Origin of the sequence: Halomonas sp. DQ26W (assembly GCF_003339685.1) — a bacterium.
GTDB lineage: Bacteria > Pseudomonadota > Gammaproteobacteria > Pseudomonadales > Halomonadaceae > Halomonas.
Genome location: NZ_QPKI01000026.1, coordinates 1 through 56290, shown reverse-complemented (window position 1 = coordinate 56290; position 56290 = coordinate 1). Strand labels below are relative to the sequence as shown.

General features: G+C 63.5%; 54 protein-coding genes and 4 pseudogenes (1 of these 58 cut by a window edge). 43 read left to right on the top strand and 15 right to left on the bottom strand.

Annotated features, from left to right (window positions below; genetic code table 11):
- Positions 1-1395, bottom strand: a pseudogene (fruB, locus tag DU490_RS13470) (fused PTS fructose transporter subunit IIA/HPr protein) (it extends 482 nt beyond the left edge of the window).
- A 181-nt stretch (positions 1396-1576) separates the two neighbouring features.
- Here fruB and cra point away from each other — a divergent pair.
- Complete coding sequence (cra, locus tag DU490_RS13465) at positions 1577-2578, top strand: catabolite repressor/activator (protein WP_114574798.1); 1002 nt, start codon at positions 1577-1579, stop codon at positions 2576-2578.
- A gap of 47 nt (positions 2579-2625) precedes the next feature.
- Here the strand turns inward: cra and DU490_RS13460 are convergent, their stop codons facing one another.
- The 7 genes and pseudogenes from DU490_RS13460 to DU490_RS13430 all read right to left on the bottom strand — a co-directional run bounded on the left by DU490_RS13460 (position 2626) and on the right by DU490_RS13430 (position 9089).
- Complete coding sequence (locus tag DU490_RS13460) at positions 2626-3585, bottom strand: carbohydrate kinase (protein WP_114574797.1); 960 nt, start codon at positions 3583-3585, stop codon at positions 2626-2628.
- A gap of 118 nt (positions 3586-3703) precedes the next feature.
- A complete protein-coding gene (locus DU490_RS17600; protein WP_309485743.1) occupies positions 3704-3841 on the bottom strand; it encodes a hypothetical protein in 138 nt (45 codons plus the stop codon).
- A gap of 15 nt (positions 3842-3856) precedes the next feature.
- Complete coding sequence (locus tag DU490_RS13455; protein ID WP_309485742.1) at positions 3857-4207, bottom strand: aldo/keto reductase; 351 nt, start codon at positions 4205-4207, stop codon at positions 3857-3859.
- Positions 4204-5316 carry a D-hexose-6-phosphate mutarotase gene (locus DU490_RS13450; RefSeq protein ID WP_258801662.1) on the bottom strand — a complete coding sequence of 371 codons (1113 nt, stop codon included), beginning with the start codon at positions 5314-5316 and terminating at the stop codon, positions 4204-4206. Before DU490_RS13450 ends, DU490_RS13455 begins: the two co-directional genes overlap by 4 nt.
- A gap of 37 nt (positions 5317-5353) precedes the next feature.
- Positions 5354-5661 (bottom strand): annotated as a pseudogene (locus DU490_RS13440) (glucokinase).
- Positions 5662-5688: 27 nt separating this feature from the next.
- The gene (gene edd, locus DU490_RS13435) at positions 5689-7578 is read right to left on the bottom strand and encodes a phosphogluconate dehydratase (protein WP_114574796.1); all 1890 of its coding nucleotides are present in this window, start codon (positions 7576-7578) and stop codon (positions 5689-5691) included.
- A 116-nt stretch (positions 7579-7694) separates the two neighbouring features.
- A complete protein-coding gene (locus DU490_RS13430; RefSeq protein WP_114574795.1) occupies positions 7695-9089 on the bottom strand; it encodes an aldehyde dehydrogenase family protein in 1395 nt (464 codons plus the stop codon).
- A 119-nt stretch (positions 9090-9208) separates the two neighbouring features.
- On the opposite strand from DU490_RS13430, the gene DU490_RS13425 reads away from it, so the two are divergent.
- The 14 genes and pseudogenes from DU490_RS13425 to DU490_RS17660 all read left to right on the top strand — a co-directional run.
- Positions 9209-10342 (top strand): GNAT family N-acetyltransferase, encoded by a 1134-nt coding sequence (locus DU490_RS13425; protein WP_114574794.1) that lies wholly within the window; start codon positions 9209-9211, stop codon positions 10340-10342.
- A 58-nt stretch (positions 10343-10400) separates the two neighbouring features.
- On the top strand, positions 10401-10757 hold the full coding sequence (ftsB, locus tag DU490_RS13420) for a cell division protein FtsB (RefSeq protein ID WP_114574793.1): 357 nt from the start codon (positions 10401-10403) through the stop codon (positions 10755-10757).
- On the top strand, positions 10750-11487 hold the full coding sequence (gene ispD / locus DU490_RS13415; protein WP_114574792.1) for a 2-C-methyl-D-erythritol 4-phosphate cytidylyltransferase: 738 nt from the start codon (positions 10750-10752) through the stop codon (positions 11485-11487). Before ftsB ends, ispD begins: the two co-directional genes overlap by 8 nt.
- Complete coding sequence (ispF, locus tag DU490_RS13410) at positions 11488-11997, top strand: 2-C-methyl-D-erythritol 2,4-cyclodiphosphate synthase (protein WP_114574791.1); 510 nt, start codon at positions 11488-11490, stop codon at positions 11995-11997. It begins immediately after the preceding gene.
- The gene (gene truD / locus DU490_RS13405; RefSeq protein ID WP_114574790.1) at positions 11994-13070 is read left to right on the top strand and encodes a tRNA pseudouridine(13) synthase TruD; all 1077 of its coding nucleotides are present in this window, start codon (positions 11994-11996) and stop codon (positions 13068-13070) included. The genes ispF and truD overlap by 4 nt, the downstream gene beginning before the upstream one ends.
- A gap of 42 nt (positions 13071-13112) precedes the next feature.
- The gene (surE, locus tag DU490_RS13400; protein WP_114574789.1) at positions 13113-13859 is read left to right on the top strand and encodes a 5'/3'-nucleotidase SurE; all 747 of its coding nucleotides are present in this window, start codon (positions 13113-13115) and stop codon (positions 13857-13859) included.
- Entirely contained in the window at positions 13846-14526 is a 681-nt protein-coding gene (locus DU490_RS13395) for a protein-L-isoaspartate(D-aspartate) O-methyltransferase (RefSeq protein ID WP_114574788.1), read from the top strand. The genes surE and DU490_RS13395 overlap by 14 nt, the downstream gene beginning before the upstream one ends.
- A complete protein-coding gene (locus tag DU490_RS13390) occupies positions 14523-15509 on the top strand; it encodes a DUF368 domain-containing protein (protein WP_114574787.1) in 987 nt (328 codons plus the stop codon). The genes DU490_RS13395 and DU490_RS13390 overlap by 4 nt, the downstream gene beginning before the upstream one ends.
- On the top strand, positions 15502-16566 hold the full coding sequence (locus DU490_RS13385) for a peptidoglycan DD-metalloendopeptidase family protein (RefSeq protein ID WP_114574786.1): 1065 nt from the start codon (positions 15502-15504) through the stop codon (positions 16564-16566). Before DU490_RS13390 ends, DU490_RS13385 begins: the two co-directional genes overlap by 8 nt.
- A 145-nt stretch (positions 16567-16711) precedes the next feature.
- Positions 16712-17686: an RNA polymerase sigma factor RpoS gene (gene rpoS, locus DU490_RS13380; RefSeq protein ID WP_114574807.1), complete on the top strand. Its 975-nt coding sequence runs from the start codon at positions 16712-16714 to the stop codon at positions 17684-17686.
- 134 nt (positions 17687-17820) lie between these two features.
- Positions 17821-19260, top strand: coding sequence for a TolC family outer membrane protein (locus DU490_RS13375; protein WP_114574785.1), 1440 nt, complete (start codon positions 17821-17823; stop codon positions 19258-19260).
- Between the two features lie 147 nt (positions 19261-19407).
- Positions 19408-20541, top strand: a complete 1134-nt coding sequence (alr, locus tag DU490_RS13370; protein ID WP_114574784.1) for an alanine racemase — start codon at positions 19408-19410, stop codon at positions 20539-20541.
- Positions 20542-20625: 84 nt separating this feature from the next.
- Positions 20626-21540, top strand: a complete 915-nt coding sequence (gene lpxL / locus DU490_RS13365) for an LpxL/LpxP family Kdo(2)-lipid IV(A) lauroyl/palmitoleoyl acyltransferase (protein WP_114574783.1) — start codon at positions 20626-20628, stop codon at positions 21538-21540.
- A gap of 98 nt (positions 21541-21638) precedes the next feature.
- Positions 21639-21716 (top strand): annotated as a pseudogene (locus tag DU490_RS17660) (DUF1328 family protein); the annotation flags it as partial.
- A 52-nt stretch (positions 21717-21768) separates the two neighbouring features.
- Here DU490_RS17660 and DU490_RS13355 read toward each other — a convergent pair.
- From DU490_RS13355 to DU490_RS13340, 4 genes are all read right to left on the bottom strand, one after another.
- On the bottom strand, positions 21769-23115 hold the full coding sequence (locus tag DU490_RS13355; RefSeq protein WP_181870048.1) for a DUF2254 domain-containing protein: 1347 nt from the start codon (positions 23113-23115) through the stop codon (positions 21769-21771).
- Positions 23116-23245: 130 nt separating this feature from the next.
- Entirely contained in the window at positions 23246-24907 is a 1662-nt protein-coding gene (gene ettA, locus DU490_RS13350) for an energy-dependent translational throttle protein EttA (protein WP_114574780.1), read from the bottom strand.
- Between the two features lie 107 nt (positions 24908-25014).
- Entirely contained in the window at positions 25015-25224 is a 210-nt protein-coding gene (locus DU490_RS13345) for a PA3496 family putative envelope integrity protein (protein ID WP_114574779.1), read from the bottom strand.
- Positions 25225-25412: 188 nt separating this feature from the next.
- The gene (locus DU490_RS13340; RefSeq protein ID WP_114574778.1) at positions 25413-25847 is read right to left on the bottom strand and encodes a PAS domain S-box protein; all 435 of its coding nucleotides are present in this window, start codon (positions 25845-25847) and stop codon (positions 25413-25415) included.
- Positions 25848-26088: 241 nt separating this feature from the next.
- On the opposite strand from DU490_RS13340, the gene DU490_RS13335 reads away from it, so the two are divergent.
- Positions 26089-26358 (top strand): SelT/SelW/SelH family protein, encoded by a 270-nt coding sequence (locus tag DU490_RS13335; protein ID WP_114574777.1) that lies wholly within the window; start codon positions 26089-26091, stop codon positions 26356-26358.
- Positions 26355-27257 (top strand): DMT family transporter, encoded by a 903-nt coding sequence (locus DU490_RS13330; RefSeq protein WP_258801660.1) that lies wholly within the window; start codon positions 26355-26357, stop codon positions 27255-27257. Before DU490_RS13335 ends, DU490_RS13330 begins: the two co-directional genes overlap by 4 nt.
- 25 nt (positions 27258-27282) lie before the next feature.
- On the opposite strand, the gene DU490_RS13325 is transcribed toward DU490_RS13330, so the two are convergent.
- Positions 27283-27894, bottom strand: coding sequence for an arylesterase (locus DU490_RS13325; RefSeq protein WP_258801664.1), 612 nt, complete (start codon positions 27892-27894; stop codon positions 27283-27285).
- Between the two features lie 88 nt (positions 27895-27982).
- Between DU490_RS13325 and DU490_RS13320 the strand changes: the two genes are divergently transcribed.
- The 15 genes and pseudogenes from DU490_RS13320 to DU490_RS13245 all read left to right on the top strand — a co-directional run bounded on the left by DU490_RS13320 (position 27983) and on the right by DU490_RS13245 (position 43384).
- Positions 27983-28699, top strand: coding sequence for an ABC transporter ATP-binding protein (locus DU490_RS13320; RefSeq protein ID WP_114574775.1), 717 nt, complete (start codon positions 27983-27985; stop codon positions 28697-28699).
- A gap of 47 nt (positions 28700-28746) precedes the next feature.
- Entirely contained in the window at positions 28747-31269 is a 2523-nt protein-coding gene (locus DU490_RS13315; RefSeq protein ID WP_114574805.1) for an ABC transporter permease, read from the top strand.
- 160 nt (positions 31270-31429) lie between these two features.
- Positions 31430-32845, top strand: a complete 1416-nt coding sequence (locus DU490_RS13310; protein WP_114574774.1) for a hypothetical protein — start codon at positions 31430-31432, stop codon at positions 32843-32845.
- A 274-nt stretch (positions 32846-33119) separates the two neighbouring features.
- Positions 33120-34385 carry a serine hydroxymethyltransferase gene (gene glyA / locus DU490_RS13305; protein ID WP_114574773.1) on the top strand — a complete coding sequence of 422 codons (1266 nt, stop codon included), beginning with the start codon at positions 33120-33122 and terminating at the stop codon, positions 34383-34385.
- A 308-nt stretch (positions 34386-34693) separates the two neighbouring features.
- Positions 34694-34924, top strand: a complete 231-nt coding sequence (locus DU490_RS13295; RefSeq protein ID WP_220270504.1) for an MBL fold metallo-hydrolase RNA specificity domain-containing protein — start codon at positions 34694-34696, stop codon at positions 34922-34924.
- A gap of 357 nt (positions 34925-35281) precedes the next feature.
- Positions 35282-35764 (top strand): hypothetical protein, encoded by a 483-nt coding sequence (locus tag DU490_RS13290; RefSeq protein ID WP_181870047.1) that lies wholly within the window; start codon positions 35282-35284, stop codon positions 35762-35764.
- A gap of 76 nt (positions 35765-35840) precedes the next feature.
- Positions 35841-36032 (top strand): DUF2892 domain-containing protein, encoded by a 192-nt coding sequence (locus tag DU490_RS13285; RefSeq protein ID WP_114574803.1) that lies wholly within the window; start codon positions 35841-35843, stop codon positions 36030-36032.
- Positions 36033-36224: 192 nt separating this feature from the next.
- Positions 36225-37091 (top strand): MBL fold metallo-hydrolase, encoded by an 867-nt coding sequence (locus tag DU490_RS13280; protein WP_114574771.1) that lies wholly within the window; start codon positions 36225-36227, stop codon positions 37089-37091.
- Between the two features lie 21 nt (positions 37092-37112).
- Positions 37113-37547: a TIGR01244 family sulfur transferase gene (locus tag DU490_RS13275; protein WP_114574770.1), complete on the top strand. Its 435-nt coding sequence runs from the start codon at positions 37113-37115 to the stop codon at positions 37545-37547.
- A gap of 63 nt (positions 37548-37610) precedes the next feature.
- Positions 37611-37757 (top strand): annotated as a pseudogene (locus tag DU490_RS13270) (SulP family inorganic anion transporter); the annotation flags it as partial.
- A gap of 281 nt (positions 37758-38038) precedes the next feature.
- Positions 38039-38386: a metalloregulator ArsR/SmtB family transcription factor gene (locus DU490_RS13265; RefSeq protein WP_114574769.1), complete on the top strand. Its 348-nt coding sequence runs from the start codon at positions 38039-38041 to the stop codon at positions 38384-38386.
- A 28-nt stretch (positions 38387-38414) separates the two neighbouring features.
- On the top strand, positions 38415-41024 hold the full coding sequence (locus DU490_RS13260; RefSeq protein WP_114574768.1) for an RND family transporter: 2610 nt from the start codon (positions 38415-38417) through the stop codon (positions 41022-41024).
- A 1-nt stretch (position 41025) separates the two neighbouring features.
- Positions 41026-41853: an outer membrane lipoprotein-sorting protein gene (locus tag DU490_RS13255; RefSeq protein ID WP_114574767.1), complete on the top strand. Its 828-nt coding sequence runs from the start codon at positions 41026-41028 to the stop codon at positions 41851-41853.
- Positions 41853-43160 (top strand): hypothetical protein, encoded by a 1308-nt coding sequence (locus tag DU490_RS13250; protein ID WP_114574766.1) that lies wholly within the window; start codon positions 41853-41855, stop codon positions 43158-43160. The genes DU490_RS13255 and DU490_RS13250 overlap by 1 nt, the downstream gene beginning before the upstream one ends.
- Positions 43161-43189: 29 nt before the next feature.
- Positions 43190-43384 (top strand): DUF2892 domain-containing protein, encoded by a 195-nt coding sequence (locus DU490_RS13245; RefSeq protein WP_114574765.1) that lies wholly within the window; start codon positions 43190-43192, stop codon positions 43382-43384.
- Between the two features lie 64 nt (positions 43385-43448).
- On the opposite strand, the gene dsbG is transcribed toward DU490_RS13245, so the two are convergent.
- Positions 43449-44204, bottom strand: coding sequence for a thiol:disulfide interchange protein DsbG (gene dsbG, locus DU490_RS13240; RefSeq protein ID WP_114574764.1), 756 nt, complete (start codon positions 44202-44204; stop codon positions 43449-43451).
- Between the two features lie 203 nt (positions 44205-44407).
- Between dsbG and DU490_RS13235 the strand changes: the two genes are divergently transcribed.
- From DU490_RS13235 to DU490_RS13200, 8 genes are all read left to right on the top strand, one after another.
- A complete protein-coding gene (locus tag DU490_RS13235; RefSeq protein WP_114574763.1) occupies positions 44408-44902 on the top strand; it encodes a copper chaperone PCu(A)C in 495 nt (164 codons plus the stop codon).
- A gap of 137 nt (positions 44903-45039) precedes the next feature.
- Positions 45040-45531, top strand: a complete 492-nt coding sequence (nrdR, locus tag DU490_RS13230; protein WP_114574762.1) for a transcriptional regulator NrdR — start codon at positions 45040-45042, stop codon at positions 45529-45531.
- Positions 45532-45563: 32 nt separating this feature from the next.
- Entirely contained in the window at positions 45564-46700 is a 1137-nt protein-coding gene (gene ribD / locus DU490_RS13225; RefSeq protein ID WP_114574761.1) for a bifunctional diaminohydroxyphosphoribosylaminopyrimidine deaminase/5-amino-6-(5-phosphoribosylamino)uracil reductase RibD, read from the top strand.
- 303 nt (positions 46701-47003) lie between these two features.
- Entirely contained in the window at positions 47004-48161 is a 1158-nt protein-coding gene (ribBA, locus tag DU490_RS13220; RefSeq protein WP_114574760.1) for a bifunctional 3,4-dihydroxy-2-butanone-4-phosphate synthase/GTP cyclohydrolase II, read from the top strand.
- A 110-nt stretch (positions 48162-48271) separates the two neighbouring features.
- Complete coding sequence (gene ribE / locus DU490_RS13215) at positions 48272-48766, top strand: 6,7-dimethyl-8-ribityllumazine synthase (RefSeq protein WP_114574759.1); 495 nt, start codon at positions 48272-48274, stop codon at positions 48764-48766.
- Entirely contained in the window at positions 48759-49265 is a 507-nt protein-coding gene (gene nusB, locus DU490_RS13210) for a transcription antitermination factor NusB (protein ID WP_114574758.1), read from the top strand. Before ribE ends, nusB begins: the two co-directional genes overlap by 8 nt.
- A 9-nt stretch (positions 49266-49274) precedes the next feature.
- Positions 49275-50240, top strand: coding sequence for a thiamine-phosphate kinase (gene thiL / locus DU490_RS13205; RefSeq protein WP_114574757.1), 966 nt, complete (start codon positions 49275-49277; stop codon positions 50238-50240).
- Positions 50240-50713, top strand: a complete 474-nt coding sequence (locus tag DU490_RS13200) for a phosphatidylglycerophosphatase A (protein ID WP_114574756.1) — start codon at positions 50240-50242, stop codon at positions 50711-50713. Before thiL ends, DU490_RS13200 begins: the two co-directional genes overlap by 1 nt.
- Here DU490_RS13200 and DU490_RS17015 read toward each other — a convergent pair.
- Positions 50705-50923, bottom strand: a complete 219-nt coding sequence (locus DU490_RS17015; protein ID WP_147270464.1) for a hypothetical protein — start codon at positions 50921-50923, stop codon at positions 50705-50707. The two genes, DU490_RS13200 and DU490_RS17015, sit on opposite strands and share 9 nt — an antisense overlap.
- On the opposite strand from DU490_RS17015, the gene DU490_RS13195 reads away from it, so the two are divergent.
- The 3 genes from DU490_RS13195 to DU490_RS13180 all read left to right on the top strand — a co-directional run bounded on the left by DU490_RS13195 (position 50916) and on the right by DU490_RS13180 (position 55956).
- On the top strand, positions 50916-52154 hold the full coding sequence (locus DU490_RS13195) for a DUF945 family protein (RefSeq protein ID WP_114574755.1): 1239 nt from the start codon (positions 50916-50918) through the stop codon (positions 52152-52154). The genes DU490_RS17015 and DU490_RS13195 overlap by 8 nt on opposite strands.
- A gap of 198 nt (positions 52155-52352) precedes the next feature.
- Positions 52353-54794: an endopeptidase La gene (lon, locus tag DU490_RS13190; protein ID WP_220270503.1), complete on the top strand. Its 2442-nt coding sequence runs from the start codon at positions 52353-52355 to the stop codon at positions 54792-54794.
- 184 nt (positions 54795-54978) lie between these two features.
- Complete coding sequence (locus tag DU490_RS13180) at positions 54979-55956, top strand: TAXI family TRAP transporter solute-binding subunit (RefSeq protein ID WP_114574753.1); 978 nt, start codon at positions 54979-54981, stop codon at positions 55954-55956.
- The last annotated feature ends 334 nt before the right edge of the window (positions 55957-56290 follow it).

The following is a 56290-nucleotide window of genomic DNA, read 5'->3' as shown; positions in this document are numbered from 1 at the left end:
CGGTACCGTCATCGAGGGTAAGCACCCGCGCGCCTGCTGCACCAGCGTCTCAAGCTGGACGGCGCCCTGGCGGATCGCCCGTTCCAGTCGCTGTGTCTGTGCCCCCGGGTCAGCGGCGCGCTCGGGATAGTCGAAGCGAGGCGTCTGCAGCACGAAGACCGGGGCGATGGCCAGCCCCGGAGAGGCCGCCACGCCAGGATGAGGCGTGTCGTCGGGCAGCGGTTCGGCGGGCGCGGCATCGGCCTGCGGCGTGATGCGCTCGCGACTCTCGTCGAACGGCAGAACCTGTTCACCGAGGCCGTCCGCCACGGCCTGGCACACGGCGTCGAGTGCCGCCACGGCCCCGTCTCCCTCGGCGGAAAAGGCCAGCTGCTGGCCGCGGCGGGCACCGAGGTTGATCACCTTGGTCAGGCTGCTTGCAGATACCGCATCGAAGCCGCCCTCGGCCAGTCGCACGCGGATGGGAACAGCCTGGGAGCGGGCGACCTGGATCAACTGCTTGGCGGGGCGGGCGTGCAGCCCATGGGCATTGAGTACCCGCGCGAGCCGAGTGTGGGCGGTGGCGGACTCCCCGGCCAGCCGGGCCAGTATGGTGGCCGCATCGGCGCCCTGCAGCTCGCCCGCACTACCGCGCTCGAGCAGCCTCAGGATGCACTCCAGCAGGCTGCGGTGGGCCTCGCCATGAGCGGCCAGGCAGAACAGGCCGTTGACCGTCTCGCCGGCCTCCTTCAGTGGATGCTCGGGTGTGGCCAGGGCCAGTGCGGGAACCTCGACGCTGCTTCCGCTCGAAGCCAGCCATAGACCCTGTCCCAGGTGCAGTGGAACGTGCTCGGCGATGGCGGCGATGAAGCCGTCGCCCACGCAGCCGAGCTGGCGCAGGCGGGCGGCACCGGCCAGGGCCAGCTCACGGGCATCGCGGGCGGGAAAGCCGAGGCACAGGGTGTCGCTGTCGAGGCGCGCATCCACGACCGCCTTCGACAGCAGGGCGGCGATCTCGTTACCCGAGCCTGCCGCGGCGAGTCGCTCGGCTACGCTGTCATCGTCGAGGACATGGGTGAGCTGGCGCAGGATGTCCAGGTGCTCGTCGCTGCTTGCGGCGATTGCCACCAGCACGTGGACGCGCTGGCCGTCGTGCCAGTCGACCCCGGCCGGGAATTGCAGTACCCGGACGCCGGTGGCCTGCACGTGTTCGCGGCTTTGTGGCGTACCGTGGGGGATGGCGATGGCATTGTCCAGATAGGTAGAGGACTGGGCCTCGCGGGCGAACAATCCCTCACGGTAGCCGGGCGAGGTGAGCCCCGCTCGATGCAGCGCCTCGGCGGCCTGCTCCAGTGCGCCACGCCAGTTTTCGGCATGGCAGGCGAGCAGTACATCGTCCTGATGGAGGGTCAACATGGATGGCCTCCCGTTAGATTTCGCGGCGACGCGACTGCCACCGAATGGGTGGTTTCAGGCTCGGCTGAATCGTGTCACCTGGTGATTTTCATGCTGGAACGATTCATACTGTTTGGCAAGGTTCTATTTCTACGACTTTGGCAGGGGTAGGGTTCCTTCGGCACTCACAGTGAGGATGTTCATGACTCTCGTCGAAATCGCCCGGCTGGCCGGTGTTTCGCGCACCACGGCCAGCTACGTGATCAACGGCAAGGCCGCGGAGCGGCGCATCAGCCAGGACACCGTCGACCGGGTCATGGTCGTGGTGCGGGAGCATCGCTATCAGGTCGATGCCCAGGCGGCGGCACTACGCCGTGGCTCGAGTCGCACGCTTGGCTTGATCATTCCCGACCTGGAGAATGTCAGCTACGCGCGACTCGCCAAGCGACTGGAGCGCGGCGCGCGAGAGCAGGGCTACCAGTTGCTGATTGCAGGCTCCGAAGACCAGCCGGAGAGCGAACGCGACCTGGCACTGGCATTGCGTGCCCAGCGCTGCGAGGTGCTGATCACCGCCAGTTGCCTGCCCATGAACGACCCCTTCTACGCCGAGCTGATGGATGAAGGCCTGCCGGTGATCGCCGTGGACCGCGGCTTCGATCCCCAGCGCTTCGCCTGCGTGGTGAGCAATGACCGGGACGCCGCCGAGCGGCTGACGCGCTCGGTGCTGGGCGGTGACGTGGCCAGCGTGGCCTGGTTGGACGCGGTACCGGGACTGTCGATTACGCACGAGCGCCGCGCCGGTTTCCAGCAGGCGCTATCGGGCAGCGACGCTGCCGTGTTTGCCTGTTGCGCCGAGCGCTACGAGCGCGACGAGGGAGCCCGGCTGATGCGCGAGCTGCTCGCCGAGCGTGGCCTCCCCGACGCCCTGGTCACCGCCTCCTATACGCTGCTGGACGGCGTCTTCGATGTGCTGCTGGAAGAGGGCGGGTTGCCGCCGTCGCTGCGCATGGCGACCTTCGGCGACAACCGGCTACTCGACTTCCTGCCGCTGCCGGTCAACTCGGCGGTGCAGGACCACGACCGCATCGCTGCCGCCACACTGACCGCCGCCCTGGCCGCCGCCAGGGGCGACTATCGCCCAGGCGAGAAGATGGTATCGCGCACCCTGCGTTGGCGCCTGCCGGAGCGGCTGCCGCTTGGCTGAACGGTCAGCGGCGACATGAGTCGGTGCGGCTTTCTTCAGCGACGAATTTACTGCCGCAGATGTGCCAGATCTCCTCGGTCAGGCAGCGCGGCATAGGCACCGGGGCGTGTCACGGCGTGGGCGCCGCAGCGACAGGCGAACTCGACGGTGCGCCTGAGAAAGGCGTCGTCCTGGTGCCAGTCGCCTTCGATACCCCGCTCGGCCAGTTCCGCCAGCAGGCCGCCGATGAAGGCGTCGCCCCCGGCGGTGGTATCCACGGGCTGCACCCTGGGCGGGTCGATCCGGAAATCCCTGCCGACCCCCAATGTGCGTACCGGCCCCGCTCCATCGGTGATCACGATCAGCTTCACGCCGGCGGCGAGCCGCTCGGCCAGCCAGGCTTCCACCGGGTGGTCGCCACGCAGATAGTCGAGTTCATCGGTTGAGAGCTTGACCAGCCCGGCCTGGTCGAGCAGGCGGGTGGTCAGGGTGATGTCGGCGACACCGCTCTCCCAGAGGTTGTGCCGGAGGTTGGCGTCCACGCTGACCAGGCAGCCGGCACGATTGGCCATGTCGGCCATGGCCAGGGTGGTCTCGGCGATTCCCGGTTCGGTCAGGCTATTGGTACAGAAGTGTACGATGGCGGGGTGGGCGAAGATCCCTGCCGGCAGGTGTTCGAGCCGATACAGCAGATCGGCGGCCGGCGGCCGGTAGAAGTCGAAGGTGCGCTCGCCCGCCGCGTCGCGGGAGACGAAGGCCAGTGCCGTGCGCGCCTCGCGGGTACGTGCCGTGCCCGAGAGGTCGACACCGTGGGCCGCAAGCTCCGCGGCGATGAAGTCGCCAAAGTAGTCATCACCCAGCATGCCGAGAAAACGGCTCGGAACCCCCAGTCGGGCGCAGGCCACGGCTACGTTGGCCGGGGCGCCGCCGGCATAGGGTGTGAAGGTCTCGGGGCCCTCGGTGGCGTCGCCGAGGCGGCTGGAGAGCATGTCGACGAGGGCCTCGCCGAAGGCGATCACTGGGGTCATGCTGGTGTCCTCGATAGTGGTTTGTGGCGTCACTGTCTGGTGGTGTCGTGCTTTTGATGAGACATGGATTTGATACGGCATGGTTTGGATGCGTCGTGGTTCAAGCGGTGCTGCCGAGTCAGGCGACGTCGTGGCCCCGGGCGGCCTCGAGCAGGGCATGCCAGGCCGGGCGCTCGGCCTTGAGGCTGCCGACCACCGGCACAGGGCGGCCGGGCAGGGCGCGCAGCCAGGCCAGGGCCAGGCCGGCGGGGGTCACGCCCTGCTCACCGGCCTATCTGGCGCGTGCCAGCGAGCCGTCGATGGCACGCGCCAGATAGGCCGGTGAGCTGTCGTAGTGCTTGACCCGGTGGGCAGACGCGTCGCGCTCCGGCGTGACGATGCTCGCCTTGGTGACGACGCGCACCCGGTCGGCGAGCCCGGGGCGGGCACCCAGGGCGGCGCCGAACAGCGCCTCGCCCTGGCGGTCGCCATAGATGTCGGCGTGGTCGAACCAGTCGTGCCCCTCGTCGAGGCGGGCCTCGATCCAGTCGGCCAGCCGCGCCGGGGCATGCAGCGCCGGTTCCTCGTGCAGCCGCATCATGCCCAGCAGGAAGGGCACCTCGAAGGTGGCGGCGGTGCTCATGCGTCGGACTCGCGGGCGCCCTCATCCAGAGAGAGCGTGGTCCCCAGCAGGTGCTGGGCACCCGGCACCAGCCACACCGGGTCCAGGCGGGTATTGGCCGACTCCACGCAGAGAAAGCGGCGCGCGGCCCCGGGCGGCGTATCGTCGGGGCGCGCTTCGCCAGGGTGCCAGACCACGGCGGAATCGCTGCCCTGGCGGGCGACGCGCAGGCGGCGGTTGCCGTCGTCGAGAGTCAGCTCGGCATTGGTGTGGTAGATGCGGTCGAGGCCGCCACGCACGGCCAGTTCGCCCTGCTGGTCGCGCTCGGCGAAGCCGGCCAGCTTGTCCAGATAGCGGGCCCCGGCCAGCCCCCCCAGGCGACAGGCGAAGCTGTCGGTCACGGCGAGGTAGGTATGCAGGGCGGCGCTCAGCTTGACCGGGGTCTCGCCGACATGCTCGGTGATCAGCTCCACGTGCAGGCGGTGGGCATTGGCCTGTATCACCGCACGGGGGGCCAGCTGGGTGTGCAGGGGCTCGGCGGGAGAGAGGTGCAGCTCGATGCCATCTTCGTGTTCATCCACGGCGTCCAGCCGCCAATCGGCCTTGCGCGCCGGGCCGTGGAAGGGCCCCGACCGGTCCGGCGACTCGTCCGCGCCCCTGTCGTCGGCAAACCAGGGCCAGCACAGCGGGATGCCGCCGCGAATGGCGCCGGGCAGCGGTTGCGGCGTCGGCGTCACCCATAGCCAGCCGCCGGGCACCAGCACCTCTGCTTGCTCGACCGGGCCGGCAGCGTCGGAGCCGGCGCGCGTGTCGTCGGACGCACTGGACCTGCGCGTGGCGTCGGACGCGCAATAGCGCGGCGCGTTAGAAAGAGCGCCTGCGGCTCGCGCGGGGCCGGGCGCGTTAGAAGAACGAGAGCCCTCAGCTTCCGCGGCTGCGGGCGCGGATAAAGAGCCCTCAGCTCGCGCGGGGTCGGGCGCCGGTAAAAAATGCAGCACCTGGGCGCCCTGCAGGCAGACGGCAAGTTCGCCCCAGCTTTCGCGCGCCAGCCACACGGGGCGGCCGGCCCATTCGCACTGACGCTGGCCATCGGTCTCGTCGAGCAGGGCTCGCAGGCATGGCGGGATCATTAACGCTCCTTTTTCAGCTCATTCCACTTTTTTCAGCTCATTCTACTTCTTCGTTGCGCAGAGCCTCTGCGGCGCCCAGCAGCCCCGGCCAGGGTGCGGTGACCACGTGAACCGGGATGGCGCGGGTGTAGTCGCTCATGCGCCCTTGGCGGTGAAGGCTTCCACGAAACGGCTCTGGGGAAACCAGTCGAGCAGCCTCGGCAGGATGCCGCCGCAGAGATAGACCCCGCCGCGAGCGCCCATGACCAGGGCCGCATCGCCACTGACGTCGCCGAGGATCTTCAGGAAACGCAGTAGCGTATCACGCGCGATGCCGTCCCTGTGTGAAGCGCGCGTTGGTGCCACCGATGTCTCCGATCAGCGCCGGTCGTGTCATTGATCCTCCTGCTCGATCGTCTCGAGTTGCCGTGACAGCACCTCCGCCTCGAAGCTGCCGAACACCCCGGCTCCCTCTTCGGCCTTCGCGGCCAGGTGGCGAAAGCCGCCGAACAGCTCGCGACCCAGGCCGAAATGGCTCTGTTCGAGATTGATATCGGCGCAGGGGCGGCCGTTGAACTCGGTGGCATCGACGAGCACGCGCAGTTCGCCGCTATCGGCGTCAAGGCGTACCACGTCGCCGTCGCGCAGCTTCGCCAGCGGGCCACGATCGACGGCTTCGGGGGTTACGTGAATGGCGGCCGGTACCTTGCCGGACGCGCCTGACATGCGGCCGTCGGTAACCAGTGCGACCCGGTAGCCGCGATCCTGAAGCACGCCCAGAAAGGGGGTGAGCTTGTGCAGCTCGGGCATGCCGTTGGCCTTGGGGCCCTGGAAGCGCACCACCACCACCACGTCTCGGTCGAGTTCCCCCGACTCGAATGCTGCCTTCACCTGATTCTGGTCGTCGAATAGCTTGACCGGCGCCTCGATGACGCGATGCTCCTGCTTGACCGCGGAGATCTTGATCACGCCGCGGCCGAGGTTGCCGTCGAGTACGGTGAGGCCGCCGGTGGGTGAGAAGGGGTTGGCCACCGGGCGCAGCACATCGCGGTCATGGCTCTCCGTGGGGCCTTCGCGCCACACCAGCTTGCCCTCCTCGAGAAAGGGTTCCTGGGTATAGGCGTGCAGGTCGGTGCCGAACACCGTGGGAATGTCGCCGTGGATGAGGCCGGCATCGAGCAGCTCACGAATCAGCAGGCTCATGCCGCCGGCGGCCTGGAAGTGATTCACGTCGGCCTGGCCGTTGGGATAGATGCGGGTCATGCTGGGCACTACCGCCGAGAGCTCGGTGAAGTCGTCCCAGTCGATGGTGATGCCCGCCGCACCGGCCATGGCCACCAGGTGCAGGGTATGGTTGGTGGAGCCCCCCGAGGCGAGCAGGCCGACAATGGCATTGACGATGGCACGCTCGTCGATCTGGCGGTAGAACGGCCGATAGTCGCCGCTCTGCTCGGTATTGCGAATCGCCTGCTCGGTGGCGTAGCGGGTCAGCGCATCACGCAGCGGCGTGCCGGGGTTGACGAAGGAGGCGCCGGGCAGGTGCAGGCCCATCATCTCCATCATCAGCTGGTTGGAGTTGGCGGTACCATAGAAGGTACAGGTTCCGGGGCTGTGGTAGGACTGGGACTCGGCCTCCAGGAGTTCATCGCGGCCCACCTTGCCCTCGGCATAGAGCTGTCTGATACGTGCCTTCTCGTTATTGGGCAGGCCGCTGGTCATCGGGCCACCAGGCACGAACATGGCCGGCAGGTGACCGAAGCGGGCCGCGCCGATGAACAGGCCGGGTACGATCTTATCGCAGATACCCAGGTAGAGTGCGGCATCGAACATGTTGTGGGAGAGTGCCACGGCGGTGGCCATGGCGATCACGTCGCGGGAAAAAAGCGACAGCTCCATGCCCGGCTGGCCCTGGGTAACGCCATCGCACATCGCCGGTACACCGCCGGCAAACTGTGCCGTGGAACCCATCCCGCGTGCCGCTTCCTTGATGGCAGCGGGGTAGTCCTCGAAGGGGCGGTGGGCGGATAGCATGTCGTTATAGGACGAAATGATAGCCAGGTTGGCGCTGTTGGTCAGCTTGAGCCGGTCCTTGTCGGTGGCGACATCGCAGCCGGCGAAACCATGCGCCAGGTTGCCGCAGGAAAGCTCGCCACGATGCACGCCCTGGCTGTGCTGGGCCGCCATGTGGGCCTCGTAGAGCTTGCGCCGCTGGTGGGAGCGTGCGCGGATGCGCTCGGTAACCTGTTGGACGGTTGAATGAAGAGCTGCGGATGGGCGAGCCATGGGGTACCTCGCGTCGTTGAGTGGTGTTTGCGGTAAGTTTACAAAATTATCGCGCAATTTTCCCGGTCATGATACGTGTCTTTTGGCTGTTATGTAGTTTTATTACGTATTTTTTCTCACAACCCCATCAGCCTGTACAGCCAGCTCCGATAGGGTGGGTTGAGTAGCCCCACGCTGCTGCGCTTCGCCTGAAGGAAGACGCTGCGCTGATGGCTGAAGCGCAGGAAGCCGGCTTCCCCCTGGTAACCGCCCATGCCGCTTGCGCCTACACCGCCGAACGGCAGGGCGGGCACGGCGTTATGCCAGAGCGTATCGTTGAAGACCACGCCGCCGGAGTGGGAATCCTCGAGGATGCGCCTGCGCTGCTCGCGGTCGTTGGTGAAGGCGTAGAGCGCCAGAGGGCGAGGCCGCTCCTGAACGAAGGCCAGGGCGTGCGACAGGTCGCCGACCCCGATGATCGGCAGCCAGGGACCAAAGATCTCTTCACGCATGATGGTCAGCCCGCCATGAGGGTCGATCACCAGTGTCGGCGGTAGCTTGGCGCCCCGACTGAGCTCCACCGTCTCGCCCAGCGGGATCACCCTGCAGCCGTGGTCTCGTGCTTCCTCCAGCATGGCGTCGAGACGCTCGCGGTGCGACTCGCCGACGATGGCGCTGTAGTCGTCACCGGCAGCTCCCTTGGGATGAAAGCGTTTCACCACTCGGGTCAGAGCGGCGACGAAGGCAGTCAGCTGCGGCTCATGCACCAGCACATAGTCCGGGGCGAGGCGGGTCTGACCCGCATTCAACCATTTACCGAAGGCGATGCGCTCGGCTGCCCGCTCCAGGTCGACATCGGCGCCGATGATTGCCGGGGTCTTGCCGCCCAGTTCCAGTGTGACCGGAGTGAGGTTGGCGGCCGCGGCCAGGGCGACTTCCCGTCCGGCTTGGGCATCGCCGGTGAACAGCAGGTGGTCGAAGGGCAAGGTGGCGAAGGCCCGTCCCGTGTCGGCATCGCCGGTGATTACGCTGAGCTCATTCGCGGAGAAGTAATATTCGGCCAGTCGCGCCATAAGGGCACTGGTCGTCGGCGCTCTTTCACTGGGCTTGATCATCACCCGGTTGCCGGCCGCCAGGGCATCCACGGCGGGCAGCAGGGCAAGGCTCCAGGGCGAGTGCCTGGGGGCGATGATGCCCACCGTACCCAGGGGTTGTCGATGCACCCGCGCACGAGCCGGCCACAGTCGAAAGGGCACGGGTGCCCGAGTGGGGCGCATCCAGCGCTTGAGGTGTCGGCGGGCATGGCGCACCGCTTGAAGCACTCTGGCAATGTCCGTCAGGCGGGTTTCGGCTTCTGGGCGGTAGCCGAAGTCCTGGCGAATCGCCTTGATGATGTCCTGACGATGCTGCCGAGTCATCTCGCCCAGTCGCTTCAGGCGGTCGCGGCGCACGGCGAGGGTCGGGTAGCGTTCGGCGTCGAAGGCCTGGCGCTGCGCGTCGAGGTGCGCCGACAGGTGGCTGTCGTCGGCCATTCGCGTCTCCCTGTATAGAGGGTGATGGAAGGAGCGGGTGGGTCTGGGCACAATGTAGGCGGTTTGCCGGTCGCTTGTCAGCCGGCGTTATCGGTCATCACCGAAAAAGCAGGAGTCGCATGTCCGAGCTCGTCCTGAAAAGGCTTCCCGCCATCGAGTCAGTGTCAGCCGGGCAGTGGAACGCACTGGTCGGCCACGATCATCCCTTCCTGCGTCACGAATTCCTCCATGCCCTGGAGGCCAGCGGCTCGGTGGGAGCGGCCACGGGCTGGGTGCCCTGTCATCTGACGCTGTGGCAGACTGAGGCGTTGGTCGGGGTCATGCCGTACTATCTCAAGCATCACTCCTACGGCGAGTATGTCTTCGACTGGAGATGGGCCGACGCCTGGGAGCGCGCCGGAGGGCGCTACTACCCCAAGGGGCTGACGGCGATCCCCTTCACGCCGGCGCCGGGCCCGCGGCTGGCGCTGGCGGAGGATATCGACCCGCTGGCGGCTCGTGACGTGCTCGCCACTGCCTGGGAGAGCGGCTCGCTGTCGAGCTGGCACCTGCTGTTTGCCGAGCGGGAGGAGGTGGACGGCTGGCTTGCGGCCAGGCCGACGCTGGTGGTCCGTCATGGGGTTCAGTTCCAGTGGCAGGACCGGGGCTACGGTGATTTTGCCGGCTTTCTGGCGGCTATGACCTCCAAGCGGCGCAAGGCGATTCGACGTGAGCGACGCTTGGTCGCCGAGCAGGGATTGACGCTGCACCGCCTGGAGGGCAAGGCGATCGGCGCGGACGATCTCGCGCACTTCTCCCGCTGCTACGAGATCACCTATCTGGAGCGCGGCCGTCATGGGTATCTTAATCTCGATTTCTTTCAGCGGCTGCATCGTACGTTGCCCGAGGCGCTGGTGCTGGTTCAGGTGCGTCTGGAAGGCAAGCCGGTGGCTGCAGCGCTCTGCCTGCAGGGGAGTCGCACGCTCTACGGACGCTACTGGGGCAGTGAAGTATTGGCCGATTCGCTGCACTTCGAGGCCTGCTACTACCAGGGTATCGAGCACTGTCTGGCCCGAGGTCTGACTTGCTTCGACCCCGGCACCCAGGGCGAGCACAAGCTGAGCCGCGGCTTTGCGCCGCACCGGTTGCGCTCGCTGCACTACCTGGCCGACCCGGGTCTGCGTGCCGCCGTGGCGCGCTTCTGTACCGAGGAGCGGCGCCATGTGGCAGCCTATAGCCGGATCGCGGGGCAGGCTCTGCCGTTCAGGGCGTGAGCCTGCGGGACGAAGGTGGCATAATGGCGACCGTTTCGAATCTGTGAGGAAGGACCCGATGCTCAGGTGGCTCGCCATCGCCCTGCTAGTGATGCTGGCGCTGCTGCAATACCGGCTGTGGTTTGGCGACAGCGGGGTGCAGGAGTTGCGCGAGATACGCGATCGGGTCGTCGCGTTTGATGCCGACAACAAGCCGCTGCGTGATCGCAATGCGCGCCTCGGCGCCGAAGTGGTCGACCTCAAGACCGGGCTGGACGCCATCGAGGAGCGCGCGCGCAGCGATATCGGCATGGTGCGTACCGACGAGCACTTCTACTGGGTTCCGGGCGTGGTGATCGAGGACAGCCTGTTGGAAGCGAACGCCGGTCTGGTGCGCCAGCCGTCGTCCTCTGCCGGAGCCGCTGGCGATGAGTGAAACACTCTGGCTGGTGGTGCCTGCCGCGGGACAGGGGCGGCGCATGGGCGCGCAGCGACCCAAGCAGTACTTGCCCCTGGCTGACCAGCCGGTCATGGCACATACCCTGTCGCGCCTGCATCAGGCCTTTCCCACGGCGCGGCTGTGTCTTTGCCTCGACCCGGACGACGCCCTGTTTGACCCGGCCTGGGTACCCTTCGCCCATTGGCAGCGGGTCGCCGGCGGTGCCGAGCGGGCCGACTCCGTGGGTCACGCCCTGGCTGCGCTGGCTGGCCAGGCCGGCGACGAGGAGTTGGTGCTGGTGCACGATGTGGCCAGGCCCTGTGTCACCGTGGACGACCTGACACGGCTGCTCGAGGCGCTGCGCCATGATGCAGTAGGCGGCCTGCTTGCCGCCCCGGTGGCCGATACCATGAAGCGCGACGATGGTGCGGGACGAGTGGCGGCGACCGAGTCACGTCAAGGGCTATGGCATGCCATGACCCCCCAGGGTTTTCGCTATGGCCTGCTGCGCCGGGCTTTGGCGACTGCCCAGCGGCAGGGGCGGGCCGTGACCGACGAGGCTTCCGCCGTGGAAGCGCTGGGCCTGTCGCCCCGCCTGGTGGCCGGTCGGCGGGACAATATCAAGATCACCCACCCGGAAGACCTGGCGCTGGCGGCGCGAATTCTCGCGGCCCAGCACGCCGAGAGTTCGGGCAGCGCTGCCGCGTCTTGCAAGGAGAAGCGCTAGATGTTCAGAATCGGCCATGGTTTCGATGTGCACCGCTTCGGCGAAGGCGATCATTTGATGATCGGTGGCGTCGCCATCCCGTTCGACTATGGCTTCGTGGCCCACTCCGACGGCGATGTGCTGCTGCATGCCGTCTGCGACGCCCTGCTGGGCGCTTGCGCCCTGGGTGATATCGGGCGTCACTTCCCCGATACCGAGGCGACCTGGGCGGGCGCCGACAGCCGTGCCTTGCTTCGCCACGTTCTGGCACTGGTGACGGATGCCGGCTACCGGGTGGGCAACGTGGATGCCACGGTGATCGCCCAGGCGCCCAGGCTGGCGCCGCACATCGCCACCATGGTGGCGTGTATTGCCGCCGACCTCGACCTCGATCCTGGTTTGGTCAACGTCAAGGCCACCACCACGGAGCGACTGGGTTTCACGGGACGTGGCGAGGGCATTGCCGCCGAGGCGGTGGCGCTGCTATTGGCCCGTGAGGAAGCGGCCGCCACTGCAGGGGTCTCCCGATGACCCCTACTCCGACCGAAAAGGCCGAGCCCTGGCCCCGGGTACTGGATGCCGATTTCGGTCCGCCCCCTGCCGGCGACTATCGCGCCACCCCGGAAGACTTCGTGGTCGAGGAGAGCCTCGACTTCGCTCCGGAGGGGCAGGGGGAGCATCTTTGGCTGTGGATCGAGAAGCGGGGACTTACCACCCTGGAGGTGGTGCGCCACCTGGCTCGCGCCTGTGAGGTGACACAGCGGGCCGTGGGTTACTCCGGTATGAAGGATCGCATCGCCGTGACCCGGCAGTGGCTGTCGGTACACCTGCCGGGCCGTGAAGCCCCCGAAGACCTGGATGAGCGCCTGGGAACCCACGGCGTGCAGGTGCTCGAACAGGTGCGCCATCCCCGAAAGCTCAAGCGTGGTGTCCACCGCGGCAACCGCTTCTCGCTGGTCATTACCGGGGAGGCGGTGCAGGCGCCCGGTCTGGAAGCACGCTGGGAGTGGCTATGCCGACATGGTGCACCCAATGGCTTCGGCCCGCAGCGCTTCGGCCCCGAGGGCCGTAACCTGGCCCGGGCCCGGGCGGTGCTGGCCCGTGGGTGGCGCAAGCGGGACGATCGGGAAGGCATGATGCTCTCCACTGCGCGCAGCTTTCTGTTCAACGAGCTGTTGGCCATGCGGCAGCGGGATCGCAATTGGGATCGATTGCTGCAAGGGGAGGTGGCGATGCTGGATGGTACCGCCAGTCAGTTCGCTGTCGAAACCGTCGATGCGGAGCTGGCCGAGCGGGCCGCACGACTTGATCTGCATCCTAGCGGGGTGCTGTGGGGCATCGGCTCGTCGGTTACTGCCGGGGTTGCTGCGCAGTACGAGCATGCCCTGCGCGAGCGACACGCTGCGCTCTGCGATGACCTGGAACGGGCCGGTGTGAAGCTGGCCCGACGGCCCCTGCGAATGCGCCTGGGCGAGCCCCGCCTTTCTCGCGAGCCGGCCAGCCTGCGGCTGGATTTCACCTTGCCGCGCGGCAGCTTTGCCACGGCGGTACTGCGCGAGCTGATCGAACACCCGACGCTGAGCGCGCCATTGGCGCTTGCTTGAACTGAACCTGAAGCCCCTCTTGAGGGTGATGAGACATTATCGATGCGCAGACTCTTGCTATCCAATGACGACGGCGTACACGCTCCGGGACTGCGCGCCCTGTACGATGCACTGGACGCACACGCCCGCCTGCGCGTGGTGGCACCCGACCGCGACCGCAGCGGTGCCAGCAACTCCCTGACCCTGAACCGGCCGCTGTCGCTGACGGCGCTGGATAACGGCTTTCATTGCGTGGACGGCACGCCGGCTGACTGCGTCTACCTGGGCGTCAATGCGTTGTGGGACGAGAAGCCCGACCTGGTAATCTCGGGGATCAACCATGGCGGTAACCTGGGTGATGACGTGCTCTATTCAGGCACCGTGGCGGCGGCCATGGAGGGGCGCAACCTGGGTATGCCGGCCATCGCCATGTCATTGGTGGGCTCACGGTACTTCGAGACCGCCGGCAGGGTGGCAGCGAGCCTGGTCGGTGCCGCGGACCAGCTGTCGCTGCCGCCACGCAGCCTGCTCAACGTCAACGTGCCGGATCTCCCCTGGGACGAAATCCAGGGCTTTCGTGTGACCCGAATGGGCTATCGCGGGCCCGCCGAACGACCCATGGAAGTACGCGACCCACGCGGCCGGCTGCGGTACTGGATTGCAGCCGTCGGCCGGAATGCCGATGATGGGCCGGATACCGACTTTGCCGCCGTCGAGGCGGGCTATGTGTCGATCACGCCGCTGCAGACCGATCTGACGCGTCATGCGGCCATCGAAGACGTGCAAGGCTGGCTGGATGCATTTACCTGAACAACTGCCCGAGCTGCTGCGCGGGGTCGGCATGACATCGCAGCGGACCCGTGACCGCATGGCTGCACGCCTGGCCGATCAGGGTATCAAGGACGAGCGGGTACTCAAGGCCATGGCCAGTGAGCCACGCCACCTGTTTCTCGACGAGGCGCTGTCGCATCGGGCCTACGAGGACACCTCGCTGCCTATCGGCCTGGGCCAGACGCTGTCCCAGCCCTGGATGGTGGCGCGGATGACCGAGCTGGTACTGAATGAGTCGCCCCGGCGCGTGCTGGAGATCGGCACTGGCTCCGGCTACCAAACGTTGATTCTCGCGCGGTTGGTGCCGGAACTCTGGTCAGTCGAACGAATCAATGCCTTGCATCATCGTGCCGCTGAGCGGCTGCGTCTGCTCAAGGCATACAATGTTCGACTGAAGCTGGCGGACGGGGGGCACGGCTGGTCCGAGGCAGCACCCTTCGACGTCATCCTGCTCACCGCCTGTGCCCAGGAGCTGCCGCACGTGCTGGTATCCCAACTCGCCGATGACGGCGTCATGATCCTGCCGCTGGCCGATGCCGGGGGAGAGCAATGGCTGACCCGGGTGCATCGCGTCGACAACCGACATGAAGTCCAGCGACTCGAAAAGGTTCGTTTCGTGCCGCTGCTGCAAGGAGTGATTCGTTGAAGCGCCAACTCAGTGTGTTCCTCAAGGGTGCCGGCATGGGGGCCGCGGATGCGGTTCCCGGGGTGTCCGGTGGCACAATTGCCTTCGTTACCGGCATCTACGAGGAACTGATCCATACCATCAAGCAGTTTGGCCCCAGTGCCTTCGTTGCCTGGCGTCGTGGGGGTCTTGCCTTGCTGGCCACCCACCTCAACCTCACATTTGCAATTCCGCTGCTGCTGGGTATCGCCGCCAGCCTGGTCTCCGTTGCCCACTTGGTGGTGTGGCTGATGGAAGAGCACCCGTTGCTGCTGAATGGGTTTTTCTTCGGGCTGGTGGCCGCCTCGGCCATTGTGGTCAGCCGTCACCCCGCCGACTGGAAGCTGTGGCATCTGATACCCCTCGTCGCTGGGCTACTGCTGGCCCATGGCCTGCCCTCGCTGATGCCCGTCATCACGCTGCTCGGCAGCGAGGCATTGATGCTGGTCGTCGGGGGCGCCATCGCCATCAGTGCATTGCTGCTGCCCGGGGTCTCCGGCAGTTTCCTGCTCCTGACCATGGGGCTCTACGGTACCGTGATGGAAGGTATTCGCGGCTTCGACCTGGAGCTGCTTTCGATCTTTGCAGTGGGCTGTCTGATCGGCCTGTTTGGCTTCTCACGCCTTCTATCGTGGCTTCTGCGTGATCATCGCACTGCCACCATGCAACTGTTGATCGGTTTCATCGTGGGTTCGTTGCCGGTGCTCTGGCCCTGGCGGGAGCTGGTACGCTATCAGCTTGGCCCGCAAGGGCAGATGATTCCCCTCGACTATCGTTACCTGACCCCCGGAGACTACGCGAATCTGACCGGGGATGCGGGGTTGATGCTGCCGGTACTGGCCACGATGCTGGTTGGTGCCGTGCTAGTGCTGGGCCTGGCTGGCTATCATCGTGTTAGTTCTTCCGGCAAGGTGGCGGCCGGCTCTAAAACTGCGCTTGACAAGGAGGATGGCTCCAATGCGTAAGGTATTACTGGTATCCGCCGTCGCCCTTGCGATGACCGGCTGTGCCGTTCAGCAGGAGCACTCCGCTCCTCAGGTTCGCGACCTCTCCGTGAGTCGCGAACGTGTGGCTGCGAGCCAATATACCGTGGAGGCCGGTGACACGCTCTATGGTATCGCCTGGCGTCATGAGATGGATTACCGCGATCTGGCGCGCCTCAACCAGATCAGCCCGCCCTACCGGATAGAGCCCGGACAGCAGCTGCAGTTAGATGGGAGCGGTGTCGTAGGCCTCCGTGCCGATGACACGCGTGGTCAGCGTGATGTGGATGTCGCCACGGCCACCGCCTTGGGCGGTGCCGCCGCAACTGGCGATACCGACTGGCTATTGCCCGATGACGAGGCCATCGAGCGTACCCGTCGCTTGACCGTCGAGCCACTGGAGGAAGATGTAACGAGCCCTCGCCAGGCGGCGGTGGAGAGTGCCGGCCAGATCGCCGCCGCTACCCAGGCCCCTGCAGAGCGCCAGCCAGAGCAGGAGCGCGAGCCCGAACCAATGCTTGAAGCAGTCGCGGAGCCGGAAGTGGCCGAGTCGCCGGCGCCAGCGCCAGCCGTGCAGGCCGCCGCCGAACCGGATGCCGGCACCCAAGTGGCGGGTGCGCCGGAACAACAACCTGAACGTGCAGGTCGAAGTTACACCCCGGTGGAAGAGGTCGATTGGCGGTGGCCGGCCGATGGCACCCTGATCGGTCATTTCGGTGAAGGGGGAAGTATCACCGCCGGCATTGATATCGACGGGCAAAAGGGGCAACCTGTCAGAGCAGCCGGTCCGGGTATCGTGGTCTATGCGGGCAGCGGAGTGAGAGGCTACGGCAACCTCATCCTGCTCAAGCATAACGATCAATACCTAAGTGCCTACGCCCACAACGACACTCTCAGGGTAAGTGAGAACGATGTGGTCGAGGCCGGTGAAGTCATCGCCACTATGGGCGACAGCGACGCCGAAAGTGTCAGGCTGCATTTCGAGGTGCGTAAGGATGGCCAGCCTCAGGATCCCCTGAACTATCTGCCGGAGCGATAAACTTTCGTTTCGGGCCATCTACTGGGCGGCACGGCGGCGTCATCGTCGCCGTGAACCACATAACAATAGAACCTGCGTACCGAAAGATGGTGTCAGGTGCAAGCCGGCACCTCAGGACGAAACAACGGGGTAGCAACCGATGAGCATGCTTGAAAGGGACCTTCAGGACGTGAATCTAGAGGATGTCACCGAGGCCGAGCAGGAGCTCGGAGCCGATGATGAAAGTGTTGCCAGGGATGAGGAGGCGTTCGAGAAGGCTCTGAATCGCGAGGACAAGCACTATCATCATAGCCTCGATGCCACCCAGATATATCTCAACGAAATAGGCTTCTCTCCCTTGCTGACGCCGGAGGAAGAGGTCTACTTCGGCCGCCTTGCCCAGAAGGGCGATCCTGCCGGCCGATCGCGGATGATCGAATCCAACCTGCGCCTGGTGGTCAAGATCGCCCGACGCTATCTCAACCGTGGCTTGACTCTGCTCGACTTGATCGAGGAGGGCAATCTCGGCCTGATTCGTGCCGTCGAAAAATTCGATCCCGAACGTGGCTTCCGTTTCTCCACCTATGCCACCTGGTGGATTCGCCAGACCATCGAGCGGGCACTGATGAACCAGACGCGCACTATTCGCCTGCCGATCCACGTAGTCAAGGAACTCAATATCTATCTGCGGGCGGCCCGCGAGCTGACTCAGAAGCTCGACCACGAGGCCACCGCCGAGGAAATTGCCGAGCACCTCGACAAGCCGGTGGAAGCGGTCAAGAAGATGATGGGGCTCAATGAGCGCGTTTCGTCGGTGGACTATCCGATGGGCGGTGAGAGTGACAAACCCTTGATCGAGACTCTCGCCGACGACAATGACCAGGGCCCCGAGTCGAGCCTGGTCGTCGGCGACGTCAAACAGCATGTCGATGACTGGCTGGCGGAATTGACTGAAAAGCAGACTGAAGTGGTGATACGCCGCTTCGGCCTACGCGGTCACGAGGCCGCGACGCTGGAGGAGGTCGGCGATGAAATCGGCCTGACCCGTGAACGGGTACGGCAGATACAGGTGGAGGCGCTCAAGAAGCTGCGCCGGGTGCTGGAAAAACAGAACCTGTCGATGGATTCCATCTTCGAATAGTTCTTGCTCTAGGGCTTGGCAGGGCTGTCCGGCGGCCCATCCAAGCCAGTACAGTTAATAGATGCACCACAGCGGATCATCGTCGCGCCTTGTGGTATTAGGGGCGCGTCTTGTCGTCAAGGGAACCGTCGAACATGTCTCGCCCAGCCTCATCACGTTGCTTCCACAAGCGCTGGATAGCGGCGTTAGTCACTCTGTCTATGGCCGGCAGCGCACAAGGCGCCGACCTCTGGACCATTGCCCAGGATGCCCTTGAGAACGATGCCGAACTGGCCTCCGCACGCTCCGGTTATCTGGCCACCGAGGCCGCCCGGGACGTGCAGCGCGGCACTCTGTTACCGCAGATACTAGTTCGTGGAAGCGCAGTACATGAACGTGATTATAGTCCCGCTCCACCGACTCAAACCCAGCCGTTAGGCGTAATTCAACAAGACGATACCATCAATAGTGCTGCATTCACTTTTGAAGCTGAGCAGGCATTGTACAACCCGGCGAGCCATGCCCAGTTAGAGCGGGCCGAGCGTGAGATCGACCGCAATGCTTTGTCGTTGGATGTGGCCAGGCAGCAACTGCTCTTCACTGTAGCCGACGCCTATTTCGAGATTCTTCGGGCCCACGATATCCTCAGCGCCCGACGGGCACAGGAAACTGCCATCAGTCGCCAGATGGAGCAGACCCGCGAACGTTTCGAGGTAGGGCTCATCGCGATTACCGACGTACACGAGGCCCAGGCCTCCTTCGATCTGGCGCGGGCTCAGCGTATCGCGGCAGAAAGCGCCATGCAGGTCAGCTTCGAGGCGTTGGAGCGGCTGACCGGTCATCGCTATGACAGCATTGATACTCTGGATGAGGATATTCCCATCGTGCCGCCCGAGCCGGGCGATCGCGAGGACTGGGTGACGCTCGCCATGGATAACAGTCCAATGGTGCTGATGGCCCAGGCCGGTATCGAGGTGGCCAGGAGCCAGGTGGACATTTCCCGGGCCGGCCAGCGCCCGATGGTCTCGGCCTTCGCAACGTATGGCTGGTCCGACAGCGACCGCACAGGGACGAACTACAATTCCGAAAGCCAGGTGGGACTACGTGCCAGCGTTCCGCTCTATACGGGCGGATCGACCGAGGCGCAGATCCGCCAGAGCGGGTTCCTGCTCGAGGCTACCCAGTACGACTTCGAGGCGCAGCGGCGCGATACCATCCAGCAGGTACGCTCACTGTTTACCCGTGTCAACAACGATGTAGAGACCGTCGAGGCTCGCCGCCAGGCGATCATTTCCAACCAGAGCGCCCTGGAAGCGACGCGTTCGGGTTACGAGGTGGGGACACGAAATATCGTCGACGTGCTCAATGCCGAGCAGAGTCTGTTCAACGCCATCGCCGAGCATGCCGAAGCCCGCTATGACTATGTGTTGGGTTTGCTGCAGCTACAGCTGCAGGCGGGGCTGCTGGGGGCGGACTCCATCCAGGCCGTCAATGCCTGGCTCTCCGATGAGGAGAGCGTCTCTCTCGAGCTGCCGGATGAGGCCAATGACAGTCCGGTCATGAACATTGGCGAGCGCCCCCGGGCACCTTCATGAAGACCGCTAGCATGAAGTTTGACTAGAATGTTGTTGAGTCTTGGAATTATTTTCGAAGAGCCACCGGGAAATCGGTGGTTCTTTTCGTGATTATGGCAATGATATAGAAGATAATTCCGCGTTACTGCTGTTTATGCGGAGGTTCCCATGGCAAGGCCACTGGTCGCTGACATCGATCTTGACGCCCTGCGTTACAACTACTGTCTAGCTCGTGAGCTGGCGCCTCACAGCCTTGCGCTGGCGGTGATCAAGGCCGACGCCTACGGTCATGGCAGCGTGGCCTGTGCGGCGGCGCTTGAATCCTTGCCGGCCGATGTCAGGCCTCCTGCCTTTGCAGTTGCCTGCATCGAGGAGGCTGAGACACTGCGCCAGGGTCAAATCGAGACCCCCATCGTGCTGCTCGAGGGAATTTTCGAGGCGGCTGAACTGGCCCGCGTCGAAGCGCTGGACCTGTGGTTGGCGGTGCATAGCGAGTGGCAGGTCAGCGCCTTGCTGGCGCACCGCCCTGCCAGGCCGATCCCGGTTTGGCTTAAGGTCGACTCCGGCATGCATCGCCTGGGGTTCACCCCCGAGGAGGCTGTCGGTGTCTGGCAGTGCCTCGCGGGGAGCCCCGGGTGTGTCACAGCGGTGCAGCTGATGAGTCACTTCGCCACCGCCGATGCTGTCGATGCCGGTTATTTTCGTCAACAGCTCGCCTGCATGCAGCAACTGGCCAAGCGTCTCGATGCGCCCCTGTGCCTGGCCAATTCGCCGGCGACCCTGGCCTGGCCAGAAGCACATCAGGCCTGGGTGCGCCCCGGGGTCATGCTCTACGGCAGCGATCCCCTGGAAGTTCCCAGCGACGTGACTCGACGCCTGAAACCGGTGATGACGCTGCGCTCTGAGATCATTGCCATGCGCGACTTGAAGTCCGGCGAGGCGGTCGGCTATGCCGGGCGCTGGCGAGCACCGCGGCCGTCGCGTATCGCGGTGGTGGCCTGCGGTTATGGCGACGGCTACGACCGCCACGCCGTAGATGGCACGCCTGTGTTGGTGGCCGGTCAGCGAGCCACTATCGCCGGCAAGGTGTCCATGGACATGCTCACCGTGGATGTCACCGACATTCCCGAGGCCGATATCGGTAGCGAAGTGGTGCTGTGGGGGCGGGCATGCAATGGCGGGGTGCTGTCGGTGGATACGGTGGCACGCCACTGCGACACCATAAGCTATACCCTGCTTACCGGCGTGCTTCCCAGGGTGCCACGCCGTTATCGTGGCCTGGGCGGCGAGACATGCCTATGACAACAATGGCAACGTCTTACAGTCTCGACTTCAGCGGCAGAAGGGGGCGCGGTATGATGCGCCTTTTGTTCGAGTGGAGCTGGCATGTCCAAGCGTAACTGGCCTTCCTCATTTGCTCACCCGCGCTTCTGGCCGACCTGGCTGGCCATCGGCTGCATGCGAGTCGGAGCCTGGCTTCCCTGGCGGCTAAAGCTGGCTATCGGCCGCGGGCTTGGCCTGTTGGCTTGGAAGGTAGTGCCGCGCCGTCGGCATATCGTCGGCACCAACCTGCGACTCTGTTATCCCGAACTAAGCGACGCTCAGCGCGACAAGCTGGCGCTCGATACCTTCAAGGCCAACGGCATCGGCCTTCTCGAGACTGCTACCGGCTGGTGTCGCGACCCCAGGCATCTACGCCATCGGGTGACTTTCAAGGGCCAGGAGCACAGAGCCCGCCTTGAGGCCGAGGGTAAGGGCGCGCTGATCCTCGGCATACATTTCTCCACGCTTGATCTGGGTGCGGCGCTGCACTCGCTGTTCTTTCGGGCGGATGCGGTCTACCGGCCTCATGATAATCCGCTCTTCGACCGTTTCATGGGTCAGGCACGAAAGAAATATTTCGATGCGACACTGGATCGGCGTGATTTGAGAGGGGTTGTGAAACGAATCAAGTCAGGCCATGCCGTATGGTACTCTCCAGATCAAGACTTTGGTTCCAAGGCCAGCGTCTTTGCTCCCTTCTTCGGTATTGATGCCGCCACGGTCAAGCTGACAGCCAAGATTGCCCGTATGACGGGCGCGCCAGTGATACCGCTGATTTTCCATCGCAATCCTGACAATACTACTTATACTCTGGAATATTTGCCGCCGCTGGAGAACTTCCCCAGCGGCGACGAAGTGCAGGATGCAACCCAGGTGAACGCCTGCATCGAAGGCGCCATTCGCAAGCATCCCGAGCAGTACATGTGGCTGCACCGTCGTTTCAAAACCCGTCCCGCCGGGGAGCCGGGATTCTATTGAAGGAGGGTCGATGCAAGGGGATGGTCGACCGAGGATAGCTGTCGGATACACTGGATGACGTGCGGCGGTAACTAGACCATCCCAATAGTTGAGGCAAAATCACCGCCGTCATCGCGGGGGTGCTCGGTTTCACCGGCATTGCAGGTGCTGCCACCAGCATCGCCAAAATTCTGTTTTTTTCTGTCTATCTTGCTACTCATCGTGCTTTTGATTCGCGAGCGGGGTTGATTATTCCGAGTTATGCACAGATGCGGCGACTAGCGAATCTGGCAGTATCAATCGGTGCTCGCCGCTATTAAGCTTCTTATTGATAAAATCACGATCGAGATGATGCTGGGCCGCCCGGTTCAGCATCTCGATCACTCTATCAGCCTGCTGCTGTAAACTTTCTCTCTGTGCATTTTCGGCAAAGAGAGACAGCGTCTTCAGTGCCTCGAGCAGGCTCAGGCCAATCGACAAGTCCTTGTGACCGTAGCATACAATCGGCGTGATTATGCGATATAGCAGGCTATCGAAGTCTTCCGTAGGCCATGTGACGCGAAGCTTATCCTGCTCATCCACCAGTGCATTGCAGGGGGTGAAGTTGAGCCTTTGCCGCAATAAGTCTGTCAAATGGTTGATACATAACAGGGCAGTGCCGGGATCGTTCACGCCGGGTGACAGCGCCTTGATGGCGATCTCCATCAGCTGGGTCAACCCATGCACATGCGAATCTTCGATCGATTCGGCCTGCCCATGCACGATCTGCGCCAGCACTTCTCGGATCCATTCTTCGTCCGGGGGAGCCGCCGCTTCGACGCGCAGCAAGGGATAACCCTTCAGAACGAAATCGCCCAATGAAACGTTAAAATACAAGATGGCTTGTTTATGAGTGGCCAACTCGACAAGTTTCTCGAAATCCGCCCGCTGGATCGTGCCGGTCTTGTCTGAAGCGATGACAAAGTGCGTGGTAGTGGCCGGTTTGACCTGGGACAAATGCTCGAATCGTGCCGCTTGCTGGCGTGCTTTCATGCGGCTCAGTGAATGGGTTGTGGCTTGATGAAGGCTGGCGGTAACCGAATTGACTTGCACTGACTGTGAAGCCTTGTGAATAAAATAGACGAATAGCGCGAGGCAGTGAATCACCATCACTGCACCCAAGTAGGCGTGCAACGAACCCCATAAGCCTGGCGAATCGTCGCTTCCCGGCATCATCAGCAGCATCAGAACATAAAGAATGGTACCCAGGTAGTGCCCAAGTACCCATTGATGATGCCGTTTGGTTACCAGGCCGAAAACCATCTTGTGAGAAAAATTGCCGCCAGCCTGGGAGAGCACCGACATGACCATCGAGAAGCTGAAGACCATCAGCGAGACCATACCGGTGAGCAAGGTTGCTAGCAGCGTGCGGCGCGTTTCGGTGTCGGTAAAGTGCAAGAATTCGAACGTAACAGGTAATGGAATCAGCCCTTCTTCTGGCACTACCGCTGCCAATCCCAGCAAGAAATACCCCAGCGCCAGCAAGCTGGGTATGTAAGCGATGCTTTGGCGGTACGCCTTGACTATCTTTATGGGGTAGTAAAGTGCTGTGATCATCGGAAATCCTTTTCGGCGATGGGTTACGAGTCGATCTGACATTCCTCCTGGGTCAGGTCCGCTTTCAATGTACCAAAAAGCCCCGCCTTGTGTAGGGCGGGGCTTGATGGCAAGCGTATCGTGAGAGGCTTTAGGCGTCGATGCGCTTGTACTTCATGCGATGCGGTGTGTCGTTGCCGATCCGCTTGCGGTGATCCAAGTCGTAGTCGGTGTAGTTGCCCTCGAAGAAGACCACCTGGGAGTCGCCCTCGAAGGCGAGCACGTGGGTGGCGATTCGATCGAGGAACCAGCGATCGTGGGAGATCACCATGGCACAACCCGGGAAGGCGAGCAGGGCTTCCTCAAGCGCGCGCAGGGTTTCGATATCCAGGTCATTGGAGGGCTCGTCGAGCAGCAGCACGTTGGCACCCTGCTTGAGGGTCTGAGCCAGCTGCAGGCGGCCACGTTCCCCGCCGGAGAGGTCCTTGAGAAACTTCTGCTGATCGTTACCCTTGAAGTTGAAGCGACCGACGTAGGCCCGTGAGGAGACCTCGTAGCCGTTGATGTTGAGTATGTCCTGGCCGTCGGAAACCGCTTCCCATACTGTCTGCTTGTCGTCCAGTGCATCGCGCAGCTGTTCGACATAGGCGATCTCGACGGTATCGCCGACGACCACCTCGCCGCTGTCGGGCTGTTCCTTGCCTTCAATCAGCTTGAACAGAGTCGACTTGCCGGCACCGTTGCCACCGACAATGCCCACGATGGCGCCCTGGGGGACGGTAAAGGTCAGGTCCTCGTAGAGCAGCTTGTCGTCGAAGCGCTTCGAGACGCCATGAAACTCGATGACCTTGTCGCCCAGGCGTGGGCCGGGCGGAATATAGATTTCGTTGGTCTCGTTACGCTTCTGGAAATCACCCGACTGCATCTCCTCGAATCGGTTGAGGCGTGCCTTGCTCTTGGCCTGCCTGCCCTTGGCGTTGCTGCGTACCCACTCCAGTTCGTGCTTGATCGCCTTCTGGCGAGAGGCCTCCTGCTTGGCTTCCTGCTCCAGGCGCTTCTCTTTCGATTCCAGCCACTGGGAGTAGTTGCCCTCGAAGGGGATGCCCTGGCCACGGTCGAGCTCGAGAATCCAGCCGGCTACGTTGTCGAGGAAGTAACGATCGTGGGTGATGGCCACCACGGTGCCCGAATAGTCGTGCAGGAAGCGCTCCAGCCAGGCCACGGATTCCGCATCCAGGTGGTTGGTGGGCTCATCGAGCAGCAGCATGTCAGGGCTGGCCAGCAGCAGCCTGCACAGCGCTACGCGGCGGCGCTCACCACCGGAAAGGTTGCCGACACGGGCATCCCAGGGCGGCAGGCGCAGCGCTTCGGCGGCCACTTCCAGCTTGCGCTCAAGGTTGTGCGCATCGGCGGCCTCGATGATGTTCTCGAGCCGCGCCTGCTCACTGGCCAAGGCGTCGAAGTCGGCATTCGGTTCGGCATAGGCGGCGTAAACGGCATCGAGCTTGGCCTGGGCCTCCTGGATTTCCCCCAGGGCTTCCTCTACGGTCTCGCGCACGCTTTTCTCGTCGTCGAGTTCCGGTTCCTGGGGCAGATAGCCGATATTGATGCCGGGCATGGGGCGCGCTTCGCCTTCATGCTCCTTGTCGACGCCAGCCATGATGCGCAGTAGGGTCGATTTTCCCGACCCATTGAGGCCTAGCACACCGATCTTGGCGCCCGGGAAGAAGGAGAGCGAGATATCCTTGAGAATCTGTTTCTTGGGGGGTACGACCTTGCCCACCCGATTCATGGTGTAGACATATTGCGCCATGGAGTTCCACTGGGTTGAGGGTTTCAGTGGCCATGATGATAGTGGCCGGGCAGGGCAAAGGCCAGCATTGCGCCGGCCTTTGCCCTTGGGGTGTGGTCAGTTGCGAACTATTCGTCCTCTTCGTCGTGCAGCATCCAGTCGTCTTCGATGGCGCGCTTCAGCCGTCGCTCTTCCAGCAGCGCCTCGACACGGCGACGGGCGCGCAGGGTCTCATGTCGGCTGGAAGCCCGGGGGCGGGTATAATCGTCATCGTTGACGGCTTCGAGGAAATCCTGCTCATCCTCGTGAGAATCGTTGATCAGGGACTCTTGGCTCATGTGACATCCTCCATGGCCCGATGACGACCGGCTCTGCGGTCGACACATCTCAAGCATTCGCTTCGCGTCCGAAGCGACGGACCAGAAGCGTCATGGGTGCCGATACGTCGGTACCTGACGGCTATATATATCCGCCGGGCTCCAAGAGCAAGCTCTGTTCGACGTTTTTTTGGCTTGAAGGGGCTGCCTCAGGAGAGGCCGTATTCAGCCTTCAGTCGCTCGAGTTCTCGTTGGGACTCGACACGCTCGGTGACGTCCTTCTGTACGCCGATGTAGTAGGTGAGCTTGTCCTCTTCGTCATAAAGGGGCGTGATCGACAGCTCATTCCAGAATAGGGTGCCGTCCTTGCGATAGTTTCTCAGCACCTCACGGCAGGGGCGTCCCTCCTCGAGGGCCTTGCGAATGTTGACAAGGGCTGGTTGGTCTCGATCCTCGTTCTGTAGGAAGCGGCAGTCGCGATAGAGGATCTCGTCGGCACTGTAGCCAGTGAGTCGTTCGAAGCCCTTGTTGACGTAGATCAGGATGTTCTCGTCGCCCTCCTGCTCGGCGACGACGACGCCGTCCACCGAGGCATCTACGATGCGCTCGAGCAGTTCCGGGCTGATCAGTGAGGATCGTTTCATACAAGGCGTTCCTGTCTCGGGTCCTGGCTATCGGTTAGCCGATACGGCTCGTTTCGATGATATATCATGGCCAGCCAGCGGCACGTTGACAATCATTACCCGCGGTTGTCACGACACATCCGGCTGTCCCTGTTACCGGTCGACCATTCGTAGAGGCGGGACTGACTGACCTCGCGTTCAGCCATGCAGGCTCCTTGGCTGTTATTATCGGAACCATCATTGTTGCGACAGGGAGGCCGACATGTCTTGTATCCGCATCCACTACTGCACCCAGTGTCAGTGGTTGCTGCGCAGCGCCTGGCTGGCCCAGGAGCTTCTCTCCACCTTCGGCGAGGACCTCGAGGAGGTGGCGCTGGTGCCGTCCCATGGCGGTTGTTTCGAGGTGTTCTTCAACGACGAGTCGCTCTGGGAGCGCAAGCGGGACGGCGGCTTCCCCGATAGCAAAGAGCTCAAGCAGCGGGTCCGGGACCGGCTCGATCCGGGGCGCGATCTCGGGCATATCGACCGGTGAGGCCTGCCCACCCTGACCGCGATCGCCAGGCGATACTGTTCGGCCTTGGCGCCGTGGCGTTATGGTCCACGGTGGCTACGGCGTTCAAGATCGCGCTTGCCTACATGTCGCCACTGGAGCTGATCTGGCTCGCCTCACTGGTCTCCTGGGCGCTGATCGGCATTCTGATGGTACGCCAGGGCCGGCTGGGCCAGGCGCTGTCGCAGGGGTGGCGAACGGCCGCCTGGGCCGGGTTGATGAACCCGGTTGCCTATTATCTCCTGTTGTTCGGTGCCTACGACCGGCTGCCGGGCCAGGAGGCGATGGCGCTCAACTATACCTGGGCGCTGGCCATGGCCTTCCTGGCGGTGCCGATTCTCGGCCAGCGCCTGACCCGGGTCGATATCCTTGCCGGTCTGATCGCCTACGCCGGGGTCTGGGTCATCGCGACACGGGGAGCGGTCTTCGACGTCGCCTTCGCCGACCCCCTCGGCGTGGGCATGGCGCTGGCCTCGACGCTGCTGTGGGCGCTGTACTGGTTGCTGAATGCCCGCGATCATCGCCCGCCATTGGTTGCCCAATGGCAGAACTTCACGGTCGCGCTGCCGGTGCTTACCCTGCTGATGCTGCTCGGCCCCGGTTTCTCCTGGCTGGGTTGGAAGGGGTTGGCAGCGGGGGTCTATGTGGGGCTGTTCGAGATGGGCATCGCCTTCGTGCTGTGGCAACTGGCGGTACATCGGGTATCGCGTACCGCCAGGGTGTCCAACCTGATTTTCCTGTCGCCGCCGGTATCGCTGCTGCTGCTGTTCCTGGTGGTCGGTGAGCCGATCCTGCCCTCCACCCTGGTGGGGCTGACGCTGATTCTCGGTGGGCTGGGGCTCCAGCAGTGGCAGAAAAGCCCGGTGCCGGCGACGTCGTGAGAGGCTGCTTGTGCACAGGGCCTGGTCAGCCGTCGGACAAGGAACCAGCTACGCCGTTGCGCTCCAGCAGCGGCAGGAGCTCGGGCCATAAATTGTCGAGGATGATCGGTTGGGCAAGGGGCGTCGGGTGAATGCCGTCGGACTGCATCATCCCCTTCTCCAGCGCCACCCCTTCGAGCAGGAAAGGCAGCAGGGCCAGCTCGAAGGAATCGGCGAGCCGGAAGAAGACGCCGGTAAAGGCATCGCGGTAGGCCTGGCCATAGTTCGGGGGGATGTCGATGCCGAGCAGCAGCACGTCGGCACCGGCTAGGCTACTGGCCTCGATCATGGCGCCGAGATTGGCCTCCAACTGGCTCGGTGGCAGGCCTCGCAGACCGTCGTTGCCGCCCAGTGCGAGCAGAACGATGTCGGGCTCATGCTGTCCGAGTAGGTCGGGAAGTCGGCTTGCGCCGCCACTGCTCGTCTCACCGCTGATGCTGGCATTGACCACTTCCGCCTTTCCGTCGAGACGCGCTTCCAGCAGACTGACCCAACCTTCATCCTGCTCGATGCCGTACGCGGCGCTGAGGCTGTCGCCCATGACCAGCAGCGTTGGGGTATCGTCGGCAAGTGCCACCGGCGAGACAGCGAGTGCCATCAGGCCCAGCACACTGGCGCCAAGGCAGTGGCCCAACCGTCGGCCCAGGTGATTGAACAAAGACAGCAGCACAGGGATACCTCTAGTCATGTCAGACTCCTCGAGAATCAGCTCATCCACGATTCTACACGCCCGCGGCCTGGGCAAGCAGGTAACCAGCGGCGAACGACCGCTGACCATTCTGAGTGCCCTTGACCTCGAAGTGTTCCCTGGAGAAACGCTGGCGATCCTCGGAGCCAGCGGCGCCGGCAAGTCGACCCTTCTCGGGCTGTTGGCCGGGCTCGACCAGCCGACCAGTGGCGAATTGACCCTGTTCGGTGTGTCGCTGGCGAGCCTTGATGAGGATGGCCGTGCCGGCCTGCGTGCTGGCAAGGTGGGTTTCGTGTTCCAGAACTTCCAGTTGCTGCCGACCCTTACTGCGCTGGAGAACGTGCTACTGCCGCTGGAGCTGGCGCCGCTTGCCGACAGCGAGCAGCGCGGCCGCGACTGGTTGGCTAGGGTCGGCCTCGGCGAGCGGCTCAGCCACTTGCCCAAGCAGCTCTCCGGCGGCGAGCAGCAGCGCGTCGCGCTGGCCAGGGCCTTTGTCACCGAACCTCAGCTGGTCTTTGCCGACGAGCCCACCGGCAACCTCGATCATGCTACGGGCGGTCGCATCATCGACCTGCTGTTTGCCCTGAACCGCGAGGCGGGCACCACCCTAGTGCTGGTGACCCACGACTACGCTCTGGCGCGGCGCTGTGATCGCTGCATGCAACTGGAAGAGGGGCGCCTCGCGCCACTGGATCTGGACGAGGTGCAGGCATGATCGACGCCGTGGGTACTGCATCTGGGCCTGCCAAGGCGCGGCGTGGAATGGGTGCCCTGGCACTGTCATTGCGCGGTACGCGCCGCGACCTGCGTGCCGCCGACGTGCGCGCACTGTTCATCGCGCTGGCCCTGGCGGTGGCCGCCTCGACCATGATCGGTTTCTTTCTCGATCGTATGGAACGTGGCCTTGAGCGGCAGGCCGGGCAACTGCTGGGCGGTGATCTGGTACTCGAGCAGGCACGGCCGTTCGAGGATGCACTGCGCCAGATACTGCAGGAGGCCGGGCTGACCCTGAGTGAGCAGGTCGGCATGGTCTCCATGGCCAGTCATGAAGAGGCCTTCCAGCCGGCCAGCCTCAAGGTTGTCGACGACAATTATCCCCTCTACGGCGAGGTCCATGTCGACCGCGGAGCGGGTGTCGAGCGGCTTGCGCGCGGTCCGGCTCCCGGTGAGGCTTGGCTGGCGCCGCGCCTGGCACAACTGCTGGAAGTCGAGCTCGGCGATCGCGTGCAGGTAGGCCGAACTCACCTCCAGGTCACCGCCCTGGTCGAACGCGAACCGGACCAGTCTGGCGGCTTCGCCAATTTCAATCCGCGACTGATGATGCACCAAGCCGATATCGAGGCGAGCGGCCTGGTGCAGCCCGGCTCCCGCGTCGAGTTCTCGCTGCTCGCTCAGGGGGTGCCGAGTGCGGTCGATGCGGTGCTGCCGAGGTTACGCGGGCTGACTGCCGATGGCGTGGAAGTGCGTGACGTTCGGCGCGATCGACCACAGCTGGGCAATGCACTGTCGCGGGCCGAGCAGTACCTGAGCCTGGCCGGGCTCGCCGCGGTGCTGCTGGCCGGTGTGGCGGTGGCCATGGCCACGCGACGCTACGTCGAGCGGCATCTCGATACCGCGGCGCTGCTGCGCTGCTTTGGCGCCACGCAGCGTCAGCTGACCCAGCTGTTTGCCCTGCAGCTGCTGTGGCTCGGCCTGGCCGCCTCCGTGGTGGGAGCGCTGCTGGGTTTGGTCGGCCAGGCCGGGTTGCTGTGGCTGCTGACCGCCTTCCTGCCCATGGAGTTGCCACCCCCGGGGCCACTGCCGCTGCTGCTGGGCGTGTTGACGGCGCTGGCGGTGCTGGTCGGGTTCGCAGGACCCACATTGATGCGCCTCAAGCGCGTCAGCGCGCTCAAGGTGTTGCGTCGCGAGCTCGATCCGCTGCCCGCATCGGCGTGGTTGGTGGTGGGCGTGGCCAGCCTGGTTTTCGGTGGCTTGCTGTGGCTCTACTCCGGCGACCCACAGTTGGCCTTCGGCCTGCTGGTGGGCGGCCTGGTGATGCTGGTGCTGCTATGGGGGCTTGGGTGGCTGCTGCTGTCACTGGTGCTACGCCTGGTGGCACAGATGCCGTCTGCCGGTGGTGGCAAGCGTCAGGCGCTGCGCCTGGGGGCGCGCCAGCTGGCGCGGCGTCGCAGCGCCAGCCTCGGTCAACTGCTGGCCTTCTCGGTGACCTTTGCCGCCATGGCGATGATTGCCCTGGTGCGCGGCGACCTGTTGAGTACCTGGCAGGACCAGTTGCCCGAGGACACGCCGAACTACTTCGCCATCAATATCCAGCCCGGTGAGCGCGACGCCTTCATCGATACCCTGGACGATGCCGTGGACGAGCGCACCACCCTCTATCCGATGGTGCGCGGACGCATCACGGCGATCAACGACCAGGCCCCGCGTGATGCGGTGCCGGCCGATGCCCGCGGCGATGGTTCGCTGCGCCGTGAACTCAACCTCACCTGGCGCGAGACGCTGCCGGTGGGCAACCGCCTGGTGGCCGGCCAATGGTTCGACCGGTCACCCACGCTTGCCGAAGGCCGGGTGCCGATCTCGATAGAGGATGGCCTGGCCGAGCGGCTGGGGCTGGGGCTGGGCGATAGCATGTCTTTCACCATCGGTGGCGAGGTGATCGTCGGCGAAATCACCAGCCTGCGCGACCTGGACTGGGACAGCTTTCGCCCCAATTTCTTCGTGATCTTCCCGCCCGATGTGCTGGAGAGTTTCAGTCACAGCTACATCACCGCCTTCCACCTCGACCGTGAGCGTGACGATATCAGCAGGGCGCTGGTTAGCGAGTTTCCGGGCGTCTCGCTGCTCAATGTCGAAGCGATCCTCGGCCAGGTGCGCGACCTGTTGACTCAGGTGACCCGGGCAGTGGAGTTCGTGCTCGGCTTCGTGCTACTGGCCGGCGTCAGCGTGCTGTATGCGGCCCTTACCGCCAGCCGCCCGACCCGTGCTCATGAGAGCGGCCTGCTTCGCGTATTCGGCGCCGGTGACCGCCTGATTTCGCGGGTGCAGGGGGCCGAGTTCGCAATACTCGGTTTCGCCAGTGGCTTGATGGGGGCGCTGCTTGCCGAGCTGGCCGCAGCAGGGATCTATCTCGCCTGGTTCGACCTGGCGCCACGCATTCACTGGGGCCTTTGGCTGGCCTTGCCGCTGGGCGGCGCGCTGGTCATCGGTGTAATCGGCCATGCGCTGTCGCGCAGTGTGCGTCGCCAGACGCCGATGGAGAGCCTGGGCCTGCTCGGCGAAGCTTGAACGAAGGCGGCTTGCAGGCTGGCGGATTGCCGTCACGCGTTGGCCGAGCATTGATAGGCATCGCCGGTGAAGGAAGTCGGAGGCGGATTTTCTGGTTACACTATGTAAAGGCGCCGGCTGTTAGGCTCGCTGTTTTACCATCACATAGGAGGTGACGTTGATGAATGCACCAAGTCCAGGTGCTTTGCGCCTTGGTTCCGCCATGGTTTTTGCCACGCTGATGGGGGCTTCTGGGGCGGTGTTCGCCGATGCCGAGCGTCTCGAAACCGAACTTCGTACCCTATTCGGCGGCCATGGCAGCGTCGAGGTTGGCGACGTCTCCAGTGCCATGCTGCGCTCCCGCGTCACGGCCCAAGACGTCGTCTTCGAGTCCGAGGAGGGTGAGCGTCTGCTAATCGACAGCTATGAGGTCAGCGGGAACTACGACAGCCCCGACGAGGTCACCCTGAAAGGCGTGCGCATCGAGGATAGTCTCACCGAGCTGATGCTGATGAGTGCCGAGCGTATCGTGCTCGGCAAGCCTTCGCGAGCGGTCTTTGCCCTGGACGACAGCCTGGCGGCGGAAGAAGTTCGCATCGGCAGCCTGGCCATTGATGACATCGTCATCGACCTGGCCTCGGAAATTGCCGAGGATCTCTTTTACGGTACGCCTTTCAAGGCTAGCCAAGGCCGCATGACCATCGACAGGGTGCGTGGCCAGTCGCTGTCGAACGACGCCATTGGCATGCTGGAAATTATCGGCGTGGCGGGTTCGGGGGAAGACCTCGACGAGTTCGGCTCCGGCTCATTCACACTGGCCTCCCTTCGCTTCGAAGGCCTGAGCGGGTTGGATATCGACGGTGAGGAGCAGTTGGACTCGCTGGTGCTGCGCGACTTCACGGTCGAGTCCGACCAGTTGGTCGGCAGCCTATCGCTGCTGGATGTCGATGGCGACTTCTCCGACGGTGAGGGAGGGGTGCGCCTCGAAGGCTTCCATATCAACCTGGCGCGCATGATCGAAATGGCGCCGGAAGACGAGCGGACCGAGCTGCGGATGGCCAGTAACGTCCTGACCGACGGTACCGGTGAGCTGCGTGTCGACGCTGCCTTCCTGGGAAGCTGGGAGGAGGGCGCCGAACATAATGTTCTGATCAGCGACAGCCGTATCGAGCTGCATGATGCGCTGAGTTTGATGCTAGACATCAACCTGCCGGTGGTGCTGCCGCAGGGTGTGGAGCCTGCTGATGTCTTTGCCGATATCGACTGGCTGGAAGCCGCGACCCTGCTGGGGGGCGACATTCGCCTGTCGCTTGCGAATCAGGGGCTCTTCGGTCGCCTGGCCACCCTTGGGGCGGCCATGGAAGGGGTGACCGAGTCGCAGTACATAGAGCAGGCGCGCACCCAGGCCCGAGGGCTCGGCATGATGTTCGGCCCTCAGGTCCAGTCGGTCCTGATGGGGTTGGTGGAGCTGCTGGAAGGCGCGGCCGATGAGCTTGAAATCAGCGTCACCCTGCCTTCTGAAAGCACCATGGCCACCTACATGGTCGACCCGCTGGGGCTGCCGGACAAGCTTTCCATGAAGGTGGAAACTCGTTGATGCAGCAGCAGGGCTAAGAGGGTGTTTACAAAAGTCACGAGCGAAGGCCAGGCAAGGCGAAATCAGCTGAAAAAGCGGAGTTTACGAAGTGTAAATGAGTATTTTGAAGGTGATTTCAACGCAGCATGACCGAGCGCAGTAATTTGTAGACACCCTCTAAAGCCTGCATGAGAAATGGTGCTGCTGCCCATGACGGCCTTTCAAGTGAAAGCCGCCATGGGCTGGGGTATCATGGCGCATCCTGATTCCCCCCGTGATGCGAGGTTCCCCGCCGATGTTCAGCCGTGACATGACGATTGCCGGTTTCGATGATGTCTTGTTCGATGCGATGCAAAAAGAGGTCGCTCGCCAGGAAGCACATATCGAGCTGATTGCTTCCGAGAACTATGCCAGTCCCCGCGTTCTCGAAGCCCAGGGCAGCCAGCTGACCAACAAGTACGCGGAAGGCTACCCCGGCAAGCGCTATTATGGCGGCTGCGAGTACGTCGACATCGTCGAGCAGCTGGCCATCGACTACGCCAAACAGCTGTTCGGTGCCTCCTACGCCAACGTCCAGCCCCACTCCGGTTCCCAGGCCAACAGTGCGGTGTTCCAGGCGCTGGTCAAACCGGGCGATACTGTACTGGGCATGAGCCTCGACGCCGGCGGCCACCTGACCCACGGTGCCAAGCCCAACTTCTCCGGCAAGCACTACAACGCCGTCCAGTACGGCATCGACGACAGCGGTCGCATCGATTACGCGGAAGTGGCGAAACTGGCCCGTGAGCACAAGCCGAAGATGATCATCGCCGGCTTCTCCGCCTACTCCCAGATCATCGACTGGGCCAAGTTCCGCGAGATCGCCGACGAGGTGGGTGCCTATCTTCTGGTCGACATGGCCCATGTGGCCGGCCTGGTGGCCGCTGGCGTCTACCCGACCCCGCTGCCCCACGCCCATGTGGTCACCACTACCACCCACAAGACCCTGCGCGGCCCCCGCGGCGGCCTGATTCTCTCCAGCGAAGGCGACGCCGAGATCGAGAAGAAACTGCAGTCCGCGGTCTTCCCCGGTGGTCAAGGCGGCCCGCTGGAGCACGTCATCGCCGCCAAGGCGATCTGCTTCAAGGAAGCCATGGAGCCGGAGTTCAAAACCTACCAGCAGCAGGTGGTCAAGAATGCCCAGGCCATGGCCGGTGTGTTCATCGAGCGCGGCTACGACATCGTTTCCGGCGGCACCGAAGACCACCTCTTCCTGCTCTCGCTGATCAAGCAGGGTCTGACCGGCAAGGATGCGGACGCCGCCTTGGGGCGCGCCCACATCACCGTCAACAAGAACGCCGTGCCCGGCGACCCCCAGAGCCCCTTCGTGACCTCCGGTCTGCGCATCGGCACTCCGGCGGTCACCACCCGTGGTTTCGGTGAAGCCGAGTGCAGCGAACTGGCCGGTTGGATCTGCGACATCCTCGATGCCATGGCCAGGGGGGACGATACCGCCGCTCTGGAAGCAAAGGTGAAGGGCAAGGTCGAGGGCGTCTGCGCGAGCTTCCCCGTCTATCGCTGAGGCGAGTTGTCAGGCTCCTGGCATGGATGGACCTGTCAAGGACTCGGTTCATTGGAAATTGGCGTGAACCGGTTCTACAGGAAATGCACTGTGGGAGCCTGATCTTGCCTGCGGCCCGACGCATCGACGAATAGCGACCCAATCGCTCCAAGGCGGCAGTCGATAACACAAGCTGTACCGCCACGGTGCCGGATGGCACCCGCCGTTCGTCGAAACGCCGGACAGTTATGTCCCGGGAATCCGTTTCACAACCCCGGCGGTGGTCGTGATAGAGCGCGGATTACATCGCGTAAGGCGATTACCTCATCGTGGAGCACGTCCAGTTGCTCGGCCCTTGCCAGTTCAGCGTCGATACTATCGGCGTCGCGGCCGACGAAGAAGGTGGCGAGTTCGCGTGCTGGGCCGGTGCATTCCGAAACAACCCCCGCTTCTACCTGGTCCACGGTGAATCCGGGACTCAGGAAGCCTTCAAGTCCGCCCTGGCGGAGAGTGGTATCGAGGCGAAAGTGCCGGCCTACGGCGACCGAATCGAGCGCTAGAGCAACACGATGCCTCTCTCCCGGGCCGCGCTCAAGCGGCCCTGTTTTGCGGCAGTTCATGAACATCAAGCTGCTCATGTCTCTCTGGTTTCGCCACCGGCATTCTCTTGTGATGAAGGATTGAAGCGGCGCTCTGGTGCGTGCGGTTCTGCCAAGCTTCAAGCTGGAAAAAATTGATTAATGTCAACATGTGGCCCGATGTCGCCTGGCAGCTCTAGTGATTTAAGCTAACCTCTCTTTCTCGGGGTATGGTTATTTATATATTTCTTATAGCTATATAATTGGCGAGGAACTTGGCCTCAGAACAACATTCTGGACCGATGCCAACGCAATGAATCACATCAGAGAGGTGAGTAAATGAGCATCAAGACAACCCTTACCCTGGCCGCCGTTGCTACCGGCATGGGTCTTTCCGGTGCGGCACTCGCTGCCAGCCACGGCGACGGTCACGGCCATGAAGGCAGCGTAGAGCGTGCTCTGGTGATCCTAACCAGCGGTTCACTGCAGACCCAGGGCATGGCGATGATCCTCGCCAACGCCATGCAGCAGCAGGGCACCGAGCTGCAGATTCTGCTCTGCGACGCCGCCGGCGACTTGGCGTTGGAGGGCTATAGCAGCGAGGGAATCAACACTCCGCCGGGCCATCCCATGGAGCAGGTCACCCCGGAAGGTATCATGCAGATGATGATGGGTGAGGGCGCCAGCGTGGACGTCTGCGCCATCTACCTGCCCAACAGCGATCATGGCGAAGACGACTTCCGCGATGGCGTTGGCGTCGCCGCCCCCGGCCCCATGGCCGAGATGATGCGCGACCCGAAGATCCCCGTTTACAGTTTCTGAAGCCCTGCGCCAGCGCTGCCGAGCCGCTGATGGCCTGGAAGGCGGCGCAAGGCCATGAAGGAGAGTCATCATGGACATGAAAAGCAACGTCGGAAGTGCCGACAAGGTCGCCCGCATCGTCATCGGTGCGCTGCTGATCGGCCTGGCACTCACCGGCGTCATCGGTGCCTGGGGCTGGATCGGTATCCTGCCCCTGGCCACCGGTTTGCTCAATTTCTGCCCAGCCTATCGCCTGCTGGGCATCAATACCTGCAAGCTGAAAAAGTAATTACAGGCGCTTCTGAGAGCCATAGAGGCCCATCCACGGCGATGGGCCTCGTTTGTCGTGGTGGTTCGGCTATCGTTATTGGTGACAAAGTTGCAAGTCGCAAATGCCCAGACGTTATAACGTTATAACGTTATATGCGCTACACTGGACCTCAATCTGGAAGGCAACCACACTCATAGGAGGTAGTAGCCCATGTCCACGCCGAGCGTGACCCACTTCTTAGACGAACCCACCAACACCTTCAGCTATGTGGTGAGGGACCCTGAGAGCAGCGCCTGTGCGATTCTCGACTCGGTGCTTGATTTCGATTACGCCGCGGGGCGCACCGATGTTCGCTCCGCCGACGAAATCATCGCCTTCGTGCGCGACAATGACCTGCAGGTGGAGTGGATTCTCGAGACCCACGTGCATGCCGACCATCTCTCTGCCGCGCCCTATCTGCACGAGACGCTGGGTGGCAAGACCGGCATCGGTGCCAATATCACCGTGGTGCAGGATGTCTTCGGCAAGGCCTTCAATGCCGGCCCCGAGTTCGCCCGGGACGGCAGCCAATTCGACCGCCTCTTCGAGGAGGGCGACACCTTTGCCATCGGCAGCCTGGAAGGGCGTGTGCTGCACACACCGGGCCACACCCCTGCCTGCCTGACCTATGTGATCGGCGATACCGCCTTCGTCGGTGATACCCTGTTCATGCCCGACTACGGTACTGCCCGCTGCGACTTCCCCGGTGGCGATGCCCGCACCTTGTACCGTTCCATCCAGAAGGTGCTGGCTTTGCCGGGCGAGACCCGAATCTTCCTGTGTCACGACTACAAGGCACCGGAACGCGAGGAGTATCAGCATCAAACCAGCGTGACCGAGCAGCGCGTACAGAACGTGCATGTGCACGAAGGGATCAGCGAGGAGGAGTTCGTCCGGATGCGTACCGAACGTGACGCCACCCTCGACATGCCGAAGCTGATTATCCCCTCGGTTCAGGTCAACATGCGCGCCGGCCATATGCCGCCGCCCGAGGACAACGGCCAGGTATACCTCAAGGTGCCGATCAACAAATTCTGAGTGGTCAAGGAGACGCAGCGTATGCATATTCAAAAGTTGGAGACCGGTTTTTCCATCGCCGATGCCGTGGCCCCTCAGGACCTCGAGGAGGTCGCCCGGCGGGGATTCAAGGCGGTGATCTGCAATCGCCGTCCCGGCGAGGCCGAGGATCATCCCGACGACCGTGCCCTGAGTGAGAAGGCCGCTGAACTGGGTCTGGAGTGGCGCTGTATCCCGGTCAAACCGGGCGAATACAGCGATGCTGATATCGCGGCATTCGGCCAAGCCCTCGATGCGCTACCCTCGCCGATTCTGGCCTTTTGCAGGACCGGCAAGCGAGCTGTGCACCTCTGGGCGCATGCCCGCTGCAAGGACGCCACCTGTGATATTCCCGCCCTGATGGCGGTGGCCCGTGCAGCCGGCCATGACCTGGAAGAGCGGCGTGCGTTGCTGGAAGCTGGTGCCGGGCAAGACTGATCAATGAACCCTCGGCGCTACCTTCCGATCCTGCAGTGGCTGCCTGGCTATGGCTGAGCCACCCTGGGGAGCGATCTGCTGGCGGCGGTGATTGTCACCGTCATGCTGATGCCGCAGTCGCTGGCCTATGCCATGCTGGCCGGGTTGCCGCCGGAGGTGGGGCGATACGCCAGCATCGCGCCGCGGGTGATCTATGCCGTCTTCGGCACCGGTCTGAGTAGCGGCGGCACCAGTATTCATGGGGTGTGCGGCCGGGCTCGGGCCTTACCCGCACGCTGAACGTCTCGTCGTCATCGCGCCCACCTCGCGTCCGCACGGTGGGTGCGACATTCTGTCACATGGTGGAGTAGGGGCTAACAATATATATAATAGTATAATGATAATATAGCATGAGCGGGTGAGGCAGACTCTTCCGTCAACCCAGTGCAAGAGAGTGTGACCATGCCGGATACCTCACGGCTTGATATCAATGAAATGCGCGGCGCCGCCGCATCCGCCACTGGCCTGCTGCGGGCGCNGGCGCCGCCGCATCCGCCACTGGCCTGCTGCGGGCGCTGGCCCATGAGGATCGCCTGCTGCTGCTATGTCAGCTGAGCCAGGAAGAGCTCTGCGTCAGCGACCTGGAGGCGCGGCTGAAGATTTACCAGCCGAGCCTCTCGCAGCAGCTCGGTGTGTTGCGCAAGCAGGGCCTGGTCACCACCCGGCGCGAGGGCAAGCACATCTTCTACCGTATCGCCGACGCCAGGGCGTTGGCACTGTTGCAGGTGCTCTATCAGCAGTTCTGCATCCAGCCCGAAGGGGATACACCGCTTGCCCAGTCGCCGGAATACATCGACTGATTCCACCGCTTCATCGGAGACCCCGCTCATGGGAAAAACCATCGCACGGTTCAGCATGCGCCACTACCGCAGGGTGTTTCTCGCCTTGCTGGTATTGGTGGTGGCGCTGGGCGCACTGATTCCGCGCATCGTCATTGATACCGACCCCGAGAACATGCTGGCGACGGACCAGCCGGCGCGGGTGTTCGATGCGCGCGTGGCCGAGCGTTTCGACCTCTACGACACCATCGTGGTGGGGCTGGTCAGCGAGCGGCCGGAGACGGGCATCTACCATCCCGAGTCGCTTGCCGGGCTGCATGCCCTGACACGGGCCATCCAGGCCATGGACGGGGTGGTGGCCGACGAGGTGATGTCGCTGGCCACCGTCGATAACGTCGAGCAGATCTCACCCGGCACCATCAGCTTCGACTGGCTGATGGGCACCCCGCCCGAGACGCCGGAAGCCGCCGCCGAATTGCGCGAGGCGGTGGAGCGGCTGCCTATGTTCCTGGGCTCGTTGGTCTCGGAGGACGGCCGGGCCGCCGGCATCTTCGTACCCCTCGAGGACAAGAACGACAGCCACCGCATCGCCACCCAGATCGAGGCCGTGGTCGGCGAGCTCGGTATCGAGGAGGTGGTGCACATCACCGGCCAGCCCGTGGCCCAGGACACCTTCGGCGTGCAGATGTTCGAACAGATGGCGATCTCCGCGCCGCTTGCCGGCCTACTGATCTTCGTGGTGATGGTCTACTTCTTCCGCAGCGTGCCGCTGGTGGTGGCGCCCATGCTGCTGGCAATGGCCACTGTGATCGCCACCATGGGCCTGCTGATCGGCCTGGGCTACACCGTGCACATCATGAGCTCGATGATCCCGATCTTCCTGATGCCCATCGCCGTGGTGGACTCGGTGCACGTGATGTCGGACTTCTCCGACCGCTGCCGGGCCGGCAGTGATCCGCGCGAGGTGATGGCCGAGGTGATCCAGGAACTCTACAAGCCGATTGTCTTCACCTCGCTGACCACCAGCGTCGGCTTCGCCTCGCTGATGCTCTCGCCGATCCCGCCGGTGCAGGTGTTCGGCGCCTTCGTGGCCTTCGGCGTGCTGCTGGCCATGGTGCTCTCCCTGACCTTCCTGCCGGCCTACGTCGCCGCGCTGCCGGCCAGCACCATCGAGGCGATGGTAGCGCGGGTACACCGCCACGAGCGAGAGGGCACGGGAGCCGACTGCCGGTTGTGCCGTTTCGTCACCGCCGTCGGTCGCCTGGCGACACGTCGCGGCCGGGTGCTGCTGGTGCTCTTTCTGGGGCTACTGGGCGTTGCCGTCTACGGCATCACCCAGATCCAGATCAACGACAACCCTACCCGCTGGTTCAAGTCGAGCCACGACATCCGCATTGCCGACCGCGTGCTCAACCAGCACTTTGCCGGCACCTACGAGGCCTACCTGGTGCTCGAGGATCGCGCCACTGGGGACCTGGTGAGCCTGCTGTCCGAACGGGCCGAGCCGGTGCTGGCCGAGGCCGGCGTGAGTCTCGAAACGGAATGGGCGAGCCTGCTGGCCGAGAGCCGCGGCGCTGATGCCCAGGCGACCCTGGACAACCTGATGTTCGCCATCGACGATCGTCTCTTCGCAGTGGACGCCGACGCGGCCCGCTGGTGGGAGCGGTTGCTGGAGGTCACCGAGGCGCTGAGAAGCGAGGCGCTGACCTTCCAGGATCCCGAAATCCTGCGTTACCTGGCCGACCTGCAGGCGCATCTGGAAACAGAAGGGGTCGTGGGCAAGGCCAATTCGCTGGCCGACCTGGTGCGCACCGTGAACCGCGAGCTGGTCAGCGGCGAGGCGGTGGATTTCCGCATTCCGGACAGCGCCGCCGGCGTGGCCCAGGCGATCCTCAGCTACCAGTCGTCACACCGCCCGGGTGACCTGTGGCATTTCGTGGCCAGCGACTACCGCTCGGCCAATGTCTGGCTGCAGCTGCCCAGTGGCGATAACCAGGACATGCAGCGCTTGCTCGCCGCCGTCGATGCCTATGTCGACGCCTATCCGCTGCCCGAGGGCCTGGCCCTGGAGTGGGCGGGCAGCACCTACATCAACCTGGTGTGGCAGGGTGAGATGGTCAAGGGGATGCTGCTGGCGCTGCTCTCCGCCTTCGCCGTGGTGCTGGTGATGATGGTGGGGCTGTTTCGCTCGCTGTGGTACGGCGTGCTCGCCATGCTGCCGCTGACACTGACCGTGTCGCTGCTCTATGGCGTGATGGGGCTGATTGGCAAGGACTTCGACATGCCGGTAGCGGTGCTCTCGGCGCTCAGCCTGGGGCTCTCGGTCGACTTCGCTATCCACTTCATCCAGCGCCTGCGCGAGGCGGTAGCCGAGGCCGGCGGCGACTGGCGCGAGGGGCTGGCGCGGGTATTCGAGGAGCCGGCACGCGCCATTACCCGCAATGCCATCGTCATCGCGCTGGGTTTCACGCCACTGCTGGTGGCGCCACTGATGCCCTACGTCACGGTGGGCATTTTCCTGGCTAGCATCATGGCAGTGTCGGCGATGGTGACTCTACTGATGCTGCCCGCCGTGGTCAGTACCTGGCCCCGGCGCTTCTTTGGCACAACCGCCGCTGTGGGAGCCGAATCGGGTTCCGCCACCGGCAAGGAGGTATGAGATGAATGTTGTCCGCCTGTTTCGACATCCCCGAGCCGCCCGCCACGCCCTGCTAGCCGGGCTGGGTGCCCTGGCCCTGGTTGCCGTCAGCGCTCAGGCGCAGGCGCCCGACGCGAGTGACATCGTCGAGCGTGCCAATCAGGCCGCATTCTATGCCGGCGACGATGGCCGCAGCGAAGCGCGAATGCACATCCTCGACGGCAGCGGGCGCGAGCAGGTGCGCCAGTTCACCCTGCTGCGCCGCGACGGCGAGGATGGCCGTCAGCGCTACCTGGTGACCTTCAGCCGTCCGGCCGACGTTCGCGGCACGGTATTCCTGGTGCACAAGAACCCCGGTGCCGACGACGACCGCTGGCTCTACCTGCCTGGGCTCGACCTGGTGCGACGCATTGCCCCCGGCGACAAGCGCACTAGCTTCGTCGGCTCCCACGTGTTCTACGAGGACGTCTCGGGCCGCCACCTGGAAGACGACACCCATGAGCTCATTGAGACCACCGACGAGCACTACGTAGTGAAAAGCACGCCCAAGGCCCCCGGTAGCGTCGAGTTCGCCCACTTCACCACCTGGATCGACCGCGACACCTGGCTGCCCATGCGCAGTGAGTACACACGAGCCGACGGGCATGTCTATCGCCGCATGCAAATTCAGGAAGTGCAAGAGATCGACGGCTACCCCACCGGCACGCGCATGCGCATGGAAGACCTCAATTCCGGTGGCCACACCCTGGTGGAGTTCCGCTTCAGCGCCTACGACCTGGGCATTCCCGAGTCGGTGTTCACCGAACGCTCGTTGCGCAACCCGCCGCGGCAATGGCTGGAGCGGCAGTGATGAAGGCCTGGTCCAAGACAAAAGAGCGAGCTTACGTGACGACGGTGCTGATCCTGCTGCTCTCCGCCGCGCCCTTGGCCGCCCAGGACGACTGGGGCGACGACCCCTGGAGCGAGGAGGCCTCGGCCTTCTCCTGGTACGGCTTCGTCGAGGGCGCCAGCGCCTGGCGTACGCAGGGCAACCCCGCCATCGATGACGACATGACCTTGCAGGAAGTGCGCCTGCAGCTCGAGGGCGAGTACCTGGCTGACTGGGGTACCCTCAGCCTCAAGGCAGATGGCGTGGCTGACGGCATCGAGGACGAGCTCACCGGCGAAGTGCGCGAGGCGCTGGTCAGTTTCTCGCCCGCCGAGCGGCTCGACGTGCGTCTGGGGCGTCAGGTGCTGACCTGGGGCACCGGTGACCTGCTGTTTGTCAACGACCTCTTCCCCAAGGACTGGCAGTCGTTCCTGGCTGGTCGCGACGACGAGTACCTCAAGGCGCCGAGCGACGCCGCGCGCTTCAGCTGGTACGGCGGGGTGGTCAACCTCGATGCCGTGGTGACACCGCGCTTCGAGCCCGACCGCTACGTGGATGGTTCGCGACTCTCCTACTACGACACGTCACGCGGCGCGATCGTTGGCGCCCCGCCGACACTGACGGCCGATCAACCCTCACGCACGGCCGACAACGCGGAACTGGCGCTGCGTCTCCACGGCCTGGCCGGTGCCCAGGAGTGGGCGCTCTACGGCTATCGCGGCTTCTTCGGCCAGCCCACGGCCTTCGACCCCGAGCGCGGAGTGGCCACCTTCGCGCGGCTCAACAGCCTGGGCGCGAGCCTGCGCGGGCCGCTCAAGGGCGGCATCTACCACCTGGAGACCGCCTGGTACGACTCCGTCGACGACCGCGGCGGCAGCGACCCCAATGTACCCAACAGCGAGCTGCGCCTGCTGGGTGGTTACGAGCGCGAGATGGCCACGAACTTCACGGTAGGAACCCAGTACTACCTGGATTGGCTCCAGGACCATGACGCTTACGAAGAGAGCTTTCCGTTCGCGGCCGAGGATCAGCGCGACGAGCTTCGCCACTTGGTTACCCTGCGCCTGACCTACCGCATGCTGCGCGACAACCTGATCCTCGGCGTCATGAATTTCTATTCGCCCAGCGACGAAGATGCCTTCATTCGGCCCACCGTCACCTGGCGCTACAGCGACAACCTGCAGTTCAACGCCGGTGCCAACCTGTTCAGTGGACAACAGGACGGCACCTTCTACGGACAGTTCGAGGAGAACTCGAGTGTCTTCCTGCGTGCTCGCCATAGCTTTTGACCCCGCACCACCACCCAAGGAGAAAGACCATGACCCTCAATGAAGCCCTCCGCCTGATCGCTGGCACCTTCGTGCTGCTCACCGTGCTGCTCGGCTATTTCGTGCACCCTGGCTGGTTCCTGTTCACTGGTTTTGTGGCACTGAACCTGATCCAGTCCGCCTTCACCCGTTGGTGCCCGATGATTACCCTGCTGCGCAAGCTGGGCTTGCCCGAGTCGCGTTGAGGCGCCTGGGGGTTGACCAAGCCACCTCGTCCGAGCCGCCATCGCCCGGGTGTGGCGTTTCTCGTCAGGGGTGCGCACCGCCCATCATTTCGCGCAGCTTCGCCGCCTCCGGCATGCCGTCCACCCGCTGCAGGCGGCCTTCATGCCGATACACCGTGGTGGGAGTGGCATAGAGGCCCAATTCGTCGAAGAGCTGGTTGTTGCGATACACCCTGTCCTCGATGTGGCGGGGCTGAGCCGAGGGAGTCACGCTTTCACCGCCGCTGTGGTCGTGCAGAGCAGTCACGGGATCTTCGGCGCCCAGCAGGGCAGAGGCCTTGGCCGGGCTGTCTGGTTGCAAGACGCCCACCATGATATGACGCAACTGAACATCACCGGCCTCGACCCAAGGGCGTGACTGCTGCCAGAACTGCCGGCAATAGGGGCAGTTGGGGTCGGTGAAAGTGTATACCACGTGGGGGGCGTCCGTTGGGCCATCCTGAATCCAGTGGCTCTTTTCCAATTGGTGCCACAGTTCGCCTTCCTGGGGCGCTCTCACCAGTTCGTCGAGCGGGGCCTCTGAGAGGTCGTTGCCTTCGGCATCAATCATGGTGCCGACGATGGCATGTTGACCGTTGGCCGTGACGAACACAGTCATCTCGCGGCCCTGATGGCTGGCGGCGTAGCCGACAAGTCCATCCGGGGCCTCGAATTCACCGTGAATCTCGAGTCCCTCCTCGATCAAAGCTTGAACCGGGCTCGGCCAGTCGTCGGCATGCACCGTCGAACCTACAGCGAGGAGGGGCAAGGTGGCCATGAGCAGCATGAAGCGAAGAACCATGTCGGGTTTCCTTGAGTGAAATTGCTTTCCGGTATGATGCAAGCCGCCTATTGATTGACTACCGGCTTTCTTAGCAGGTTCACCAGGCAGTCGGGAAACCGTGCGTGTCGAGTTGATGTACCCCGTCTCCTGAGGCACGACATCGTAGTAAGCTGCTCGCCTGGTTCCCTGGCGTAGCCAACGATACAGCAAGGAGTTTCATCATGGTGAAGGTTCATTCACTGCTGTTCACCGTCAGCCTTTCGTTGGTGTCGCTGACGGCGTTTGCCGATCCGCTCAATATCGTAGGCACTCAGGTGCGTGACGTTCCACCGGGCTCGCAGGTCTCTGCTGCCTTCATGTCGCTCAAGAATCCGGGGGAGCGGGATGTCGTATTAGTGAATGCTCACTCACCTGCCGCCGATGTGATGGAGTTGCATGATCATGAAGATGTCGATGGCGTGATGCAGATGCGCAAGGTGCCCAATCTTGTCGTGCCTGCTGGCGGAGCAGTCGAGCTGGCGCCCGGTGGGCTGCACCTGATGTTGATCGGGTTGTCCGCACCCTTGGAGGAGGGCGAACTCGTCGAGATCGAGCTCAGGTTCGAGTCGGGTGTATCACAGCGGTTAGAGGCGCCGGTTCGGCAAATCGTCGTGGACGGTGGGTGGCCGCAGCGTGATACGCATGATCAGGGCCACAGCCACGGAGATGATCACTGATCCTGGGCACCATGTTGTCGGTTCCCGGCATTTGGTGTCGGTGCTGGGCGACTAGCGGGCCAGAGGTTACAATACTGCACTATTGAACCACGAGCGGCCAGCAGTCGGCCGCCCCGCTTCGAATTCGGATCGATACCATGCATTGCCCCTTCTGTGGCGCCCATGATACCCGCGTGACCGATTCCCGCCTGGTGGCCGAGGGCGACCAGGTGCGCCGCCGCCGCCAGTGCACCGATTGCGGCGAGCGTTTTACCACCTACGAGACCGCTGAACTGGTCATGCCCAGGGTGGTCAAGGCCGACGGTTCCCGGGAAACCTTCGACGAGAAGAAGCTGCGTGCCGGCATGCTGCGTGCGCTGGAGAAGCGCCCGGTCAGTGCCGAGTCAATCGAGGCCGCCGTGGAGCGGATTCGCCAACGGCTGCGCGGCAGTGGCGAACGCGAGATCCAGGCACGGGATATCGGCGAGGCGGTGATGCAGGCGCTCAAGCGTCTCGATCAGGTAGCCTTCATTCGCTTTGCTTCCGTCTATCGTCGCTTTCAGGATGTCGACGAGTTTCGCGCCGAGATCGACCGCCTGTCGCGTGAGCCCGGGTTCCCGCCGGGAACCGCCGACGACAGCGAGCGCTGAGTTCCGTTTTTCTGTTTTTGCCAGGGAGTGACATGGCCAAGCCCACCGCTGCCGCCTGGATGGCTCGGGCGCTTCAATTGGCCCGCCGCGGCCTCTATACCACCGACCCCAACCCCCGCGTGGGCTGTGTCCTGGTCAAGGGCGGTCGCCTGGTGGGGGAGGGCTGGCACGAGCGTGCCGGTGAGCCCCACGCGGAAGTCCATGCACTGGACATGGCCGGGGATTCTGCGCGAGGAGCGACTGCCTACGTGACCCTGGAGCCCTGCTCCCACCAGGGTCGTACCGGTCCCTGTGCCGTGGCATTGATCGACGCCGGGGTGAAGCGGGTGGTGCTTGCCATGGGCGACCCCAATCCGGAGGTGGCCGGCCGCGGCATCGCCATGCTGCGCGAGGCGGGAGTCGAGGTAGAGGTCGGGCTGCTGGAGGAGGAGGCCAGGGCGCTCAATCCCGGTTTCCTGTCGCGCATGACACGAAACCGGCCCTTCGTGCGACTGAAGATGGCCATGAGCCTGGATGGGCGCACGGCGATGGAATCGGGTGAATCGCAGTGGATTACCGGCCCCCACGCCCGTACTGAAGTCCAGCGCCTTCGCGCTCGCTCCAGCGCGGTGCTGACCGGCGTCGACTCGGTCATCTTCGACAATTCACGGCTGACCGTGCGAGCGAGCCAGTTGGGCCTGGACGATGCCGATGCCATCGCTCGGCGCCAGCCGCTGCGGGTCGTGGTCGACACCCAGTTGCGCCTGCCCCAGGCCGCGGCCTGCCTGCGCGAGCCCGGGCGCACGCTGGTGGCGACGGTGATGGGCCACGATGCCGAGCGCCGTGCCCGACTGGAAGCCGCCGGCGCCGAGATACTGGTGCTCCCGGCGGATCAGAATGGCCGGGTCGATCTTGTCGCCCTGTTGCGTTACCTGGCCGAGCAGGAACTGGTCAACGAGGCGTTGCTGGAAACCGGCGCCACCCTGGCCGGCGCGATGCTCGATGCCGGCCTGGTCGACGAAATGCAGCTGTTCGTGGCACCGACCTTGCTGGGTGGCGAGGCGCGGCCGCTGTTCGCCTTGCCGGGACTGACCCGCATGGCCCAGCAGCGCCCGCTGGATATTCTCGATATCCGCGCCATCGGTCGCGACTGGCGTATCACTGCGCGGCCCGGGCGGCTTCAGGACTGAGTTCATCAGGGCGCCGGGAACCACTCGGGGAGGAGGTCTTTTTCCAGGGATGGGAAAAGGAGCGTCCAGGGAAGGATTCACAGCGCCTCCTCACCGAGTTTTGTTCCCGGGACAGCCCGCTCGCTACAGAAATTAGCGCCGAACCAAGGGTGCTCACTACTGGCGCCCGACGCCGAGCCAAGGTACCCTGACGCCCATTCGAGGCGGGGCATAGAACTTTAGTAACGCGCATTAGTCACGTACTTTGGCAACGTCCCAGGTGCAGTACTGCAACGCCTTTTAGCTGAATCAATCGGAGATTCCATGGTGCAATCTTCCCGCGGGGGCCTCGCTTCCATAGAAGACCTGATCGAGGACATTCGTCAGGGCAAGATGGTGATCCTCATGGATGATGAGGATCGTGAGAACGAGGGCGATATCATCATGGCCGCCGAGAAGGTCGGGGCCGAGCATATCAACTTCATGGCACGCCATGCCCGGGGCCTGATCTGCATGCCGATGACGCGCGAGCGTTGCGAGCGGCTCAAGTTGCCGCTGATGGTGAGCGACAACGGTTCGGGCTTCGGCACCAAGTTTACCCTCTCCATCGAGGCGGCCGAGGGAGTGACCACGGGCATTTCTGCCGCCGATCGGGCACGCACCGTGCAGGCGGCAGCGGCGCGCAATGCCCGGGCCGAGGATATCGTGCAGCCCGGTCACATCTTTCCGCTGATGGCCGAGCCCGGCGGCGTGCTGCGTCGTGCCGGACATACCGAGGCGGCCTGCGATCTGGCGGCGCTGGCCGGTTGCGACCCCAGCGGTGTGATCTGCGAAGTCATGAACGATGATGGCAGTATGGCCCGTCGCCCGGAGCTCGAGCGGTTCGCCGCCGAGCACGGTTTGAAGATGGGCACCATCGCCGATCTGATTCACTATCGCATTCATAATGAGCAGACGGTGGAGCCGGTGGAGTCGACGCCGGTCAACACGGCCGTGGGCGAGCTGACGCTGCATGTCTTTCGCGATCGTATTCAGGGCGCGCATCATGTGGCGCTGGTCAAGGGCACCCCCACCCCCGAGACCCTGACCACGGTGCGGGTACACCTGGCCGATACCATGCGGGATCTGCTGGGTCTGCAGAAGGGCGAAGGCAAGAACTGGACCACGCACAGTGCGCTAGAGGAAGTGGCCCGCGTCGACCAGGGTGTCTTCGTTCTTCTGGACGATGGCCGCCCGCACCAGGACTTCCGTGACCAGTTCGAGGTGTTCATGGAGCGTCGCCGCCTGCCTCGCACCAGCGACTCGGACGGCGCCGGCAACTACCTTACCATTGGCACGGGCTCTCAGATCCTGCGTCATCTCGGGGTGGGGCGGATGCGGCTACTCAGTTCGCCGTGGAAGTTCTCTGCCCTGTCCGGTTTCGATCTCGAAGTGATCGAACTGATTGCACCGGGCGACAGTGAGGCTGGCGACGAGATCTGAGTCGGTCGCAGTCTGACACTAAGATAAAACTCGGCCCACCCTCGGGGTGCGCTCTGTCGATTCAGCAGGATCCAAACCGATTTCAGCAGGACTATTTTCAGGAATTAGCGATGCATACCTTGTCTCAGTTGGAAGGCAACTTCGTCGATGTCGACGGCCGCTACGTGATCGTGGTGGGGCGTTTCAATCATCATGTGGTCGACAGCCTGGTGGAAGGTGCCGTGGATATCCTGATGCGCCACGGGGTGGATGCCGACCACATCGATATCGTCCATGTGCCGGGTGCCTGGGAGCTGCCGTTGGCCGTTAAGCGGGCCCTGCAGGTGGCCAAACCCGACGCGGTAATCGCACTGGGTGCGGTGATTCGTGGCGGTACGCCACACTTTGAATATGTTGCGGGCGGTTGCAATTCGGCGCTCGGCAGCCTGCAACTGGAGTTCGATACCCCTATTTCCAACGGGGTGCTGACCGTCAATTCCATCGAGCAGGCCATCGAGCGTTCCGGCACCAAGGCGGGCAACAAGGGAGCCGAGGCGGCCATGGCGGCCATGGAGATGGTGTCGCTGCTGCGCGGCTTCGGTGACGTCGGAGAAAGCCATGAGTGAGCCACGCCCCAAGCGCTCCCCATCGACGGGCCAGCAGAAGAGGCGTGCAGCCCGCGAGTTGGCCGTCCAGGGGCTTTATCAGTGGCATATGACCGGCAAGTCCATCTCGGCAGTGGAGTCGGAGTTCCGTAGCCAGTTGCCCGACGAGGACATGGAGGATCATGAAAACTGGGCCAAGGTCATGGAGATCGCCGACCTGGCTCTCTTTCACGACCTGCTGCATAACGTGGCACGCTATTGCGGCGACCTGGATGCCGCTATCGGTCCGCTGCTCGACCGGCGTATCGAGGAGTTGGATCCCATCGAGCTGACCATACTCCGGCTCGGTGCCTACGAATTGTCCCATCGCCTGGATGTCCCCTACCGGGCGGTGATCAACGAGGGCGTCGAACTGGCCAAGTCCTTTGGCGCCACCGACGGCCACAAGTACGTCAATGGCATCCTCGACAAGCTGGCATCACGACTGCGTTGTGCCGAGGTCAGCGCGCGTCGCCGCTGAAGGTATCAAGTGACCAGTGAATTCGAGCTGATCGCCCGTTACTTTACGCCTGCCGCTCCAGGCTCACGGGCTGGTGTCGCGCTTGGTGTAGGCGATGACTGCGCATTGCTGGTACCCCAGAGTGGGGCGCGGCTCGCTGTCAGCGTCGATACGTCGGTGGCTGAGGTTCACTTTCCTTCCGCTGCCCCGGCTGAGGCGATTGGCCACCGGGCGCTGGCGGTCAGTCTCAGTGACCTGGCGGCCATGGGCGCCGAGGCGCGCTGGTGTCTGATGGCGCTGGCCATGGCTGATGCCGACGAGGCTTGGCTGGCCGATTTTGCCCGCGGTTTTCATGGCCTTTGTGCGATAACCGGTACCACCCTGGTCGGTGGCGACGTGACCCGCGGTGAACTGGCGATCGGAGTAACGGTAATGGGAGAAGTGCCCGAAGGGCAGGCCCTCACCCGTGGTGGATCGAGCCCTGGTGACCTGCTAGCCGTGACCGGCGCACTGGGCGGTGGCGCAGGCGGACTGGCGCTATGGCAGCGGGGCGAGAGAGACCCGGGTCATCCACTGCTGGTACGCTACCTTTGTCCACAGCCGCGCCTGGATGCAGGTCAGGCGCTGCGTGGACTGGCCAATGCGGCCATCGATATTTCCGATGGATTGCTGGCCGACCTGGGCCATGTGCTGTCCGCTTCCGGGGTGGGCGCGAGGGTCGATGTCGAGGCGCTGCCAATGGCAGAAGGGCTGCTCCAGGCCCTCGGACCTGACCGGGCACGACAGGCGGCGTTGGGTGGCGGCGATGACTACGAACTGCTGGTCAGTCTGCCTGCCGATGCCATGGATGAGGCGACCCGTCGCCTGGCCGGGCTGGGGCTGGCGCTGACGCCGGTCGGAACGGTGACGGCCGAACCAGGCCTGGCCGGGGTGGGCGATACGGCCCTCGGTGGTTGGCAGCACTTCGGGGCGGCGGATGTGAAGAGAGGCGCATAATGAATCGCTTTCCCCAGAGCGTGTGGCGACGCCCCGTTCATTTCTTTGCCTTCGGTCTCGGTAGCGGGGCCGTACCCTGGGCCCCTGGTACCTTCGGTACCCTGGCGGCCATTCCATTCTATTGGCTGATGTCCGAGCTGCCGTTGAACTGGTACCTGATTCTGGTGGCAGTCTCCTTCGTGGTAGGCATCTGGTTATGCGACAAGACCTCGCGTGATCTCGGTGTCCACGATCACTCCGGCATCGTCTGGGACGAGTTCGTCGGCTACTGGATCACCATGGCTGCGGTACCCTTTTCATGGGAAGCAGCACTCTGGGGATTCATTCTGTTTCGCATCTTCGATGTCTTCAAACCATGGCCGATTCGCTGGGCGGACCGTCGTGTAGCAGGGGGGTTCGGCATCATGATCGATGATGTCCTGGCCGGGATCTACGCCTGGAGCACGATGCATTTGTGGCTTTGGTTACACTGAATTACTGAAGATGCGATAGTTGCCGCGGTAGTTGGTGTAATAGCTGGTGCAATCGTTGATGCGATAGTTGTTGCGATAGTTGTTGCGATAGTTGTTGCGATAGTTGATGCGATAGTTGTTGCGATAGTTGATGCGATAGTTGATGCGATAGTTGTTGCGATAGTTGATGCGATAGTCAAGGAAACGAAAAGGAGACGGAGCTGTGCGCAAGGAACGTCTCATTGTCCCGCTGCTGGTATTGTTGTTGGTGGCCTGGCTGGCAGGGCAGGCCATTTCCAGCCACTTCTTCGAACGCGAAATGGCACGAGCACTCAATGATCTCGAGGCAAGAGGTGAGGTGATCGTGGCGCGTTCAGAGGTAGAGCAGGGCTGGTGGTCCTCGACCGGACGCATTCACTTGGCACCGTTGCTGGGGGATGTTTGGCAGTTGGAGCTGACCTACAGGGCGCGGCACGGCGTGCTCAATACGCACTTGAACGGTGAAGCGATGCTGCGCCATGGCCCGGATGCCGTGCAGCTCTTCGGTGACCTGCTGGCATCGTCGCCCCCGCTCTGGCAGGCCAGCTATCACACCCTGACCGGCACCCTGGAAGGTGGGCTTCGTCTCTCACCCTTGCGAATCATTCAGCAGGATCGCGAACTGGTACTCGATGGTGGCCGGCTCCATTTCAGCGGCGAGCAGGGCGACTGGCGCCTCCGTGCACATCTCGATGCCTGGCGATTGACCGATGGTGTCACTAGCCTTGCAATCGGCCCCTCCACGCTCAACAGCCATTACGCCTATACCGAAGACGCCCATGCCTTCAACCAGGAGGATCGGCTGCAGATCGAGTCGATGGCCTGGCGCCAGCCTGAGCTGAGCCTGGATGCCAGCAACCTCCGCGTCACCAATCGCACGGCCTTGGATGAACAGGAGCTGAGAATGCAGCTCGATATCGACCTGGGCGAGGTGCAAACGGCAAACCAGGTACTGCTCACCGGAGAGCTGACACTGGAGCTGTCACGTCTGAATGGCGACGCCCTCCGGGCCAGCATGTTGCGGCTTCGTGAGCTGGCGGCCAGTGGTCATCATCAGCTCGATCGCCGTGAGTTTCTGGCACAGCTCGAGCCTCACATGCTTCAAGTCCTGCAGGATTCGCCACGCCTCGACCTGCTGAACCTCCAGTTGGATAGTCCCATGATGGGGCTGTCGGCACGAATCGATGGTTCGCTGTTCTTCGACGGGCGCCGACTCGACGAGTTGAGGCTGGTCGGTGTCGACGACCCGGCCATGCAGGCGCGTTGGCGCCGCCGCCTCGACGGCGATTTCACCTGGTATGACCTGCCGACCGTGGCAGCCCTGTGGCTTGGCTTGCCACTGGACACTCGCACCCTCGAAATCGACGTGGGGCGTGGGCAGGTGCGTGTCAACAGCCGGCCCTTACCCCAGCTATGGCGCTGAACCTGCTCGGTGCGCCCAAGCACTACCGTCCTGCTTGTCTGGCTACCTTTGTTCCCGGGTCGATTCTACGGCGCTCTGAACACACCAACCTGGATCTGCACAAAACACTGAAATAGTGGGCAGATGACTTGAAGTTGCCCGGGTGCGCCCGCATTCCTCAGGTCATACGCCGGTCCCCAGCTTCAGGAAGAGGTTTCGATGAGCGATTACGATCAGGATGAGCAGAATTGGCAAGAATCGATGCGTGATGGCACGGACGAGGCATGGTCGGGTTCTGATGGTGAAGCGCAAGAGTCTCTGAACAATGCCATGGTGCCAGCTAGCGAATACCTGCCCGAGCGTATTTACCTGCTGCCGATACACAACCGCCCCTTCTTTCCCGCCCAGGTACAGCCGCTGGTGATCAACCGCGAGCGCTGGGAAGACACTATGCGTCGGGTGGGCAAGACGCCCCACCACACCCTGGGTGTCGCCTTCGTCGGCGATTCAGGCATCGACGACCTGGGCCACGAATCGTTTCCCGAGTACGGCACGGCGGTCAAGGTTCACAAGCTGCAGGGAGAGGACCAGCAGCTGCAGTTTATTGCCCAGGGCCTCAGGCGCTTTCATATTCAGCGCTGGCTATCGAAGAAGCCGCCCTATCTGGTCGAGGTGAGTTACCCGCGGGAACCGGTCGACGCCGACGAGGACGAGACCCGTGCCTATGCCATGGCAATCATCAACGGCATCAAGGAACTGTTGCCGATCAATCCGCTCTACGGAGAAGAGCTCAAGCACTATCTCAACCGTTTCAGCCCCCATGAGCCGGGTCCGCTGACCGACTTCGCCGCGGCCATCACTTCGGCACGGGGAAGTGAGCTGCAAAAGGTACTGGAAACCCTGCCGGTGCAGGCGCGCATGGAGAAGGTGCTGCCCCTGCTGCGCAAGGAGATCGACGTTGCCCTGCTGCAGACGGAAATCAGTGAGCAGGTCAACGCCCAGATGCAGGAGCGGCAGCGGGAGTTCTTCCTGCGTGAACAGCTCAAGGTCATCCAACGTGAGCTGGGCATCTCCAAGGACGATCGCGAGAACGACGTCGATACCTTCCGTGACCGCCTTGAGAACCTGGTGGTACCGCCCAAGGTACTGACCCGCATCGAGGAGGAACTCGACAAGCTTTCGGTGCTGGAGACCGGCTCGCCGGAATATGGCACCACACGCAACTACCTTGACTGGCTGACATCGATGCCCTGGGGGGTGCGCAGCGCCGACCAGATGGACCTTGCCCATGCTCGCAAGATACTGGACCGCGATCACGATGGGCTCAAGGACGTGAAGGAGCGCATCGTCGAGTTTCTCGCCGAGGGCACCTTCAAGGGTGATGTGGGCGGCTCTATCCTGCTGCTCGTCGGCCCCCCTGGGGTGGGCAAGACCTCGGTCGGTCGTTCCATTGCCGAGGCCCTGGGGCGCCAGTTCTACCGCTTCTCGGTGGGCGGCATGCGCGATGAAGCTGAAATCAAGGGCCACCGACGCACCTACATCGGCGCCATGCCGGGCAAGCTGGTGCAGGCGCTCAAGGAGGTGGAAGTCGAAAACCCGGTGATCATGCTCGACGAGATCGACAAGATGGGGCAGTCCTTCCAGGGAGACCCGGCGTCGGCACTGCTCGAAGTGCTCGATCCTGAACAGAACATCGACTTCCTCGACCACTACCTCGACGTACGACTCGATCTTTCCAAGGTGCTCTTCGTGTGTACCGCCAATACCCTGGACTCGATTCCGGCGGCGCTGCTTGACCGCATGGAACAGATCCGCCTGTCGGGATACATCGCCGAGGAGAAGGTGGCCATCGCCAAAAACCACCTCTGGCCCAAGCTGCTCCAGCGCGACCGAATCCCCAAGAAGCGTATCAACTTGACGGATGCGGCACTGAAGCAGGTGATCGAGGGCTACGCCCGGGAGGCCGGAGTACGCCAGCTGGAGAAGCAACTTCACAGCATCGTGCGCAAGGCCGCGGTAAGGCTGCTGGAAGGCGACCAGCCGTCAGTGAAGGTGTCGGTCAAGAACCTGGAGGAGTACCTCGGTGCGCCGCTGTTCCGCCAGGAGCAGGTGCTCAAGGGGGAGGGGGTGGTTACCGGCCTGGCATGGACTTCCATGGGTGGGGCAACCCTGCCGATCGAAGCGGATAAAGTGCACTCCCTGACCCGGGGCTTCAAGCTCACCGGCAAGCTCGGTGAAGTGATGCAGGAGTCCGCCAATATCGCCTACAGCTATGCTTTGGGGCACCTGGCAGAGTATGGCGCCGACGCGGATTTCTTTGACTCCGCTTTCGTGCATCTTCACGTCCCCGAGGGGGCTACGCCCAAGGATGGCCCTTCGGCCGGGGTGACGATGACCACGGCACTGTTCTCGCTCGCCCTTCATCAGTTCATCGACCGGCCGCTGGCGATGACCGGCGAGATGACCCTGACCGGACAGGTGCTGCCGGTGGGTGGCATCCGCGAGAAGATCATCGCGGCGCGTCGCAGCAAGATCTTTGAAGTGATCCTGCCCGAGGCCAACCGGCGCGACTATGCCGAGCTGCCCGACTATCTCAAGGATGGGGTCACGGTACATTTCGCCAGGCGTTATCAGGACGTGGCCAAGGCCGCCTTCGGCTAGCCAAGCGCCAGCTCGGTAGCTGGTGGAGTCGGCACTGCCTTACAAATGGCAGTGCCGCTTCTACCGGCTGCGCCAATTACCGCCGTAAGACGCATCGTCTTTTTCTCGATGGCCAGATTCGGGTGTTCCTGTCGGAAAAAATCGGCATTATAGTTCTTTGCTGGCCTCTCCAAGGGAGACACATATGCGTCAATTCACTCCTTCTTTCACTCGCACCCTGTTGGCTTCTGCCACTGCCGTCCTGGTGGGCGCCACCGCCTTCTCCGCCCAGGCGGAAACCCGAGTGACCTACAAGTCCGCCTCTGCCGGCACCGCCTACTACCAGATGGGCGTGGAGCTCTCGGAGGCGATCCGCAAGGGTACCGACGGCGATATCCAGCTCACGCTGGAAGAGAGCCAGGGCTCGGTGCAGAACGTGATGGAAGTGATGGCCCGCCAGGGCAACTATGTCTTCACCACGCCCCCCGGTCTGGTGAAAAGTGCCATGGCTGGCGACGGACCCTTCGCCGAGCGACAGAGCCCCCGTTTCCAGGAAATTCGTGGCCTGTTCCCGATCCCGGCGATCACCATGCACTTCGTCGTGGCCGGTGGTGAGGGCGTCATCGGGATCGAGGACCTGGAAGACAAGCATATCCTGATTGGGCGTGGCACCTTCGGTGCTCGCGAAGCCGAGCGCTATCTCGAGCTGTTCGACATGATGGACCGGGTGCGGGTGGCCAGTGCCGAGATCGGCAGTGGCCCCGATGCGCTGAAGAACGGCCAGATCGATGCCTTCGTCACGGCGAGTTCCTTTCCCACACCCAACGTGATCGAGACCGCTGCGAGCATGTCGATCAGTCTGGTCAGCCTGACCGACGAGCAGATTGAGCAGACCGGTGCGGCACGCCAGACCATACCGGCTGGCACATACTCCGGCGTGGACCAGGACGTCGAGACCACCTCGCTGCCCGTCATTGCCTATACCACCACCGGCATGGACGACGACACCGCCTACACCCTGACCAAGACCTTCTGGGAGCGTCGGGATGCCATGGCGGAAGAGACGGCGTGGTGGGGAAGCATCACCCACGACATGGTCGGTAACATCGCGGGATCGCTGCACCCGGGCGCGGTGCGCTACTACGATGAAGCCGGTATCGAGATCCCCGACGAATTGCGTTAACCCCCTGTTGGGGTCGGGACTCGAGCATGCCGGGGACCGGCCCTGATCGAAAGGCTCTTTTTTCCATGTCGACATTTTCCTCTTCACCGGCGGCCGGCGAGGTCGTCGGGAGCACTCGGTCGCGGGTCCATCCGGCCTGGGTGCTGCTGGGCGGTCTCACTGTGGTCTTTCATCTGGGTCTGATTTTTTACGGTCTCACCCCGGCACTCGTCAGCCGCGGTAGTTGTCAAGGAATCTGTCGCCTCTGAGGTCATTCAGGCCGCCTGTTTTTCTGGTTCAGCGACGGTGATCTGGAGCTCCCGTTCCGGGTTGAGTGACACGGTGCCGATAGGCG

Excerpts from the sequence above, each read along its gene's own strand:
- cra (WP_114574798.1), top strand. The coding sequence starts at position 1,577 with ATGACTCTCGTCGAAATCGCCCGGCTGGCCGGTGTTTCGCGCACCACG.
- DU490_RS13460 (WP_114574797.1), bottom strand. The coding sequence starts at position 3,585 with ATGACCCCAGTGATCGCCTTCGGCGAGGCCCTCGTCGACATGCTCTCC.
- DU490_RS13455 (WP_309485742.1), bottom strand. The coding sequence starts at position 4,207 with ATGAGCACCGCCGCCACCTTCGAGGTGCCCTTCCTGCTGGGCATGATG.
- DU490_RS13450 (WP_258801662.1), bottom strand. The coding sequence starts at position 5,316 with ATGATCCCGCCATGCCTGCGAGCCCTGCTCGACGAGACCGATGGCCAG.
- edd (WP_114574796.1), bottom strand. The coding sequence starts at position 7,578 with ATGGCTCGCCCATCCGCAGCTCTTCATTCAACCGTCCAACAGGTTACC.
- DU490_RS13430 (WP_114574795.1), bottom strand. The coding sequence starts at position 9,089 with ATGGCCGACGACAGCCACCTGTCGGCGCACCTCGACGCGCAGCGCCAG.
- DU490_RS13425 (WP_114574794.1), top strand. The coding sequence starts at position 9,209 with ATGTCCGAGCTCGTCCTGAAAAGGCTTCCCGCCATCGAGTCAGTGTCA.
- ftsB (WP_114574793.1), top strand. The coding sequence starts at position 10,401 with ATGCTCAGGTGGCTCGCCATCGCCCTGCTAGTGATGCTGGCGCTGCTG.
- ispD (WP_114574792.1), top strand. The coding sequence starts at position 10,750 with ATGAGTGAAACACTCTGGCTGGTGGTGCCTGCCGCGGGACAGGGGCGG.
- ispF (WP_114574791.1), top strand. The coding sequence starts at position 11,488 with ATGTTCAGAATCGGCCATGGTTTCGATGTGCACCGCTTCGGCGAAGGC.
- truD (WP_114574790.1), top strand. The coding sequence starts at position 11,994 with ATGACCCCTACTCCGACCGAAAAGGCCGAGCCCTGGCCCCGGGTACTG.
- surE (WP_114574789.1), top strand. The coding sequence starts at position 13,113 with ATGCGCAGACTCTTGCTATCCAATGACGACGGCGTACACGCTCCGGGA.
- DU490_RS13395 (WP_114574788.1), top strand. The coding sequence starts at position 13,846 with ATGCATTTACCTGAACAACTGCCCGAGCTGCTGCGCGGGGTCGGCATG.
- DU490_RS13385 (WP_114574786.1), top strand. The coding sequence starts at position 15,502 with ATGCGTAAGGTATTACTGGTATCCGCCGTCGCCCTTGCGATGACCGGC.
- rpoS (WP_114574807.1), top strand. The coding sequence starts at position 16,712 with ATGCTTGAAAGGGACCTTCAGGACGTGAATCTAGAGGATGTCACCGAG.
- DU490_RS13375 (WP_114574785.1), top strand. The coding sequence starts at position 17,821 with ATGTCTCGCCCAGCCTCATCACGTTGCTTCCACAAGCGCTGGATAGCG.
- alr (WP_114574784.1), top strand. The coding sequence starts at position 19,408 with ATGGCAAGGCCACTGGTCGCTGACATCGATCTTGACGCCCTGCGTTAC.
- lpxL (WP_114574783.1), top strand. The coding sequence starts at position 20,626 with ATGTCCAAGCGTAACTGGCCTTCCTCATTTGCTCACCCGCGCTTCTGG.
- DU490_RS13355 (WP_181870048.1), bottom strand. The coding sequence starts at position 23,115 with ATGATCACAGCACTTTACTACCCCATAAAGATAGTCAAGGCGTACCGC.
- ettA (WP_114574780.1), bottom strand. The coding sequence starts at position 24,907 with ATGGCGCAATATGTCTACACCATGAATCGGGTGGGCAAGGTCGTACCC.
- DU490_RS13345 (WP_114574779.1), bottom strand. The coding sequence starts at position 25,224 with ATGAGCCAAGAGTCCCTGATCAACGATTCTCACGAGGATGAGCAGGAT.
- DU490_RS13340 (WP_114574778.1), bottom strand. The coding sequence starts at position 25,847 with ATGAAACGATCCTCACTGATCAGCCCGGAACTGCTCGAGCGCATCGTA.
- DU490_RS13335 (WP_114574777.1), top strand. The coding sequence starts at position 26,089 with ATGTCTTGTATCCGCATCCACTACTGCACCCAGTGTCAGTGGTTGCTG.
- DU490_RS13325 (WP_258801664.1), bottom strand. The coding sequence starts at position 27,894 with ATGGCACTCGCTGTCTCGCCGGTGGCACTTGCCGACGATACCCCAACG.
- DU490_RS13320 (WP_114574775.1), top strand. The coding sequence starts at position 27,983 with ATGTCAGACTCCTCGAGAATCAGCTCATCCACGATTCTACACGCCCGC.
- DU490_RS13315 (WP_114574805.1), top strand. The coding sequence starts at position 28,747 with ATGGGTGCCCTGGCACTGTCATTGCGCGGTACGCGCCGCGACCTGCGT.
- DU490_RS13310 (WP_114574774.1), top strand. The coding sequence starts at position 31,430 with ATGAATGCACCAAGTCCAGGTGCTTTGCGCCTTGGTTCCGCCATGGTT.
- glyA (WP_114574773.1), top strand. The coding sequence starts at position 33,120 with ATGTTCAGCCGTGACATGACGATTGCCGGTTTCGATGATGTCTTGTTC.
- DU490_RS13290 (WP_181870047.1), top strand. The coding sequence starts at position 35,282 with ATGAGCATCAAGACAACCCTTACCCTGGCCGCCGTTGCTACCGGCATG.
- DU490_RS13285 (WP_114574803.1), top strand. The coding sequence starts at position 35,841 with ATGAAAAGCAACGTCGGAAGTGCCGACAAGGTCGCCCGCATCGTCATC.
- DU490_RS13280 (WP_114574771.1), top strand. The coding sequence starts at position 36,225 with ATGTCCACGCCGAGCGTGACCCACTTCTTAGACGAACCCACCAACACC.
- DU490_RS13275 (WP_114574770.1), top strand. The coding sequence starts at position 37,113 with ATGCATATTCAAAAGTTGGAGACCGGTTTTTCCATCGCCGATGCCGTG.
- DU490_RS13260 (WP_114574768.1), top strand. The coding sequence starts at position 38,415 with ATGGGAAAAACCATCGCACGGTTCAGCATGCGCCACTACCGCAGGGTG.
- DU490_RS13255 (WP_114574767.1), top strand. The coding sequence starts at position 41,026 with ATGAATGTTGTCCGCCTGTTTCGACATCCCCGAGCCGCCCGCCACGCC.
- DU490_RS13250 (WP_114574766.1), top strand. The coding sequence starts at position 41,853 with ATGAAGGCCTGGTCCAAGACAAAAGAGCGAGCTTACGTGACGACGGTG.
- DU490_RS13245 (WP_114574765.1), top strand. The coding sequence starts at position 43,190 with ATGACCCTCAATGAAGCCCTCCGCCTGATCGCTGGCACCTTCGTGCTG.
- dsbG (WP_114574764.1), bottom strand. The coding sequence starts at position 44,204 with ATGGTTCTTCGCTTCATGCTGCTCATGGCCACCTTGCCCCTCCTCGCT.
- DU490_RS13235 (WP_114574763.1), top strand. The coding sequence starts at position 44,408 with ATGGTGAAGGTTCATTCACTGCTGTTCACCGTCAGCCTTTCGTTGGTG.
- nrdR (WP_114574762.1), top strand. The coding sequence starts at position 45,040 with ATGCATTGCCCCTTCTGTGGCGCCCATGATACCCGCGTGACCGATTCC.
- ribD (WP_114574761.1), top strand. The coding sequence starts at position 45,564 with ATGGCCAAGCCCACCGCTGCCGCCTGGATGGCTCGGGCGCTTCAATTG.
- ribBA (WP_114574760.1), top strand. The coding sequence starts at position 47,004 with ATGGTGCAATCTTCCCGCGGGGGCCTCGCTTCCATAGAAGACCTGATC.
- ribE (WP_114574759.1), top strand. The coding sequence starts at position 48,272 with ATGCATACCTTGTCTCAGTTGGAAGGCAACTTCGTCGATGTCGACGGC.
- nusB (WP_114574758.1), top strand. The coding sequence starts at position 48,759 with ATGAGTGAGCCACGCCCCAAGCGCTCCCCATCGACGGGCCAGCAGAAG.
- DU490_RS13200 (WP_114574756.1), top strand. The coding sequence starts at position 50,240 with ATGAATCGCTTTCCCCAGAGCGTGTGGCGACGCCCCGTTCATTTCTTT.
- lon (WP_220270503.1), top strand. The coding sequence starts at position 52,353 with ATGAGCGATTACGATCAGGATGAGCAGAATTGGCAAGAATCGATGCGT.
- DU490_RS13180 (WP_114574753.1), top strand. The coding sequence starts at position 54,979 with ATGCGTCAATTCACTCCTTCTTTCACTCGCACCCTGTTGGCTTCTGCC.